At 71.6% G+C, this 53,409-nt stretch carries 46 protein-coding genes; 20 read left to right on the top strand and 26 right to left on the bottom strand.

The features are described 5' to 3' along the window. Positions 1-319: 319 nt before the first annotated feature. On the bottom strand, positions 320-1,327 hold the full coding sequence (locus ACFV0T_RS36070) for a stage II sporulation protein M (protein WP_385788803.1): 1,008 nt from the start codon (positions 1,325-1,327) through the stop codon (positions 320-322). Between the two features lie 130 nt (positions 1,328-1,457). Between ACFV0T_RS36070 and ACFV0T_RS36065 the strand changes: the two genes are divergently transcribed. Then, a complete protein-coding gene (locus tag ACFV0T_RS36065; RefSeq protein WP_385788802.1) occupies positions 1,458-2,477 on the top strand; it encodes an RDD family protein in 1,020 nt (339 codons plus the stop codon). A 105-nt stretch (positions 2,478-2,582) separates the two neighbouring features. Here the strand turns inward: ACFV0T_RS36065 and ACFV0T_RS36060 are convergent, their stop codons facing one another. The 3 genes from ACFV0T_RS36060 to ACFV0T_RS36050 all read right to left on the bottom strand — a co-directional run bounded on the left by ACFV0T_RS36060 (position 2,583) and on the right by ACFV0T_RS36050 (position 5,440). Then, on the bottom strand, positions 2,583-3,197 hold the full coding sequence (locus tag ACFV0T_RS36060; RefSeq protein WP_385788800.1) for a hypothetical protein: 615 nt from the start codon (positions 3,195-3,197) through the stop codon (positions 2,583-2,585). Between the two features lie 180 nt (positions 3,198-3,377). Then, positions 3,378-4,835: an adenosylhomocysteinase gene (gene ahcY, locus ACFV0T_RS36055; RefSeq protein ID WP_385788798.1), complete on the bottom strand. Its 1,458-nt coding sequence runs from the start codon at positions 4,833-4,835 to the stop codon at positions 3,378-3,380. Between the two features lie 470 nt (positions 4,836-5,305). Beyond that, positions 5,306-5,440: a hypothetical protein gene (locus ACFV0T_RS36050; protein WP_385788813.1), complete on the bottom strand. Its 135-nt coding sequence runs from the start codon at positions 5,438-5,440 to the stop codon at positions 5,306-5,308. Between ACFV0T_RS36050 and ACFV0T_RS36045 the strand changes: the two genes are divergently transcribed. Continuing rightward, complete coding sequence (locus tag ACFV0T_RS36045) at positions 5,382-5,552, top strand: hypothetical protein (RefSeq protein ID WP_385788811.1); 171 nt, start codon at positions 5,382-5,384, stop codon at positions 5,550-5,552. The two genes, ACFV0T_RS36050 and ACFV0T_RS36045, sit on opposite strands and share 59 nt — an antisense overlap. Positions 5,553-5,578: 26 nt before the next feature. Further along, positions 5,579-5,896 carry a hypothetical protein gene (locus ACFV0T_RS36040; RefSeq protein ID WP_385788796.1) on the top strand — a complete coding sequence of 106 codons (318 nt, stop codon included), beginning with the start codon at positions 5,579-5,581 and terminating at the stop codon, positions 5,894-5,896. A gap of 25 nt (positions 5,897-5,921) precedes the next feature. On the opposite strand, the gene ACFV0T_RS36035 is transcribed toward ACFV0T_RS36040, so the two are convergent. The 7 genes from ACFV0T_RS36035 to ACFV0T_RS36005 all read right to left on the bottom strand — a co-directional run bounded on the left by ACFV0T_RS36035 (position 5,922) and on the right by ACFV0T_RS36005 (position 13,475). Continuing rightward, positions 5,922-6,902: a cation diffusion facilitator family transporter gene (locus ACFV0T_RS36035; RefSeq protein ID WP_385788794.1), complete on the bottom strand. Its 981-nt coding sequence runs from the start codon at positions 6,900-6,902 to the stop codon at positions 5,922-5,924. A 150-nt stretch (positions 6,903-7,052) separates the two neighbouring features. Beyond that, the gene (gene manA, locus ACFV0T_RS36030) at positions 7,053-8,204 is read right to left on the bottom strand and encodes a mannose-6-phosphate isomerase, class I (RefSeq protein WP_385788792.1); all 1,152 of its coding nucleotides are present in this window, start codon (positions 8,202-8,204) and stop codon (positions 7,053-7,055) included. A gap of 65 nt (positions 8,205-8,269) precedes the next feature. Beyond that, a complete protein-coding gene (locus ACFV0T_RS36025) occupies positions 8,270-9,403 on the bottom strand; it encodes an SIS domain-containing protein (RefSeq protein ID WP_385788790.1) in 1,134 nt (377 codons plus the stop codon). Positions 9,404-9,432: 29 nt separating this feature from the next. Next, positions 9,433-9,603 carry a Trm112 family protein gene (locus tag ACFV0T_RS36020; protein WP_385788788.1) on the bottom strand — a complete coding sequence of 57 codons (171 nt, stop codon included), beginning with the start codon at positions 9,601-9,603 and terminating at the stop codon, positions 9,433-9,435. Positions 9,604-9,839: 236 nt separating this feature from the next. Further along, on the bottom strand, positions 9,840-11,204 hold the full coding sequence (locus ACFV0T_RS36015; protein ID WP_385788786.1) for a phosphomannomutase/phosphoglucomutase: 1,365 nt from the start codon (positions 11,202-11,204) through the stop codon (positions 9,840-9,842). A gap of 101 nt (positions 11,205-11,305) precedes the next feature. Then, positions 11,306-12,922 (bottom strand): L-lactate permease, encoded by a 1,617-nt coding sequence (locus tag ACFV0T_RS36010; protein WP_385788784.1) that lies wholly within the window; start codon positions 12,920-12,922, stop codon positions 11,306-11,308. A gap of 175 nt (positions 12,923-13,097) precedes the next feature. Then, complete coding sequence (locus ACFV0T_RS36005; protein ID WP_385788782.1) at positions 13,098-13,475, bottom strand: DUF3499 domain-containing protein; 378 nt, start codon at positions 13,473-13,475, stop codon at positions 13,098-13,100. Positions 13,476-13,805: 330 nt separating this feature from the next. On the opposite strand from ACFV0T_RS36005, the gene ACFV0T_RS36000 reads away from it, so the two are divergent. After that, a complete protein-coding gene (locus ACFV0T_RS36000; protein ID WP_385788809.1) occupies positions 13,806-14,255 on the top strand; it encodes a metallopeptidase family protein in 450 nt (149 codons plus the stop codon). A gap of 33 nt (positions 14,256-14,288) precedes the next feature. On the opposite strand, the gene ACFV0T_RS35995 is transcribed toward ACFV0T_RS36000, so the two are convergent. From ACFV0T_RS35995 to ACFV0T_RS35985, 3 genes are all read right to left on the bottom strand, one after another. Beyond that, complete coding sequence (locus tag ACFV0T_RS35995; RefSeq protein ID WP_385788780.1) at positions 14,289-15,830, bottom strand: DUF5719 family protein; 1,542 nt, start codon at positions 15,828-15,830, stop codon at positions 14,289-14,291. Next, a complete protein-coding gene (locus ACFV0T_RS35990; RefSeq protein ID WP_385788778.1) occupies positions 15,827-19,498 on the bottom strand; it encodes a glycosyltransferase family 2 protein in 3,672 nt (1,223 codons plus the stop codon). The genes ACFV0T_RS35995 and ACFV0T_RS35990 overlap by 4 nt, the downstream gene beginning before the upstream one ends. Before the next feature lie 198 nt (positions 19,499-19,696). Beyond that, entirely contained in the window at positions 19,697-19,960 is a 264-nt protein-coding gene (locus ACFV0T_RS35985) for a WhiB family transcriptional regulator (protein WP_003975777.1), read from the bottom strand. Positions 19,961-20,638: 678 nt separating this feature from the next. On the opposite strand from ACFV0T_RS35985, the gene ACFV0T_RS35980 reads away from it, so the two are divergent. From ACFV0T_RS35980 to ACFV0T_RS35965, 4 genes are all read left to right on the top strand, one after another. Continuing rightward, positions 20,639-21,199, top strand: a complete 561-nt coding sequence (locus ACFV0T_RS35980) for a cysteine dioxygenase (RefSeq protein ID WP_385788776.1) — start codon at positions 20,639-20,641, stop codon at positions 21,197-21,199. A gap of 115 nt (positions 21,200-21,314) precedes the next feature. After that, positions 21,315-22,274 (top strand): 2-phospho-L-lactate transferase, encoded by a 960-nt coding sequence (cofD, locus tag ACFV0T_RS35975; RefSeq protein WP_385788774.1) that lies wholly within the window; start codon positions 21,315-21,317, stop codon positions 22,272-22,274. After that, entirely contained in the window at positions 22,271-23,581 is a 1,311-nt protein-coding gene (locus tag ACFV0T_RS35970) for a coenzyme F420-0:L-glutamate ligase (RefSeq protein ID WP_385788772.1), read from the top strand. Before cofD ends, ACFV0T_RS35970 begins: the two co-directional genes overlap by 4 nt. 123 nt (positions 23,582-23,704) lie before the next feature. Next, complete coding sequence (locus ACFV0T_RS35965; RefSeq protein WP_385788771.1) at positions 23,705-24,706, top strand: DNA-3-methyladenine glycosylase family protein; 1,002 nt, start codon at positions 23,705-23,707, stop codon at positions 24,704-24,706. A 371-nt stretch (positions 24,707-25,077) separates the two neighbouring features. Here ACFV0T_RS35965 and ACFV0T_RS35960 read toward each other — a convergent pair whose 3' ends face one another. Then, the gene (locus tag ACFV0T_RS35960) at positions 25,078-26,160 is read right to left on the bottom strand and encodes a sugar phosphate nucleotidyltransferase (RefSeq protein ID WP_385788769.1); all 1,083 of its coding nucleotides are present in this window, start codon (positions 26,158-26,160) and stop codon (positions 25,078-25,080) included. A gap of 163 nt (positions 26,161-26,323) precedes the next feature. Then, the gene (locus ACFV0T_RS35955; protein WP_385788767.1) at positions 26,324-27,859 is read right to left on the bottom strand and encodes an N-acetylmuramoyl-L-alanine amidase; all 1,536 of its coding nucleotides are present in this window, start codon (positions 27,857-27,859) and stop codon (positions 26,324-26,326) included. 140 nt (positions 27,860-27,999) lie between these two features. On the opposite strand from ACFV0T_RS35955, the gene ACFV0T_RS35950 reads away from it, so the two are divergent. The 4 genes from ACFV0T_RS35950 (at position 28,000) to ACFV0T_RS35935 (ending at position 34,456) form a co-directional block, all read left to right on the top strand. Continuing rightward, positions 28,000-28,758: a TIGR03089 family protein gene (locus ACFV0T_RS35950; protein WP_385788765.1), complete on the top strand. Its 759-nt coding sequence runs from the start codon at positions 28,000-28,002 to the stop codon at positions 28,756-28,758. A 730-nt stretch (positions 28,759-29,488) separates the two neighbouring features. Beyond that, entirely contained in the window at positions 29,489-30,709 is a 1,221-nt protein-coding gene (locus ACFV0T_RS35945; protein WP_385788763.1) for an LCP family protein, read from the top strand. 244 nt (positions 30,710-30,953) lie between these two features. Beyond that, positions 30,954-32,723: an LCP family protein gene (locus ACFV0T_RS35940; RefSeq protein WP_385788761.1), complete on the top strand. Its 1,770-nt coding sequence runs from the start codon at positions 30,954-30,956 to the stop codon at positions 32,721-32,723. Positions 32,724-32,800: 77 nt separating this feature from the next. Beyond that, complete coding sequence (locus tag ACFV0T_RS35935; protein ID WP_385788759.1) at positions 32,801-34,456, top strand: LCP family protein; 1,656 nt, start codon at positions 32,801-32,803, stop codon at positions 34,454-34,456. Positions 34,457-34,560: 104 nt separating this feature from the next. Here the strand turns inward: ACFV0T_RS35935 and ACFV0T_RS35930 are convergent, their stop codons facing one another. Beyond that, positions 34,561-35,589: a glycosyltransferase family 2 protein gene (locus ACFV0T_RS35930; protein WP_385788757.1), complete on the bottom strand. Its 1,029-nt coding sequence runs from the start codon at positions 35,587-35,589 to the stop codon at positions 34,561-34,563. 228 nt (positions 35,590-35,817) lie between these two features. Between ACFV0T_RS35930 and ACFV0T_RS35925 the strand changes: the two genes are divergently transcribed. The 3 genes from ACFV0T_RS35925 to ACFV0T_RS35915 all read left to right on the top strand — a co-directional run bounded on the left by ACFV0T_RS35925 (position 35,818) and on the right by ACFV0T_RS35915 (position 38,618). Further along, positions 35,818-37,182 carry an LCP family protein gene (locus ACFV0T_RS35925; RefSeq protein ID WP_385788807.1) on the top strand — a complete coding sequence of 455 codons (1,365 nt, stop codon included), beginning with the start codon at positions 35,818-35,820 and terminating at the stop codon, positions 37,180-37,182. 159 nt (positions 37,183-37,341) lie between these two features. After that, positions 37,342-37,704, top strand: a complete 363-nt coding sequence (locus ACFV0T_RS35920; RefSeq protein WP_385788755.1) for a four-helix bundle copper-binding protein — start codon at positions 37,342-37,344, stop codon at positions 37,702-37,704. Positions 37,705-37,847: 143 nt separating this feature from the next. Further along, a complete protein-coding gene (locus ACFV0T_RS35915; RefSeq protein ID WP_385788805.1) occupies positions 37,848-38,618 on the top strand; it encodes a class I SAM-dependent methyltransferase in 771 nt (256 codons plus the stop codon). A 10-nt stretch (positions 38,619-38,628) separates the two neighbouring features. Here the strand turns inward: ACFV0T_RS35915 and ACFV0T_RS35910 are convergent, their stop codons facing one another. Both ACFV0T_RS35910 and ACFV0T_RS35905 read right to left on the bottom strand, forming a co-directional pair. Next, positions 38,629-39,276 (bottom strand): HAD family hydrolase, encoded by a 648-nt coding sequence (locus ACFV0T_RS35910; RefSeq protein WP_385788753.1) that lies wholly within the window; start codon positions 39,274-39,276, stop codon positions 38,629-38,631. Then, a complete protein-coding gene (locus ACFV0T_RS35905; RefSeq protein WP_385788751.1) occupies positions 39,269-40,582 on the bottom strand; it encodes an LCP family protein in 1,314 nt (437 codons plus the stop codon). Before ACFV0T_RS35905 ends, ACFV0T_RS35910 begins: the two co-directional genes overlap by 8 nt. Positions 40,583-40,701: 119 nt before the next feature. On the opposite strand from ACFV0T_RS35905, the gene ACFV0T_RS35900 reads away from it, so the two are divergent. Beyond that, positions 40,702-41,259 (top strand): acyl-CoA thioesterase, encoded by a 558-nt coding sequence (locus ACFV0T_RS35900; RefSeq protein ID WP_385788749.1) that lies wholly within the window; start codon positions 40,702-40,704, stop codon positions 41,257-41,259. A gap of 172 nt (positions 41,260-41,431) precedes the next feature. On the opposite strand, the gene ACFV0T_RS35895 is transcribed toward ACFV0T_RS35900, so the two are convergent. Beyond that, complete coding sequence (locus ACFV0T_RS35895; protein ID WP_385788748.1) at positions 41,432-42,589, bottom strand: acyl-CoA dehydrogenase; 1,158 nt, start codon at positions 42,587-42,589, stop codon at positions 41,432-41,434. 181 nt (positions 42,590-42,770) lie between these two features. On the opposite strand from ACFV0T_RS35895, the gene ACFV0T_RS35890 reads away from it, so the two are divergent. Continuing rightward, positions 42,771-44,117, top strand: coding sequence for a UDP-glucose dehydrogenase family protein (locus ACFV0T_RS35890; RefSeq protein ID WP_385788746.1), 1,347 nt, complete (start codon positions 42,771-42,773; stop codon positions 44,115-44,117). Positions 44,118-44,381: 264 nt separating this feature from the next. Here ACFV0T_RS35890 and ACFV0T_RS35885 read toward each other — a convergent pair whose 3' ends face one another. Then, positions 44,382-44,900, bottom strand: coding sequence for a CGNR zinc finger domain-containing protein (locus ACFV0T_RS35885; RefSeq protein ID WP_385788745.1), 519 nt, complete (start codon positions 44,898-44,900; stop codon positions 44,382-44,384). A 176-nt stretch (positions 44,901-45,076) separates the two neighbouring features. Here ACFV0T_RS35885 and ACFV0T_RS35880 point away from each other — a divergent pair, with 176 nt between their 5' ends. After that, a complete protein-coding gene (locus ACFV0T_RS35880) occupies positions 45,077-45,436 on the top strand; it encodes a VOC family protein (RefSeq protein ID WP_385788743.1) in 360 nt (119 codons plus the stop codon). 99 nt (positions 45,437-45,535) lie between these two features. On the opposite strand, the gene ACFV0T_RS35875 is transcribed toward ACFV0T_RS35880, so the two are convergent. Genes ACFV0T_RS35875 through ACFV0T_RS35865 form a run of 3 tightly spaced genes read right to left on the bottom strand, consistent with a single transcriptional unit; the run spans position 45,536 to position 48,379 of the window. Then, the gene (locus tag ACFV0T_RS35875) at positions 45,536-46,714 is read right to left on the bottom strand and encodes a dipeptidase (RefSeq protein WP_385788741.1); all 1,179 of its coding nucleotides are present in this window, start codon (positions 46,712-46,714) and stop codon (positions 45,536-45,538) included. A 4-nt stretch (positions 46,715-46,718) separates the two neighbouring features. After that, on the bottom strand, positions 46,719-47,243 hold the full coding sequence (gene purE, locus ACFV0T_RS35870; RefSeq protein ID WP_385788739.1) for a 5-(carboxyamino)imidazole ribonucleotide mutase: 525 nt from the start codon (positions 47,241-47,243) through the stop codon (positions 46,719-46,721). After that, positions 47,240-48,379, bottom strand: a complete 1,140-nt coding sequence (locus tag ACFV0T_RS35865) for a 5-(carboxyamino)imidazole ribonucleotide synthase (protein ID WP_385788737.1) — start codon at positions 48,377-48,379, stop codon at positions 47,240-47,242. The genes purE and ACFV0T_RS35865 overlap by 4 nt, the downstream gene beginning before the upstream one ends. A 198-nt stretch (positions 48,380-48,577) precedes the next feature. Here ACFV0T_RS35865 and ACFV0T_RS35860 point away from each other — a divergent pair, with 198 nt between their 5' ends. Then, the gene (locus tag ACFV0T_RS35860) at positions 48,578-49,081 is read left to right on the top strand and encodes a GtrA family protein (protein ID WP_385788735.1); all 504 of its coding nucleotides are present in this window, start codon (positions 48,578-48,580) and stop codon (positions 49,079-49,081) included. A 230-nt stretch (positions 49,082-49,311) separates the two neighbouring features. Here ACFV0T_RS35860 and ACFV0T_RS35855 read toward each other — a convergent pair whose 3' ends face one another. After that, positions 49,312-50,589, bottom strand: a complete 1,278-nt coding sequence (locus ACFV0T_RS35855) for an ATP-binding protein (protein ID WP_385788733.1) — start codon at positions 50,587-50,589, stop codon at positions 49,312-49,314. A 43-nt stretch (positions 50,590-50,632) separates the two neighbouring features. Beyond that, on the bottom strand, positions 50,633-51,310 hold the full coding sequence (locus ACFV0T_RS35850) for a response regulator transcription factor (protein ID WP_064533465.1): 678 nt from the start codon (positions 51,308-51,310) through the stop codon (positions 50,633-50,635). 546 nt (positions 51,311-51,856) lie between these two features. Between ACFV0T_RS35850 and ACFV0T_RS35845 the strand changes: the two genes are divergently transcribed. Beyond that, positions 51,857-53,353 (top strand): oligopeptide:H+ symporter, encoded by a 1,497-nt coding sequence (locus ACFV0T_RS35845; protein WP_385788731.1) that lies wholly within the window; start codon positions 51,857-51,859, stop codon positions 53,351-53,353. The last annotated feature ends 56 nt before the right edge of the window (positions 53,354-53,409 follow it).

Genomic DNA, 53,409 nt, shown 5'->3' with positions numbered 1-53,409 from the left:
CTTGCGTTTCCGACTCTATCAGATCTTTCCGACCCGATTTCCTCGGTGCTTTCCAGGTTCCCGCTTCCGCGTTTCCCTTTCCGGCGGTTCCGACTTTATCAGAAGTTTCGGGCCGTTTTACCGGCCGTACATTCCGAGTGAATCGGGAGTGGCTTCGTCGAAATCAGTGTTCCGAGAAGCAGGAAGACTACTTCACCGTCGCCGACCGGAGTGCATCCAGTTCCAGGCAACTGTTCGAATCTACCTCCCCACGCGGGCTGTGTCAACAGCTCTTGTGGGCCGAAGGAGAGATTAACAGCTCCGGAAGGGTGTTTGCACATCAGGCGGCTGTCGGCACCGACGCGCTGCGCTCGGACTCCTCGACGTCGCCCGTCTCGCCGGCACGAGCGGCCCGTCCGCCCAGGATGTAGACGTACGCGAGGAAGGCCAGCTCAGCCAGGACTCCGATGCCTATCCGGGCCCAGGTGGGCAGGCCCGAAGGGGTGACGAAGCCTTCGATGGCGCCGGAGACGAACAGGACCATGGCGAGGCCGATCGCCATTCCCACCGCGGCGCGTCCCTCCTCGGCGAGGGCGGCGCGTCGGGTGCGCGGGCCTGGGTCGATGAGGGTCCAGCCGAGGCGCAGGCCGGTGCCGGCGGCGACGAAGACCGCGGTCAGTTCCAGCAGGCCGTGCGGCAGGACGAGGCCGAGGAAGGTGTCGAGGCGACCGGCGGAGGACATCAGACCGAAGCCGACACCGAGGTTGAGCATGTTCTCGAACAGGATCCACAGGACCGGGATACCGAGGAAGACACCGAGGACCAGGCACATCGCGGCCGCCTGGGCGTTGTTCGTCCAGACCTGCGCCGCGAAGGCCGTCGCGGGATGGCTCGAGTAGTAGGTCTCGTACTGACCACCGGGACGGGTGAGCTCACGCAGCTCGTCGGGGGCAGCTATGGAGGACTGCACCTCCGGGTGGACGCCGATCCACCACCCGAGCAGGATCGCCACCACGGTGGAGACCAGCGCGGTGGGCACCCACCAGTAGCGGGACCGGTAGACCGCGGCGGGAAAGCCCTGGGTGAGGAAGCGGGTCACGTCGCGCCACGACGCACGCCTGGTGCCCGTGACCGCGCTTCGCGCGCGTGCCACCAGTTGGCTGAGCCGGCCCGTCAGCTGCGGATCCGGAGCACTGGACTGGATCAGGGACAGATGGGTGGCGGTGCGCTGGTAGAGGACGACGAGTTCGTCGGCCTCGGCGCCTGTCAGGCGGCGCTGGCGGCGCAGCAGGGCGTCCAGGCGGTCCCACTCGGCTCGGTGGGAGGAGACGAAGACGTCGAGGTCCATCGGTTTTGCCTGCTCCTGGGCTGTTCGTCGGCGGCTCGTCGTTGTGTCAGCTTGTCGTACTGCGGCGCGATGCGCCCTCAGCTTGGCAGACTGACGGTTCTCAGGGCAGGTCAGGGAAGGGACGGCGGACGTGAGTGAGCTGGTGACGGGCGAGGCGGTGGCGCTGGAGTTGCGCCCCGCGAGGCTGCCCAGCAGGGCGTTGGCCATATTGCTCGATCTGGCCGTCGCGATGACCGTGTATGTGGCCGTGACGGTGGCGCTGGTGTTGTCCACGGCTTCGCTGGACGAGGCAGCGCAGATCGCGGTGTCGATCGCTACGTTCCTGCTCGTGCTGGTGGGCGGCCCGATCGCGGTGGAGACGCTCAGCCACGGGCGTTCGCTCGGCAAGATGGCGGTGGGTCTGCGTGTGGTGCGCGACGACGGTGGGCCGATCAGGTTCCGGCACGCGTTGGTGCGTGGCGCGGTCGGGGTGGTCGAGATCCTGATGACCTTCGGGGTGGTGGCCGTCATCGCGTCGCTCGTGTCGGCACGGGGACGACGGCTCGGGGACGTGTTCGCGGGGACTCTCGTCGTACGGGAGCGGGTGCCCGTGTCGCGGTCGAGCTTTGTGCCGCCGCCTCCGCCCTGGCTCGCCGGGCGCTTCTCCGCGCTCGACCTGTCCTCGGTCCCCGACGGGCTGTGGCTCGCGATCCGGCAGTACCTGACCCGGATGCAGCAGTTGGATCCGCAGGTCGGCTGGGCCATGGCGACACGGCTCGCCACGGATCTAGCGGATCGTACGGGGACTCCGGCGCCGCACGGTGTCCCGCCGGCCGCCTATCTGGCGGCGGTGGTGCAGGAACGGCAGGCCCGGGAGGTACGGCGGGCGTACGCGGACGGGACGGCTGCGAGTTCACCCGGCGCGGTCGGCGCCGCCGGGCTCACCGTGGGACACCCCACGGCCCTCGGTCCCACCGTCGCCGGCCCCGCGCTCGGCCATCCCGTTCCCGGACGCCCCGGCGTCCCTTACGCCCCTGGCGTCGGCTACGCCCCTGGCGTCGGCGGGGTGCCCGCCAGCGGTGCGCCCGCCGCACCGCAGGACGCGGCGTCGGGCTCCCCGGCCGCGCCGGCGGCCGACCACCCGTCGACCGGGTTCGCACCGCCCGCGTGATCCCTTCGGACCGAGCCCCGTTCCCCTGTCCCGCCCTACCCCCGTCCTCCTCGCGTGTCCCGCCCTACCCCCGTCCTCCTCGCGCAGGCGTCCGCACCGGACACGTCACCCGAACGTCGACGGCGGCGTCTCCAGGTCCTCCAGCTCGATTCCCGGGGCCGCGAGCACCACGTCGCCGGCGATGTGCACGGCCTGCCGTTCGCCCGTGTCCAGGGCTGTGACCTGGTATTCGTCCACGGTCAGGGGGCCGTTGTCAGTGGCGTGTGTTTGTCTTTGGACCAAGGCCCAGGACTGGTCCACGGTGCGCGGGGCGAGGACCGGGTCCGTGAGAGCGACGAGGCGTACGCGGGTCGCGGCGGCGGAGGGGGTGAGGCGCAGGAGCCGGGCGGTGGCGACGAGGAATGCGGGGGATGTGCCGGTGAAGGCGTGGGCGGGGACGTTGCCTTCGGTGGCATGAGCGCCGGTGGGGTCCGTGCGGACCCAGGTGACGCCGTCGAGGGCGGCGCCGCGGACCTGCCAGCCCCCTGCGTGGAGTTCGAGGCGGATGGGGCGGCCCAGCTCGTCGAGAGCGAGGTCGACCGAGCCGGCGTGGTCGCCCGAAGGGGCGGTCAGCTGGGAGACGTAACGCCAGCCGGAGGGGCCGGGGGCGCAGTGGAAGTGCTCTTCTGCGAGGGGGGTGTGATCGTGCGGATCGTGGAGCGAATAACGGCCGCGGGGCATGGGGGTCCTGGGTCTTGACGGGCTGGCCGGGACACCGTGATGAGCGGGTCCGGTCGTGAGGGCGCCAACGGGACAGGCCCCCGACACGGGGGTGCGGGGGCCTGTCTCGGAGGTGCTGCGGGCCGCCGCTGAAGGGCGTGTCAGTACGCGGACGCGCTCACAGCGGGCGGGGCTGCGGACTCAGTAGCGGTAGTGGTCGGACTTGTACGGGCCTTCGACCTCGACCCCGATGTAGGACGCCTGCTCCGGGCGCAGCGTCGTCAGCTTCACGCCGAGCGCGTCCAGGTGGAGCCGGGCGACCTTCTCGTCGAGGTGCTTGGGCAGCGTGTAGACCCCGATCGGGTACTGCGACTGCTTGGCGAACAGCTCGATCTGGGCCAGCGTCTGGTCCGCGAAGGAGTTCGACATGACGAACGACGGGTGGCCGGTGGCGTTGCCCAGGTTCAGCAGGCGCCCCTCCGACAGCACGATGATCACCTTGCCGTCGGGGAACTTCCAGGTGTGGACCTGCGGCTTGACCTCGTCCTTGACGATGCCCGGGATCTTCGCCAGGCCGGCCATGTCGATCTCGTTGTCGAAGTGACCGATGTTGCCCACGATGGCCTGGTGCTTCATCTTGGCCATGTCCGAGGCCATGATGATGTCCTTGTTGCCCGTCGTGGTGACGAAGATGTCCGCCTTGTCGATGACCTCGTCGAGGGTAGTGACCTGGTAGCCGTCCATCGCCGCCTGCAGCGCGCAGATCGGGTCGATCTCGGTCACGATCACCCGGGCACCCTGCCCGCGCAGCGACTCCGCGCAGCCCTTGCCGACGTCGCCGTAACCGCACACCACCACGGTCTTGCCGCCGATGAGGACGTCCGTGGCCCGGTTGATCCCGTCGATCAGGGAGTGCCGGCAGCCGTACTTGTTGTCGAACTTCGACTTCGTCACGGCGTCGTTCACGTTGATCGCCGGGAACAGCAGGACGCCGTCGCGCTGCATCTCGTACAGGCGGTGCACGCCCGTCGTGGTCTCCTCGGTCACGCCACGGATCTCCGAGGCGAGCTGGGTCCACTTCTGGGAGCCGTCGGTGATCGTGCGGTTCAGCAGTTCGAGGACGACGCGGTGCTCGTCGGACTCGGCGGTGTCGGGCGAGGGGACCTTGCCGTCCTTCTCGTACTCGACGCCCTTGTGGACGAGGAGGGTGGCGTCACCGCCGTCGTCCAGGATCATGTTCGGGCCGCCGGTGGGGCTGTTCGGCCAGGTCAGCGCCTGCTCCGTGCACCACCAGTACTCGTCCAGGGTCTCGCCCTTCCAGGCGAAGACCGGGACGCCCTGCGGGTTGTCGGGCGTGCCGTTGGGGCCGACGGCGATGGCGGCGGCCGCGTGGTCCTGGGTGGAGAAGATGTTGCAGGACGCCCAGCGGACCTCGGCGCCGAGGGCGACCAGGGTCTCGATCAGGACGGCCGTCTGCACCGTCATGTGCAGGGAGCCGGTGACGCGGGCGCCCGCCAGGGGCTGCGTCTCGGCGTACTCCTTGCGGATCGACATCAGGCCGGGCATCTCGTGCTCGGCGAGGGTGATCTCCTTGCGGCCGAACTCGGCCAGGGAGAGGTCGGCGACCTTGAAGTCCTGTCGGTTGTCGACAGTCGTCATGGGGAGCTGCTCCTCGGGGTTTGGGGCGAGGTGGGTACGGCTGGTCTGCGCGGCGGCGGACACACGCATGCCCGAAGGAGGACACGGGCATGCCCACGTGCGCGCAGCGCAGTCCGTCGGAGGCCCTCTCTCCCTCGGCCGGTCCACTTCGGGACCGCCCGACCGCCATCAGCAGCGACGTCTGGCTCCACCCCAAGCTACACCGGCGGGCCCGGCCACCCCAGTCCGCCTCCGTACGCATCACGCCGATCACGGCGGGCGAATTCGAGCCGGGACGGCGGCGGTGACGGACGGAAGCCGCTGAAACCGCCCGGCGGGCCCGCGCACGGCCGGTGTGCGGCGCCCGCTGGCCTCGCGCCCGCGGATGGGCCGCACGGGGAGGACGCAATGCCGGGCACGGGGCGGGGACCGGGGATCGCGGCCGTCGTGGTCGGGCTGTCGGGGCTGGTGTCGGTGATCGGCTCGTTCGCCTACGGGCGGCCGCCGTACGGGGCCTCGACCGTGTCCAGCGCGAGCATGGCGCCCACGTACGAGCCGGGTGACCGGATCGCGTACGAGCGGGTCGACGGGAGCGAGGTGCGGCGGGGCGATGTCGTCCTGTACACGGCACCGGACCGCTACGGCTTAGACCAGCCTGTGAGGCAGCGGGTGATCGGCGTGGGCGGTGACCATGTGGTGTGTGCGCGGGCGAGAGGGCCGGGGCGCGGATCACGCTGAACGGCAGACCGCTCGCGGAGCCGTATGTGACGGGCGGCGACGCGGACGGCGTGCACAAGCCCTACGACGTGACGGTTCCGAAGGGGCGGCTGTTCCCGCTGGGCGGCTCCCGGTCGAACGCGGCGGACTCGCGGTCCTTCGCGTCCGACCATGGCGGGACGGTGTCGACGGCCGCCGTCCGGGGCCGCGTCACCGACGATCGGACCGCCCCCGTGGCACTGGGGGCGGCCATGATCGTCGGGGTCGTTCTCGTGCTGACCGGCGGTGGGCTGGGCATCGCCGCGTTCGTCGTACGGCGGCGGGCGGCGGCGTCGATGCCGCCGCCGTGGCCGGTGCGGCTCTGACGGTCGAGGGAGCCTGGGGGCGGGGTCAGTGACCGGTGTCGTGCGATGTCGGGCCGCCCGGCGTCGCCTCGCGGTCCGCTCCCTTGGCGGCGTCGGCCTCGCTGTAGATGTCCGGCTCGAGGTAGATCACGCGGGCGATCGGGACGGCCTCGCGGATACGGGCCTCGGCGGCGTTGATGGCCCTGGCGACCTCGCCGGCGGTGTCGTCGTGCTGGACCGCGATCTTGGCGGCGACCAGCAGTTCCTCGGGGCCGAGGTGGAGCGTGCGCATGTGGATGATGCCGGTGACCGTGTCACCGTCGACCATCACGGCCTCGATCTTCTTGACCTCCTCCGGGCCCGCGGCCTCGCCGAGGAGCAGGGACTTGGTCTCGGCGGCGAGAACGAGGGCGATCAGGACGAGCAGGACACCGATGCAGAGGGTGCCGATGCCGTCCCAGATCCCGTCGCCGGTGAGCAGGGCGATGCCGACGCCGCAGAGGGCCAGGACCAGACCGATCAGCGCGCCGAAGTCCTCAAGGAGGACGACCGGCAGCTCGGGTGCCTTGGCGCGACGGACGAACTGCGTCCAGGACAGCATGCCGCGCAGCTCGTTGGACTCCTTGATGGCCGTGCGGAAGGAGAAGCCCTCGGCGATGATCGCGAACACGAGGACGCCGACCGGCCAGTACCAGTGCTCGATCTCGTGCGGGTGCTTGATCTTCTCGTAGCCCTCGTAGATGGCGAACATGCCGCCGACCGAGAAGAGGACGATCGAGACGAGGAAGGCGTAGATGTAGCGCTCGCGGCCGTAGCCGAAGGGGTGTTGCGGGGTCGCCTCGCGCTGTGCCTTCTTACCGCCGACCAGCAGCAGGAACTGGTTGCCGGAGTCGGCGAGCGAGTGCACGCCTTCGGCCAGCATCGACGACGAACCGCTGAACGCGAACGCCACGAACTTCGCTGCCGCGATCGCGAGGTTGGCGCCGAGTGCCGCCACGATCGCCTTGGTGCCGCCTGACGCGCTCATGTGTTCGCGTTGTCCCTTCGCCTACGTGCGTACGCCGTCCGGGCGCCGTCCGGGACAGCGCCCGTCGGCGGCTTTGCCCGTCCTTTGCCGGTGGGCCATTGTTGCAGCCCGGTCGGACGGCGGCACGACAGGCCGCCGGTGCGGTCCGCCTCAGACGACCACGGTGGCCCGGAAGACCGTACCGGCTCCGGACACTTCGGCCTTTTCACCCGCCGGGACGAACACGGACTGCCCGGCGTTCAGTTCGTGCTCGCCCGCCGTCACCGAGCCGGCCGTGCAGAGCAGGATCTGCGGGGTCGCCCGGGTGAGGTCGCGGGCGGGGCCGCCCTGCGGGAGGACGTACCGGGACAGCCGGAACTCGTCGATGGGGGTCTCGTAGACCTCCTCGTCGTCGGAGGACGCCTCCGGGCGCAGTACGCCCGCGTCGCCGGCCTCGAAGCGGACGACGCGCAGGAGTTCGGGGACGTCGACGTGCTTGGGGGTCAGGCCGCAGCGCAGGACGTTGTCGGAGTTGGCCATGATCTCGACGCCGAGACCGCTGAGGTAGGCGTGCGGGATGCCGGCGCCGAGGAAGAGGGCCTCGCCGGGCTGGAGCCGGACGTGGTTGAGGAGCATCGAGGCGATGACTCCGGGGTCGCCCGGGTAGTGGTGGGCGATGCCGGCGTAGGGGGCGTAGTCGCCGCCGAGGCGCTCGCAGGCGGCCGCGGTCTCGGCGACGGTGTGGGCCATCTCCTCGCGGTCGGCGGTGAGGATCGCGGTGAGGACCTCGCGCAGGGCCGCCTCCTCGGGGTGGGCCCGCAGAAGGTCGACGTACGGCTTGAGGGAGTCGACACCGAGGCCGTCGAGCAGGTCGGCGGTCCGGAGGGGGTCGCGGAAGCCGCACAGACCGTCGAACTCGGTGAGCGCGCAGATCAGTTCGGGCTTGTGGTTGGCGTCCTTGTAGTTGCGGTGCGGGGCGTCCACCGGAATGCCGCCACGCTCCTCGTTCGCGTACCCCTCCCGCGCCTGTTCCAGGTTCGGGTGCACCTGGAGGGAGAGCGGGGCACCGGCGGCGAGGATCTTGAGCAGGAAGGGCAGGCGGGGGCCGAACTTGGCCACGGCCTGCGGGCCGAGTTCCCGCTCGGGGTCCGCGTCGACGACCTCGACGAGCGTGCCGCGTTCCGTGCGCGAGGGTGCGCCCGGGTGGGCGCCCATCCACATCTCCGCCTGCGGCTCGCCGGTCGGTTCGACGCCCAGCAGCCGCGGAATGGCGGTGAGGGAACCCCAGGCGTAGGGGCGGACGGTGTTGTCGAGGCGATCCATGCTGTGTCGTTGTCTCCGTGTCTACGCCGCTCGGCGAGCGCTGGTCGAAAGGTGCGGACCCAGGATCAGGCGCCCGAGGCGAGCGCCAGGTAAACGGCGGCGAAATCCGTGATGGCGATCAGTTCCGCGAGGGTCTCCAGTTCGCCGCCGGTCTCCGGCTCCAGTTCGCTGATCGGTGTGTCGTGGCTGAGGGCCAGCTCACGGGCCGAGGGAGCGGCGGTCAGGCCGCCGAGCGGGCGGTCGCGCAGCAGCACCACGCGCGCGTGGAAGGCGGGCGGCTCCTCCACGCGGTCGCGGAAGAAGTCGTCCGGGTCGGCGCTGGCGGCGAGCGGGCCCGCGAGCAGCGCGATGTGCTCGACGAGGGCCTCGGGCAGTTCGGCGACGAGGGCGGGGCGGCCGGCGAGTTCGGCGAGGGCCGCGGAGAAGCGGCGGCCCGCCGGTCCGGCGGAGACGCCCTCGGTCCAGATCACCGGGAGTGAGTCGGCGAGTTCGGCGGCCAGGGTCTTGGCGGGGTTGCTGTACGTCGCGATGGCGGGGCCGCAGCGTTCGGCGATCTGGTCGAGGCGGTCGGCGACCTTCTCGACGGCGTCGGGCGGGGCGGCGAGCAGGCCGACGCGGTCCAGCAGGACCAGCAGCGGCGTGAGCAGCGCCCAGAAGACGCCGGGGGCGGAGGCGGCGAGCGGCTGTTCGTCCTGCTCGTCGTACGGGGCGGTCGCCATCGCCACGAAGAGGCCGTGGGCGCCCTGCACCGCTTCGGCGAGCGGGCTCGCGGCGGGGGCCACGGCGACGACGGAGCAGCCTCGGCGGTAGGCCTGTTCGGCGAGGAGCGCGAGGGACGGCTCGGTGCCGTCGGGGGTGGCGATCAGGAGCAGATCGACCGAGCCGGCCCAGCCGGGGAGTTCCCAGCGCAGGGCGCCGGCCGCGGGGGCGACGCCGGTGGGTGCCAGGCGGGTGACGGGGCTGCCGGCGCCGGCCAGCGTGCCGAGCAGGTCGGCGGCGCAGGTGGCGGCGGCACCGGGGCCCGCGATGAGCACGGCGCGAGGGCGGCCGTCGGGCTTCAGGTCGCGCAGGCCGGCCTCGGCGGCGTGCCGGGCGGCGGTGCGCACCCGGGCCCCGGCCTCGGCGGCGCCGCGCAGCAGGGCGCGGCGGTCGGCCTCGGCGAGGGCGTCCGGTGTGTCGAGCAGCGATTCGTCGAGCATGGGCGGCAGTCTCCGATCGCCGGTCGTCGTTACGCGGGGCGGCGGGCCTCGTCGACGAGGAGGACGGGGATGCCGTCGCGGACGGGGTACGCCAGGCCGCAGTCCTGGCCGACGCAGACCAGCTCGGAGTCCTGCTCCTTGATGGGGGCGTGGCAGGCCGGGCAGGCGAGGATCTCCAGGAGGCCGGCTTCGAGCGGCATGGGGGGTCCCTTCGGCGGGTGCGGTGGTGTCGTACGGGCTTGTCGTACGACGGGGTGGTGCGCGTGCGTGTGCGGATGTGCCTGGTCAGGGTACCGCCGGTGGAAGCGGGGTGTGGGGGTTGGGCGAGAGGGGGTGATCCCGCGGGCGGCGGTGTGTCACCGCCGCGCGTCTCGCCTCCCCTCGCCCTCGCCGCCGCCAGGGGGTTCGCCCCGCCCGCGATCGCCCCTGTGCGCCGTCAGGCCCGGATGATCGACAGGACCTCGTCCCGCACCTTCGCCATCGTCGCCTCGTCCCGTGCCTCCGCGTTGAGGCGGAGCAGGGGTTCCGTGTTGGAGGGGCGGACGTTGAACCACCAGTCGGGGGCGGTGATGGTCAGGCCGTCCAGTTCGTCCAGGGTGACGTCGTCGCGGGCGCCGTACGCCGCCCTGATCGCGGCGAGGCGGTCGGCCTGGTCGGCGACGGTGGAGTTGATCTCGCCGGAGCCGGTGTAGCGGTCGTACTGCGCCACGAGGGCCGACAGGGGGCCCTCCTGGCCGCCGAGAGCCGCCAGGACGTGCAGGGCGGCCAGCATGCCCGTGTCGGCGTTCCAGAAGTCCTTGAAGTAGTAGTGGGCGGAGTGCTCGCCGCCGAAGATCGCGCCGGAGTTCGCCATCTCGGCCTTGATGAAGGAGTGGCCGACGCGGGTGCGGACCGGGGTGCCGCCGTTCTCCTTGACCACCTCGGGGACGGTCCAGGACGTGATGAGGTTGTGGATGACCGTGCCCCGGCCGCCGTTCCTGGCCAGCTCGCGCGCGGCCACCAGGGCGGTGATCGCCGACGGTGAGACGGGGTCGCCGTGCTCGTCGACCACGAAACAGCGGTCCGCGTCGCCGTCGAAGGCGATGCCGAGGTCGGCGCCCTCCTCGGGGACCCGCTTCTGGAGGTCCACGATGTTCGCCGGGTCCAGCGGGTTCGCCTCGTGGTTGGGGAACGTGCCGTCCAGTTCGAAGTACATGGGCACGAGGGTCAGGGGCAGGTCCGCGAAGACCGTGGGGACCGTGTGGCCGCCCATGCCGTTGCCCGCGTCGACGACGACCTTCAAGGGGCGGATCGAGGTCAGGTCGACGAGGGAGCGGAGGTACGCCGCGTACTCCTCCAACGTGTCGCGCCGGGTGATGGTTCCCGGTGTCGCGGCCGGCGCGGGGGCGCCCGACTCCGTCCATCGCTCGGTCAGTTCGCGGATCTCGGACAGCCCGGTGTCCTGGCCGACGGGCGCCGCGCCCGCGCGGCACATCTTGATCCCGTTGTACTGGGCCGGGTTGTGGGACGCCGTGAACATCGCGCCCGGCAGACCGAGCGCCCCCGACGCGTAGTAGAGCTGGTCGGTCGAGCAGAGGCCGATCTCGGTGACGTCCACGCCCCGGGCCGCCGCGCCGCGGGCGAAGGCCCGGGACAGGCCGGGCGACGAGGGCCGCATGTCGTGGCCGACCACGATCGCGTCCGCGTCGGTCACCTGGACGAAAGCCGCCCCGAACAGCTCGGCCAGCGACTCGTCCCACTGGTCCGGGACCACCCCGCGCACGTCGTACGCCTTCACGATCTGTGACAGATCAGCAGCCACGGCCAACCCTCCTGAAAGTCCTGTCGGTCGCCCCAAACTACCCGCACCGACCGACAACGCACGGTGCGGACGCACAGTGGACCCGCAGCCGTAACCTCAGGTCAGGGCAGCATCCAGTCCAGGACCGGTGTGCTCTGTCCCAGCACGATCAGGCACATCACCAACAACAGGCCCACGCTCCAGGGGAGTACCTTGCGCAGCAGGTCGCCCTCGCGGCCCGCCAGGCCGACGGCCGCGCACGCGATGGCGAGGTTCTGCGGCGAGATCATCTTGCCGAGGACACCGCCCGAACTGTTGGCGGCGGCGAGAAGTTCGGGGGAGAGACCCGCCTCCTGGGCGGCGGTCACCTGGAGCGCGCCGAAGAGGGCGTTGGCCGAGGTGTCGGAGCCGGAGACGGCGACCCCGAACCAGCCCAGCACCGGCGACAGGAAGGCGAGTCCGGCGCCGGCCGCGGCCACGAGGTGGCCGATCGTGGCCGCCTGTCCGGAGAGGTTCATGACGTAGGCGAGGGCCAGCACGGACGTCACCGTGAGGATCGCGAACCGCAGTTCGCGCACGGTGGCGGCCCACTCCTTGACCGCCTCGCGCGCGTGCACCCCCAGTACGGCCGCGGTGCAGATCCCGGCGAGCAGTACGAGCGTGCCGCCCGTCGACACGATCGGCCAGACGAAGACGTTGCCGCCGACCGGCTTGCCGTCCGGGCTCACCACGTTCAGGAAGGGCCAGTCGTAGGTCCGGGTCGCCTTCGCCAGCCAGTCCTTGACGGCCGGGATCTGGGCGACGGAGAAGATCACGACGATCAGCGCGTACGGGGCGTAGGCGCGAACGACTTGAGGTCGCGGGTCGGGCTCGTCCAGCTCCTCGCTGCGCACGCCCGTCAGCACGGACGCGCGGACGGACTCGGCGGCGGCCACGCGCGCGTGCGGTACGGCGACCAGGGCGCCGGCGCCCGCCAGGGAGGCGGCGATGTCGGCGAGTTGCGCGGAGACGTAGTTCGACGCGGCGAACTGGGCGACGGCGAAGGCGACTCCGCACACCAGGGCGGGCAGCCAGGTCTCGCGCAGTCCGCGTCGGCCGTCCACCAGGCCGACCAGGACGAGGGGGACGATCAGCGCCAGCAGCGGGGTCTGGCGGCCCACCACGGAGGCCACGGAGTCCAGGGGCAGTCCGGTGACCTGGGCGAGGGTGACGACCGGGGTGCCCATGGCGCCGAAGGCGACGGGCGCGGTGTTGGCCACGAGGGAGACCACGGCCGCGCGCACCGGGTCGAAGCCGAGCGCGACAAGCATGACCGAGCAGATCGCGACCGGTGCGCCGAACCCGGCGAGCGCCTCCAGCAGGGCGCCGAAGCAGAAGGCGACCACGAGCGCCTGGATGCGCGGGTCGTCGGACAGCCGTCCGAAGGAGCGGCGCAGGACGTCGAAGTGCCGGGTGCGGACGGTCATGCGGTACACCCACAGGGCGTTGACGACGATCCACAGGATGGGGAAAAGGCCGAAGACAGCTCCCTGGACGGCGCTGGAGAGCGTCTGGTCCAGCGGCATGCCGTAGGCGAGGCAGGCGACCAGTACGGCCGCGGCGAGACCCGCCAGGCCCGCCAGGTGCGCCTTGAGGCGGACGCCGCCGAGCAGTACGAGGACGATCAGCAGGGGCAGGGCGGCGACGAGGGCGGACAGGCCCAGCGAGCCGGCGACAGGTTGCAGTTCCTGGACGTACACGGGCGCCTCCCCGACGTCGATTCCGATTCCGATTCCGTCATGCGGAAAGCGATTTCTCGATTCGGCTGACGAAATGGTCGTGTCCGCGCCAAGGTGGCGTCAATGGGCGTGCGTCACTCCGTTGAACGCGCAAGAGAACGCGCGAACGCACCCGAAAGAGGGAGAGCCGGGCTGATCAGTTGTCCGGCGAACGCAGCACCCGCAGATGGCCGCGGCGCGCGACCTCCATCGGGTCCGCCGCACGGGCCCCGCCACCACCGGCACCGGCCGCGCGCTCCTGCGGGCGGGCCGCCTCGCGTACGGCGTTCGCCAGCGCTTCCAGGTCGTCGCCGCTGGGCCGCGCGGGGGCCGAGGCGTCCAGCAGCCGGACGACCTCCCAGCCACGCGGGGCGGTGAGGCGCTCGGAGTGCTCGGCGCACAGGTCGTAGCAGTGGGGTTCGGCGTAGGTGGCGAGCGGGCCGAGGACCGCGGTCGAGTCGGCGTAGACGTACGTCAGCGTCGCAACGGCGGGTCGGCCGCAGGCGGTGCGCGAACAGCGACGTACAGGGCTCACGATGTTGGACGGTACCGCACTCTTGAGCGGGCCGCGACGACTCTCCCCCAGGTCACTCCACCGTGTCGTGTACCGAAGCACCCCACGCACCCCTCCGAAGACACCGCGCTGACCTGCGTCGACACCCGCTTTCACGGCCTGGGGCGGCCGACGAAGCGGTCACGACCCGGCACAAACACCATCAACTGCCTTGAGATCGCCGGTCCCGAAGAGATACAGAAACGAGCCCAAGCCTGGCCGGAATGGTCATCCTGCAACATGTGGCGGGGTGCGCGGGATACCGCGCGGGGCCGGGCGGCCGGTCCCCGCGAGGACTACGCTTCAGCGGTGATGGACACCCCCGTACCGCCCCCCGCCGTGGGCCCCTGGCCCCACCGTCGCGATCGCCACGGACGCGGCATGCGCGGCCCGATCGCGCCGCCGCAGGTGCCGCTCGCCGCGAGCCGTGCCGATGTCTTCGCGGATCTGGTGCAGGACTCCGTGGAGCGCCTGGAGCGGCGCTGGCCGCAGCTCGCCGACATCGATTTCCTCGTGCTGGAGGTGCCCCGGCTGGACGGGCCTGGCGAGCCCTGGAACGACGAGGCGGTGCCGCTGGGCGGGACGATTCCGGCGCACGAGGGCCGGCGGGCGCGGGTCGTCGTGTACCGGCGGCCGGTCGAGATCCGCACGAAGGGACGCGACGAACGGGCCGCACTGGTGCACGAGGTGGTCGTCGAACAGGTCGCCGAGCTGCTGGGGCTGACTCCGGAGACGGTGGATCCGCGGTACGGGGAGGAGTGAGCCGCAGGCGGACCCGACGCGGCGCCGGGCGCCCTACTCCTGGAGCACCGACAGGTCCTCGTCCGCCCGGGGCACCGCCACCGTCCCGCGGTCGTCCGGCAGGGTCTGGACGGTGAAGCCCGGAATGCCTTCCCTCGTCGCCGCGAGGGTGCGGGCCGCGTACACCGGCCCGCCCGACACCGGCTCGACGGTCAGGGCGTAGGTGCCCTTCAGGCCGCTCGGGACCGGTGCCTCGACGTCCTGGGTCGTGCCGCCCTTGATGGTGTACGTCCGGGTCGCCGCGGTCCCGCCGTCGCTGCCCGCCGACGCCGTGACCTTGACCTGCGCGGTGCCCTTGGGGGCTGTCAGGGACAGCGTCGTGCCCTTGGCGCTGTTGTCGGCGGCCGTCGCGCGCGTGCCGACCGGGCTCGTGGCGGGGATGAACGCCGTCTCCTGCTTGGTGCCCTTGCCCCGGACGACCCGCAGCGCTGCGACGACCGGCACGGACTGGCCCGTCGGCGTCAGGACCAGGGAGCCCGCCTCGCCGCGTGTGACGTCACCGAGGTCGACGGTGGTCGTCATGCCCGACTTCACGTGCAGCGTCTCGTGACCGGCGGGGGTGATCGAACCGGAGGGGGAGGCCAGCCGCACCGTCAGGTCGGCGTCGTCGTGGCCGGGGGTGAAGACGGTCAGGCTCACGGCGGAGGCGTCCTTGGGGATGCCCGGCATGACCAGGCTGCCCGTCGGCTCGGTGGACGCGGCCAGCCAGTCGCCGCCGAGCTTGTCGTCCAGGGCCTGCACGGCGGCGCCGATCCGGCCGCTGCGCACGTTCACGTGCACCGTGAGGCCGTCCTGCTTCTCACCGGTGAGCGTGGACAACAGGATCGGTTCGCTGGAGTGCGGCGGGACCGTGATGCCCTCCCCCACCGTCGACTCCAGGGCGCCGTCCTTGCCGTAGAGCTCGATGTCGACGACGGCGGCGGAGTCGTCGGGGTTGGTCATGTGGACGTAGTCCGTGCGGTCGGCGGTGGTGCTGACGCCGGGGAACCAGAACTCCGTGTCCGGAGCGGTGCAGTTCACGCCCTGGAGACCGCGGCCGGTGCCGACGGCGACCTCCGTGGTCTGCTGGACCGTCCAGCCGGGCGCGAACTTCCCCTCCGCGGTGCCGACCAGTCCCGGCGCGTCACCCCCGGAGGTGTCCCCGGTGACCGGCGTGCCGGGCTCCTTGGGCGTCAGGACGGGCTTGGCGGCCTTCTCCTTGCCGCTCTTGCCGTTCTTATCGCTCTTGTCGTTCTTGTCGTTCTTGTCGCTCTTGTCGCTGGTGGCGTCGGCCGACGACTCGGTGGCGGCCCGGAGTTCGGCCGACCCGCTGCTCCCCGTGCCTCGCGTGACCGGCGTGAAGGACGTGTACGACGTCTCGGCGAGGTCGGAGGTGCTGGGAGCGGGGCAGAGCAGGCTCGTGCGCTCCACGGGCTGCTGGGCGGCCGCCTTGGCGCTGTCCGCGCCGACGGCGTCCGGAGTGGTGACGACCGCGAATCCGGTCACGGCGGCGAGCGCGGCCGTGCCGGCGATCAGGGACAGGGTGGTGCGGTTCACTGCTGACTCCCGTCGGGACGCTCACTGCCGGGACCGTGCGGCTGCGTCGGGTCGTACGTCGCGTCGTAGTGCTGCGGGTACGACGGGTCGTACGGCTGGTCGTACGACGCCTGCTGGGCCTGGCCGCCGTAGGCGTACGGGTCGTACTGGCCCTGGTACGGGTCGGCCTGGTAGGGGTCGGCCTGGTACGTCTGGTCGTACCCGCCCGCCGGGTACTGCTGGGCGCCCTCGTACTGCTGCTCGTTGCCGTAGGTGCCGTATTCGGCGCCCTGGTACTCGGCCGTGTCCCACTCCCCGTAGGACTGCTGATGGGGAACGGCGACGGGGGTCTCCTCCTGCGGAGGGGGCGGGAACTCGCCGTCCTGGGCGGTCTCCTCGGCCTCCGCCTCCGCCTGGGCACGCAGGCGGCGGGCGCGGCGGCCCTCGCCGGCCTCGGCCTGGGCGGGGATCGACGGCTCCTCGGGGAGGTCGTCGTCGATGTCCCGGCGCCGGCCGGGCAGGGCGAGCACGACCAGGACGACGGCGAGCGCACCCTGCACCCACAGCCAGGCGGTGTGGGTGAACGGGTCGTCGTAGGTGACGTCCAGCTTGCCGCCGGAAGCGGGGAGCCGGAAACCCTGGGCCCAGCCGTCGACCGTGGTGGCGCTGAGCGGCTTGCCGTCCAGGGTCGCGGTCCAGCCGTCGGCGGCGGTGTCGGCCAGGCGCAGGACGCGGCCGTCGGAACCCGCCGGGATCGTGGTGTGGATCTCGACCGGGCCGGCGGCGACCGGGGTCGGGGTGCCCGAGCCGGACGCGGCGACGACGGCCGCGCGCGAGACCTCGTGGTCGATCCGCCACAGGGCGCTGCCGTCCTGCTGGCTGAGCCGGGAGAGGCCCGGAGTGGCGTCCAGGACGCGGGTGACGTCGCGGGGCGCGCCCTTGTGGACGAGGACGTAGCGCACGGCGAACGCGCCGAGCTGGTCGGTCTGGTCGGCGCCGGAGCCGGCGACGAGGTTGGCGACGACCTTGTCGAGCTTGCTGTTCTCGCCGTCGACCGCGGCGAGTTCGGCGTCGCCGAGGCGGGCGCCGGAGCCGCGGACCAGCATGTAGCCGACGCGGGACGCGGAGTCGCTGTCGAGGACCAGGGTGCGGGCCTGGTCGCGGGTGCTGCCCTCCTCGGCGACGAACGCCGGCACCTGGACCGGGTCGCGCCGTTCCAGCGGTCCGTCGGCGCCGCCGATCATCCAGCCGGCGGCGACGAGCAGCGGGCCCGCGACCGAGGCGAAGGCGATCAGCGCGGCGACCGGCTGGCGCCAGCCGAAGCTCTGCTCGGCCACACGCGCGCGTGCCCCGTCCGCGCCGAGGGCGGCGGCGGACAGCAGGGCGAGGCCGTAGACGAGGGTCGCGGGTCCGGCCCAGGTGGAGCCGTTCGACAGGACCGCGAAGACGAGGCCCACCAGGGCGACCGCCCAGGCCTTCCAGATGCCGGACTGACGCTCGGAGCGCAGCAGGGCGGCCAGCGCCGCCAGCACGATGCCGATGAGCATCAGGCCGTTGACCGTGCCGGGGCCGCCCGGGCTGATGCCGAGCAGGTCGACGGCGGAGGCCGCGGAGGCGCCGTACTCGAGGCCGGCCTCCTTGAAGAAGCCGAACGGCAGCAGGGTCAGCGACCAGGGGGCGAGCACCAGCAGGGGCGTGCCCAGCTGGACCAGGAAGCGCAGGACGTGGGCCACGGGGTCGCCGCGGCGCACCACCAGGACCGCGACGCCGAGGACCAGGGCGATCGGCCACACGATCGGTGTGAAGGCGGTGGTGAGGGTCAGCAGCAGCGCGTACGCCCAGGTCGCCCGCCAGCTGCCGCGGGCGCCGGAGGCGCGCGTCAGGCCGCCGGCGGCGATGCCCGCGCGGGCGATGAGCGGCAGCAGCACGGCCAGGACGGCGGTGCCGATGCGGCCGCCCGCGAGCGCGCCGGTGGCGGCCGGCAGGAAGGCGTAGACGACGGCCGCCCACGCGCGCAGAAGGCGCGACTCGACGAGCGGGCGGGAGGCGAAGTACGCGGTGAAGCCGGCCAGCGGGACCGCGCCGATCAGCAGGACGGTGACGGCGAGTCCGGTCGAGCCGAGCAGGATCGAGGCGAGCGCCGCCATGATCGCGAGATAGGGCGGCGCGGACGGGGTGCCTCCGGCGCCGACCGGGTGCCAGGAGTCCAGGTAGCGCGACCACAGTTCGCTCGCGTCGGCCGGGGCGGGCAGCAGGGCGCCGCCCGAGAGGGCGCCGCCCCCCAGGAGCTGGCGGCAGGCGATCAGGGAGACGAGCAGCAGCACCAGGAAGAGCATCGGGCCGGGGTTGCGGGCGATGCGCTTGAGGCGGGCGAACTGCTCGATCTCCAGGAAGTCGGCGTCGTCGCCGCCGGGGCCGGACTCGACGGCCCCGCCGTGGCGTCCCGCACCGGCCGAGGCCGCGGCCTCGGGGTCGGAGCTGCTGAAGAAGCTGCCGGCGGCCTGTTCCACGGTGGCCCGCACGGTCGCGCCGGGCGGCGGGAACAGGGGCCGCAGTTCGCCCTTGTCGACCTGGGGGCTGCCTCGCCTGCGCCGCCCGGCGATGATCCGCTCGGGCCGCAGCAGGGTGCCCAGCAGACCGCGGATCTCGTCGACGGCCTGGCCGGGGACCTTGCCGACGAGATAGGCGACGGTCCGCAGGAGTGTGCCGACGACCAGGCGCAGCAGGATCCAGGGCAGGGCGGCCGTACGCGTGTTGACGAGCAGGGTGTAGGCGGCACCCGCCTTGTCGACCTTGTGCGGGGAGGCCGTGGTGCGGCCCGCGCAGTCGACGGCGCGGCGCTCGCGGGAGGCCGCCTCGGCGTGACGTACGACCGCGTCCGGGGCGACGAGGACGCGGTGACCGGCGGCGTTGGCCCGCCAGCACAGGTCGACGTCGTCACGCATCAGGGGCAGTCGGCGGTCGAAGCCGCCGAGCTCCTCGAAGACGTCGCGCCGGATCAGCATGCCCGCGGTGGAGACGGACAGCACGGGCTGGATGTGGTCGTGCTGACCCTGGTCCTGTTCACGGCGGTCCAGGCCCGTCCAGCGGCGGCCGGAGTGGGCGATGGTGACGCCGACCTCCAGCAGCTGCCGTCGGTCGTACCAGCCGCGCAGCTTGGGGCCGACGACGGCGACGTCGTCCCGCCCCAGTTCGAGTTCGTTCTCCACGACCCGCAGCAGCTGGGCCAGGGCGTCGGGTTCGGGGGCGCTGTCGTCGTGCAGCAGCCACAGCCACTGGACGGGCTCGCCGTAGGGAAGCTCCGGCAGGTCGTAGGCGTCGTCGCGCCACGTGCGCGTGACGGGGTCCCAGCCGCTCGGGCGCTTGAGGTACGGCAGCTCCTCAGGGGTGAGGACCGGGGCCGTGCGGTTGGCCTCCTCGACGGCCTGGCCGAAGGCGGTGCGCCGGGCGAGGTGCAGCACGCGCTCGGCGCCGAGCGCGTCGGTGACCAGCTGGGCGGAGGCGTCCGCGCTGCCGGTGTCGGCCGCCACGGCGTACTGAACGGGGCGCTCCTGGCCGAGCAGCCCGGCGAGCGCGTCGGGCAGCCAGCGGGCGCCGTCGTGCGTGACGAGGACCGCCGTCACGACGTGGCGCGGAAAGTCTGGGGTGGCAGCGTCGTGTTGGGCTGCCGTGTGGCTGTGCACGGACATCGAGGTACGGGCCCCGGTTCGGTGGACTGCGGTGGACGCCTGTGCCCACGGAGGACAGCGGTGCGTCTCGGACGAGCGACCACACTATCGGCTGGGCAGCACAGCGGCCCGCCGCCTGTGGATAACCCACCCGCGACGGGCCGTTCGTGATGTTTTGTCCGTGCCGGTCCGTCCGCTGTGGCGGTCCGTGCCGTTCGGTCAGACGGCGGCCTTCTTCAGCCGGCGGCGTTCACGCTCGGACAGACCGCCCCAGATGCCGAAGCGCTCGTCGTTGGCGAGGGCGTACTCGAGGCACTCGGAACGGACCTCACAGGCGAGGCAGACCTTCTTGGCCTCGCGGGTGGAGCCGCCCTTCTCGGGGAAGAAGGACTCGGGGTCGGTCTGGGCGCACAGCGCGCGCTCCTGCCAGCCGAGTTCCTCGTCCGCGTCGTCGACCAGCAGTTGCTGCACCAGCTCGGTCATGTGCGCCCCTCGTCTGTCTTTCGCGTCCCCGTGCCGTGGCCGTCTACCGATTTCGGCTGAACGACACGAGTGAAATTACAAGTGTGCTGCTCCGGGCGAGTCAAGCCGAGATCTGCTATTGGGCCCCTTATTCACTCTGCGGAACCAAGGTCAAGCGGAAAGTGTTCAAATCGCCATAAACCTTGACACGCAAGCGAGGACCCGAACGGGCCTATCGGCCCGACGCAAGACCCTGTACGGGGAAAGACGCCAAGATGTTCGATCTCGTTCCGACGCGCGCAACGAGGCTTGCGCGCCCGGTTGTGCGCCATGTGTCCCGATGGGCGTATGAACAAACCTTTCACCTGGGAGATGAACCGGAAGAGGTGAAACATGTCCCACATACCGGGCGTCGAGTTGACAGTGCTGGTGTGAACCGGTGTGCTTGTGGGCATGCTCGCGAACTCGGTACTCACCTCGACCCGCTCCGCCGGGTCACTCGGTGTTGCCCGCGCTCGCTGTAGCTGTTGCTGTTGCAGTTGTTGAGCCCAACGCGCTCCTGCTGCGACTGAGTCCACCGCGACTCGGCTGCTTGTTCCCCACGCCCGCACCAGGGCACCCCTGTCGCCCGTGATCCGGGCGGACGGCACGTGACACCCAGCCAGCCAAACTCTTCCGCCGAGGGACCACCGCACCCCCATGAACAGCGACAGCGACCTCCAGATCGCGGGCGACCTGCTCGAAGTCCCGCACCTCCTCCAGCCGCCGCGCGAGCACCCGGCCACCGTGGCCGACTTCGTCGGTCTGGCCCGTTCCATCGCCGCGGACCGCGCCCAGTGGGCGCACCTCGTCCGTTACGACGCCACCACGCGCTGGTACCACCGCCTGCGCACCGGTCCCGGCTACGAGGTGTGGCTGCTGTCCTGGGTGCCCGGCCAGGGCACCGGACCGCACGACCACGGCCGTTCCTCCGGGGTGCTGACCGTCCTGGAGGGCACCCTCACCGAGCGCACCGAGCGCGGCACGCGCGCGTTGACCGCGGGCGCGATGACGTCCCCGCTCGACCGGGACCGTGAGTGGGGGCGGGTCTTCGGACCGGGATACGTGCACGAGGTGGTGAACGACGCGCTGGAGCCGGCGGTCAGCCTGCACGTCTACTTCCCCGGTCTGACCGAGATGCCGATGCACGACTCGCGGTGCTCGACACCGGCGACGTACGACTCGGTGGACGTCGACCCGGTGGACGTCGTGAGCGCCTGAGAGTGCGCGGGTCGTCCACAGCCCGGGGTTGCCCGCGGCCCGGGGATGTCCACAGTCCGGGGGTTGTCCACAACCGCCTGCCGCGTTGGCCCGGTCGCCTGCGAGACTTGCCCTCATGCGCATTGTGGTTCTGGCAGGCGGCATCGGTGGTGCCCGGTTCCTGCGCGGTCTGAAGCAGACCGTGCCGGACGCGGACATCACGGTCATCGGCAACACAGGGGACGACATCCACCTCTTCGGGCTGAAGGTCTGCCCGGACCTCGACACGGTGATGTACACGCTCGGCGGCGGCATCAACGAGGAGCAGGGCTGGGGTCGGGCCGACGAGACGTTCCACCTGAAGGAGGAGCTCGGGGCCTACGGCGTCGGGCCCGAGTGGTTCGGGCTGGGCGACCGTGACTTCGCCACGCACATCGTGCGGACACAGATGATCGGCGCCGGGTATCCGCTCAGCGCGGTCACGGCGGCGCTCTGCGACCGCTGGAAGCCAGGCGTGCGGCTGATCCCGATGACGGACGACCGCGTCGAGACGCACGTGGCCGTCGAGATGGACGGTGAGCGCAAGGCGATCCACTTCCAGGAGTACTGGGTACGGCTGCGGGCGTCGGTGACGGCGGAGGCGGTCGTGCCGGTCGGCGCCGAACAGGCGAAGCCGGCGCCCGGGGTCCTGGAGGCGATCGCGGAGGCGGACGTCGTCCTCTTCCCGCCGTCCAACCCGGTCGTCTCGGTCGGCACGATCCTCGCCGTGCCGGGCATCAGGGAGGCGATCGCCGACGCCGGGGTGCCGGTGGTGGGCCTGTCCCCCATCGTCGGGGACGCGCCCGTGCGCGGCATGGCCGACAAGGTGCTCGCGGCGGTCGGCGTGGAGTCCACGGCCGCGGCGGTGGCCGAGCACTACGGCTCGGGCCTCCTCGACGGCTGGCTCGTCGACACCGTGGACGCGGGCGTGGTGGACCGGGTCGAGGCGGCCGGGATCCGCTGCCGGGCCGTACCGCTGATGATGACCGACCTCGACGCGACCGCGCGGATGGCCCGGGAGGCGCTGGCGCTGGCGGAGGAGGTGCGGGAGACGTGAGCGACGTGTCTGCCGACGGCTTCAGAGTCTGGGCCGTACCCGGGATCCCGGAGGTGGCCGCGGGCGACGACCTCGCCAAGCTGATCGCCGCCGCGGAACCGGGCCTGGCCGACGGGGACGTGCTCCTCGTCACCTCGAAGATCGTGTCCAAGGCGGAGGGCCGCGTCGTCGAGGCGGCCGACCGGGAGGCCGCGATCGACGCCGAGACCGTACGGGTCGTGGCGCGGCGCGGACCGCTGCGGATCGTCGAGAACCGGCAGGGACTGGTGATGGCGGCCGCCGGGGTCGACGCCTCCAACACCCCTTCGGGGACGGTGCTGTTGCTGCCCGAGGACCCGGACGGCTCCGCCCGTTCGATCCGGGACGGCCTGCGGGACACCCTGGGCGTCAACGTCGGGGTCGTCGTCACCGACACCTTCGGGCGCCCCTGGCGCGCGGGGCTCACGGACGTCGCGATCGGCGCCGCCGGAGTGCATGTGCTGGACGATCTGCGCGGGGGCACGGACGGGCACGGCAATCCGCTCAGCTCCACCGTGGTCGCGACGGCGGACGAACTGGCCGCCGCCGGTGATCTGGTGAAGGGCAAGGCCGCCGGGCTGCCGGTCGCCGTGGTGCGCGGGCTGGCGCACACGGTGTCCGAGGGCGACACGGAAGGGGCGCGGGCCATGGTGCGCGACGCGCGCGACGACATGTTCCGGCTGGGGACATCGGAGGCGGTACGGGAGGCGGTGACCCAGCGCCGTACGGTACGGGCCTTCACGGACGAGCCCGTCGATCCGGCGGCCGTACGGCGGGCGGTGGCCGCGGCGGTGACGGCGCCGGCACCGCACCACACGACACCGTGGCGGTTCGTGCTGCTGGAGTCCGCGCCGTCACGGACCGGGCTGCTCGACGCCATGCGCGACGCCTGGATCGCCGACCTGCGGCGGGACGGCAAGAGCGAGGAGTCCATCGCCAAGCGGGTGCGGCGCGGCGAGGTGCTGCGCGGGGCGCCCTATCTCGTCGTGCCGTGTCTCGTCATGGACGGGTCGCACACGTACGGGGACGCGCGGCGGGACGGTGCCGAGCGGGAGATGTTCGTGGTCGCGGCCGGGGCCGGGGTGCAGAACTTCCTGGTCGCGCTGGCCGGGGAGCGGCTCGGGTCCGCGTGGGTGTCCTCGACGATGTTCTGCCGGGATGTCGTGCGCGAGGTGTTGGGGCTGCCGCGGGACTGGGATCCGATGGGGGCCGTCGCGGTCGGACATCCCGCCGAGCAGCCGAGACCGCGGCCGGAGCGGGACGCGGGGACGTTCATCGAGGTGCGGTGACGGGGGCGGGGCGGGCCCCTACTCTCGTAGGACACCTTCGGCTCTCGTAGACGCCTCGGGGCTGTCCCGTAGGACGACTCCGGACTTTCGTACAACATCTTCGGCATCCCTGGGATCTCATCCGTGGCAGGACGTTTCACTCCGCGTCCCACGCGTACGACCGTGCGCGGCGGCCATGTCGCCGTGCCCGGGGGCGTGCCGCGCCCTGCTCCCGCGCCGGGACGGGTGCGGACCTGGGTGCCGGACGGTCCGCTCGATCTGGGGCTGGTGCTGGGGCCGCTGCGGCGCGGGCCGGCGGATCCCACGTTCCGCACGACGCCGGACGGGTCCGTGTGGCGGGCCAGTCTGACGCCCGCCGGGCCCGGGACGCTGCGGGTCGCCGCGCGCGGGGCCGAGGTGCGGGGTGAGGCGTGGGGGCCGGGCGCGGAGTGGCTGCTGGAGCGGTTGCCCGAGCTGCTCGGCGCCGCGGACGAGCCGGCCGCCTTCGAGCCCCGGCACCGGCTCGTCGCCGCCGCGCGGCATCGGCGGCCGGGGCTGCGGCTGACGCGGACCGGGCTGGTGCTGGAGTCGCTGATCCCGTCGGTTCTGGAGCAGAAGGTCACGACGGACGAGGCGTACCGGGCGTGGCGGTTGCTCGTACGGAAGTACGGGGAGCCGGCGCCGGGGCCCGTGAACGGGCGGATGTGGGTGATGCCCGCGCCGCGGACTTGGGCGCTGATTCCGTCGTGGGAGTGGCATCGGGCCGGGGTCGACAACAAGCGGGCGTCGACGATCCTGCGGGCCGTGCGGGTCGCCGCGCGGCTGGAGGAGGCGACGCGGATGGCGCCCCCGGAGGCGCAGGCACGGCTGGAGGTCGTGTCCGGGATCGGGCCGTGGACGTCGGCGGAGACCGTGCAGCGCAGTCATGGGGCGCCGGACGCGGTGACCGTCGGGGATCTGCATCTGCCGGGGATCGTGGGGTGGGCGCTCGCCGGGGACCGGGACGCGGACGACGCGGTGATGCTGGAGCTGCTGGAGCCGTATGCGGGGCAGCGGCATCGGGCGGCGCGGTTGATTCTGCTGAGCGGGAGGGTGCCGGCGCGGCGGGCGCCGCGGATGCCTCGTGGGGACATCGGGCGGTTGTGAGGTGCGGGGCGGTTTTGCGTGCCGCCGCCTCGAGGTGGGGGCTGTGCCTCGGGGCGGGGTGAGGTGCGCTGGGGTGTGCCTCGGGGTGGACAGGTGGCCGGGGGCGAGTGGTCGTCGGCGTCGGTGCTGGGGTCGGGTGGGTCGCGCGGCCCGGCGTTGACGGGGTGCCGCCCGCGCCCACCCGTGCCGCCCCAGGCGGCACAGCTGCCCGCGGGTTGACGGGGAGGGCGCGGTCCCGCGGGTGTCCCCGGGTGACAGGGGCGGATGCGGGGTGTCGGGGGCTTGGGGTGTGGCGCCTGGGGCAACTGCGCTACAGCCGGAGGTGGGTGGGGGCGCCTGGGCGTGCGGTGGCGCCCCCGGGTGGGTGGCGGTTATTGGTCGGAGGAGAAGCGGACCGAGCCTGCCGGGATTCGGGCGTCGCACCAAACGCGTACGCCGTCGCGGAGTTCGTTGTCGGCGCCGACGACCGCGCCGTCGCCGACGACCGTGCCGGTGAGGATGGAGCGCCGGCCGACGCGGGCGCGGGTGCCGATGAGGGAGTCGGTGATGACCGCACCGGGTTCGATGACGGCACCGGGCAGGATCGTGCTGCCGAAGACGCGGGCGCCCTCCGCGACGAACGCGCCCTCTCCCACCACCGTGCCGCCGGTCAGCTTGGCGTCGGGGGCGACCGTGGCCGTCGGCAGGATGAGGCGGTCGCCGCAGCGGCCCGGGACGGCGGGCGAGGGGGCGCGGCCGAGGACCAGGTCCGCCGAGCCTCGTACGAAGGCCGCCGGGGTGCCGAGGTCGAGCCAGTACGTCGAGTCGACCAGGCCCTGGAGGTGGGCGCCCGCGGCCAGCAGGCCGGGGAAGGTCTCGCGTTCGACGGAGACCGGGCGGTCGCCCGGGATCGTGTCGATGACCGAGCGGCGGAAGACGTACGCCCCCGCGTTGATCTGGTCGGTGACGATCTCCTCGGGTGTCTGGGGCTTCTCCAGGAAGGCCAGCACGCGGCCGGTCTCGTCCGTGGGGACCAGGCCGTAGGCGCGCGGGTCCGTCACCTTCGTCAGATGGAGGGAGACGTCCGCGCCCGACGACTCGTGCGTGCGCACCAGCGCCCTGATGTCCAGGCCGGTGAGGATGTCACCGTTGAAGACCAGTACCGGGTCCTCGGGGCCGGAGTGCAGCCGGGACGCGACGTTGCGGATCGCGCCGCCGGTGCCGAGCGGCTCCTCCTCCGTGACGTACTCGATGTGCAGGCCCAGCGCCGAGCCGTCGCCGAAGTGCGGCTCGAAGATCTCGGCGAGGTAGGACGTGGCGAGGACGATGTGGTCCACGCCCGCCGCTCTCGCTCTCGCCAGCTGGTGCGTGAGGAACGGCACCCCGGCCGCCGGGACCATGGGCTTCGGCGTGTGCACCGTGAGCGGGCGCAGCCTGGTGCCCTTGCCGCCGACCAGGAGGATCGCTTCTGTCACCTGTCGTCTCTGCTTCCTGCCGGGACCGGCCGAACTGTCTTTCGGCCGGCCAGTGTATGCAGACCGTTCGTTGGCGCCTTCGGTTGCCGCGCGGTGTCCGTCACTGTTCCCGGCTGTCCCCCGACGGCGGTGAATGTGCCCCGCCGAACGTGCCCCCCGGCTGTCAGCGTCCCTGGTAGCGGGCCGCGGTCTTGCGGGCCGAGCCGAGCTTGCCGTAGAGCTGCCGTCCTGGGCACTCCGTGGCGAAGCCGTCCCGGTGACCGGAGATCACGTTCAGTCGTACCTTCTTACCTTTTCGGTAGAGATTGCCACCGCCGGACGTCAGATATGTCTTTCCGTTCGGATTGGCGCCGAAGAGACCGAGCTTCCATGCCGTCAGCCGGGCGATGGCCGTCACCGCGGCGGAGCTCGGTTTGGTGGAGCCGAACGTGCCCAGCACGGCGATCCCCATGCTGTTGGTGTTGAAACCGAGGGTGTGGGCACCCCGGACCGCCTTGGTCACTCCCCCGGCGCGGCCCTCGTAGATGTTTCCGCACTTGTCGACGAGGAAGTTGTAGCCGATGTCCCGCCAGCCCATGCTCTTGACGTGGTAGCGGTAGATACTGCGGATGAGTGACGGCACCTGCGAACACTTGTACTTGTTGCCGGACGCCGTGTGGTGCACGAAGGCGGCCTTGACCTTCGACGTGTAGACGAACCCCTTCTCCCGCAGGTTCTCGTCCGCGCCCCAGCCGCGCCGCGTGACGATGCGCGGTCGCGGACCGATGTACGGCTGCGCCCGCGGTTGTTCCGCCGGGTCGACGGTGGGCAGGGTGAGCAGTTCCTGCTCGGTCTGCTCCCGGGTCAGCGCCGGGATCTCGGTCGCGCCGAGCGGTACGAGGTCGGTGTTGGCGGCGGAGGCGGCGGCCACCTCGGCGGTCAGATGGCTTTCGGTGGCCGGTTCGCCGTCGACGTCCGGCGGACTGAGGACGGCACGGGCGCGCACGGCACCCGCGCGCGGGGCGGCCACCGGCGCCTGACGGGGGCCCTGCTGTGCGACGGGGGCGGCCGGGCCGGGGTTCGCGTCTCCCGGGTCGACGAGTTCGAGGCGCAGCCCGGAAGGGAGCGGGGCGGCGGGCGGAGCCACGATCCGCGGGCCCCGGCCGGTCTCCTCGACGTGGCCCGCACCCGTGCCGGACTCGGCGCGGACGCGCACCTCGACCCCGTCCGAGTCGCCCACCCACAGGGGCGCGGTGGCGCCGCGCACACGGCCCGAGGTGCGCTCGGCGGTGTCGGGGTCGGCGCCGTGGTCGGCGTTGTGCGTGTCGACGTCCTCCCAGCCGGACCAGGTGCCGGTGCCGGCGGCGCGGGTGCGGACCTGGACGCGGCCGTGCAGCTCGACGTCCGGGGCGTCCCAGACGACGCCGACCAGGGAGAAGCGGTGTACGTCGCGGCGCGGCAGCCCCTGTTCGGCGGCGAGGGCGCCGGGGGTGCGCGCGACGGAACCTCTGCGGTCGGGGGCCAGGGGGGCGAGGGGCAGCGACTGGGTGCTGCCGGGCAGGTCCGGCGCGGTGGCCCGGACCGGGGCGGGGGCGGCGGCCTCCGCGGTCGGCGCCTGACTCGCGGACACCACGGCCGCCGCGGCGGCCGGCGGGGTCAGCGGCAGGGCGAGAGCGGCCGCGCAGGTGACACCGATCGAGGAAGCAAGCAATCCACGCATGCTGCCGATCCTGGACATAGCCATATATATCTGTCCATCGGAGAACTGACGGGCCGTCGGGTGTCGTTCCGCCGAACCGGTGGCCTGCGGTCAGCCCGCCGGTGGGTGTGCGGGGGCGGCGCCCGCGTACGCTTGCGCGGGTGAACGCCACCGATCGCACCCCTGCCGACCTGCTGCGTTCCGCGCTCGCCGCGGATCCCGCGCGCCCCCTGGTGACCTTCTACGACGACGCCACGGGCGAACGTGTCGAGTTGTCGGTAGCCACCTTCGCCAATTGGGTGGCCAAGACCGCCAACCTCCTCCAGGACGGACTGTCCGCCGAACCGGGCGACCGGGTCGCGCTGCTGCTGCCCGCGCACTGGCAGACGGCGGTGTGGCTGCTGGCGTGTTCGTCGGTGGGCGTCGTCGCGGACGTGGCCGGGGATCCGGCGCGGGCCGACTTCGTCGTGGCCGGGCCGGGACGGTTCGAGGCGGGGCTGGCCTGCCGGGGAGAGCGGTACGCGCTGTCGCTGGCGCCGCTCGGGAGGCGGTTCCTGCCGGGACCGCCGGAGGGCTACGCCGACTACGCGGTGGAGGTGCCGACGTACGGCGACCGGTTCGCGCCGTACGCACCCGTGGACCCGGAGGAGCCCGCGCTGATCGTGGCCGGGGCGGAGTTCACGGGGGCCGAGGTCGTGGAGCGGGCGCGGGCCGACGCGGCCGGGCTGGGGCTCACGGGACCTGGGGCCCGGCTGCTGACGGGGCTGCCGTACGACACCTGGGAGGGGCTGAGCGCCGGGCTGTACGCGGCGCTGGCGAGCGGAGGCTCCGTGGTGCTGTGCCGGCACCTGGAGGAGCTGGGGGACGAGGGGCTGGCGAAGCGGATCGAGAGCGAGCGGGTGACCGCGACGGTTCGCTAGCCGCTGGGCTCCGGGAGTGGGGGCGTTCACCGGGCACCCGGGCTGCCCTTGCGGTGGGGGCGTTCACCGGAAACCCGGGGCTACCCCGCGGTGGGGGCGTTCACCGGAAACCTGGGGCTGCCCCTGCGGTGGGGGCGTGGCCCACACTCCGGCACCGATATGGCAACGGCGCGCGGGACGAGCCGCACGATCCGGAACCGATACGGCACCGGCGCGCAGGGCGAGCCGCACGATCCGGAACCGATACGGCACCGGCGCGCAGGGCGAGCCGCACGATCCGGAACCGATACGGCACCGGCGCGCAGAGCGAGCCGCACGGTCCCCGACCGACACCACACCCGCCCGCGAAACGAACCACACGACCCCCGACCGACACCACACCCGCGCGGACATCACACCGGGCCGGGGGCCGGCCACCGACGGCGGGAGGACCCCGGCGACGGGCCGGGCACGGCCCTGAGGTGGGGCGGGGGCACACGGGAGCCAGGCCAGGGACCCGGCCGGGGGCGAGCGGCCCGGAGGGGCCGAGGTACAGACGGGAGCCAGGTCAGGGACCAGTCGGAGGTGGCCCGGGGGCGGTGCGGAAGTGGGCCGGGGACCGGAAGCCGAAGTCCCCCATTCGGCGCAGTCCCACCCGCACCCACGGCCCCGGCGCGCCATGGTCGTAGGAGCAGCACGAGACGCCCAGCCCACACGACACGCTCGAACGCCATGAGGGGTGGACCCAGACGTGACCGACACCTCAGGCCTGCCCTCCGGGCCGAACGGCGACGACGCGGCCGAGGTCGTCCCGGGCCGGGGCGCCGCCGGGCCGGGCGCGGGGGCCTCCGCGACCGGCCGGGGGCTGATACGGCGGCGTGAGCGGCGATGGGTGCAGGGAGCGGCGATCGGGGTGGTCCTCCTCGTCGTCGGCGCGGTCGTGGTCGGGTGGACGGTGTACGCGACGCTGAACGGCAACATCACCGCGGACGAGGCGGCCGCCGCCGAGCTCGCCCGGTACGAGAAGGAGCGGCCCACGTCGCTCGTGCGTGACGCGCAGAACATCCTGCTGATCGGGTCGGACTCGCGCTCGGGGGACGAGAACGCGAAGTACGGACGGGACTCCGGGACCGAGCGGTCGGACACGACGATCCTGTTGCACCTGGCCGCGGGGCGAGGCAGCGCCACCGCCGTCTCGCTGCCCCGCGACCTGATGGTGGACGTGCCCTCGTGCCTGCGCCCGGACGGCAGCCGTACCGAGCCGATGTTCTCGATGTTCAACTACGCCTTCGAGATGGGCGGATCCGCCTGCTCGGTGCGCACCGTCGAGAAGCTCACCGACATCCGCATCGATCACTACATCGTCGTCGACTTCAACGGGTTCAAGGACATGGTGGACGCGGTCGACGGGGTCCAGGTGTGCCTGAAGGAGCCCGTCGACGACAAGGCCGCCAAGCTGCGGCTGCCCGCGGGCCGTGTGACGCTCGACGGCGAGCAGGCCCTCGGATACGTCCGCGCCCGCAAGTCCCTCGGCAACGGCAGCGACACCGACCGGATGGACCGGCAGCAGCGGTTCCTCGGGGCGCTCGTGAACAAGGTCCAGAGCAATGACGTACTGCTGAATCCCGGCAAGCTCTACCCCGTGCTGGACGCGGCGACGTCGTCGCTCACCACCGACCCGGATCTGGCGAGTCTGCGCGGACTCTACGAACTCGTGCGCGGGCTGCGCGATCTTCCCACCGAACGCGTGCAGTTCCTGACCGTTCCGCGGGAGTCGTACGTCTACAACGCCAATCGCGACCAACTGGTGGAGCCGGAGGCCGAGCGGCTGTTCGAGCGGCTGCGCCGGGACGCGCCGCTGGAGGTCTCCGAGGACGCCGCGCAGAATTCCGGCGATTCCGGTGCGAAAGCTTCCGCCTCCCCCACCCCCACCTTCCACGGCAACACGGCCGCCGAAGCGGGCTGCGAGTAAAGCACTCACCAAGCCGAGGGACTTCCGCGAACTCCAGTTCAAGGAAATGGGCGTATTGCCCAGTTGTAGGGACGTGGAATTTGTCACCATCGTCGCTTGACGCTGAACTGGGCAGATAGTGTGAGCGCCCCGGTGCACCCGGCCGCGAGGTCCTTCCTTGGGTCGCGCACTGAGTGACCGTGACCCGAGCGCCTTTCAGGGGGGAAAAGGCGCCGCGTGGCCCCGACGGAGGATTCGGACAACCGTGGACGCGCAAGGCCGTGGGCGGGCGGACAACATCGACCCCGCAGACCAGTGGGTACTCAATCCGAACACCGGCGAATACGAACTGCGACTGACTCCTTCCGCACCGCAATCAGCGGTTCCCGGGCCTCGTAGATCCGCGTCACGCGGAGCCGGCGGCTCGGGTGCGGACGCGGGTGCCGTACGCAGTCGTGTCGCCGCGCCCGGACGGGAGACGGAGGCGCCGGGCCGCGAGATCCCAGCGCCGCGCCGACGCCGTGGCGAGCCAGAGGAGCCGCCGCCCGGACGGAGGGGGCGGCGGCCGGCGAAGAAGAAGTCGCGAGCGAAGAAGATCGTGCTGTGGACCGGCGGCACGATGGCCTTCGTGCTGGTCGCGGCCGCCGGTGCCGGCTACCTCTACATCGAGCACCTCAACAGCAACATCCAGTCGTCCCCGGACGACGGCGCGAGCACCGGTGGCTTCAACAAGGACAAGGCGATCAACGTCCTGGTGATCGGTACCGACAAGCGCACCGGCTCGGGCAACGAGGGCTACGGCGACTCCGGCAGCGTCGGCCACGCCGACACCACGATCCTGTTGCACGTCTCCAAGGACCGTACGAACGCGACCGCCCTCAGCATCCCGCGTGACCTGATCGTGGACGTTCCGGACTGCCCGACCACGCAGGAGGACGGCTCCAGCAAGGTCATCCCGGGCACGGACGGTGTCCGCTTCAACACCAGCCTCGGCCAGGACGGCCGTACGCCCAGCTGCACCATGCGCACGGTCACCGAGCTGACCGGGATCACCCCGGACAACTTCATGGTCGCCGACTTCAACGCGGTCAAGTCGCTGACCACGGCGGTCGACGGGGTCGACGTGTGTCTCGCCAAGGACATCAAGGACCCCGATTCACACCTGAATCTCAAGAAGGGCACGCGGCACATCGAGGGCGAGACGGCACTCGCGTTCGTACGGACGCGGCACGCCGTCGGCTTCGGCGGCGACCTGAGCCGGATCACGCTGCAACAGCAGTTCCTGAGCGCGCTGATGCGCAAGCTGAAGTCCAACTCCACCCTCACCAGCCCGACCAAGATGGTGAAGGTGGCCGAGGCGGCCACCAAGGCGCTGACCGTGGACTCCCAGCTCGACAGCATCAACAAGCTGAAGGACCTCGGCCTGGAGATGGGCAAGCTCGACCCCAAGAACCTGACCTTCACGACGGTGCCGGTGCTCGACAACCCCGCCGAGAAGGTGAAGGCCACGGTCGTCGTGAACGAGAACACGGCCCCCACCGTCTTCCAGTTGATCCAGGACGACGTCTCCTTCACCGAGGTCGCGGCGGAGAAGAAGAAGGCCAAGGACCAGGAGGCCGCGGCGGCCGCCAAGCGGCTCCAGGGAACCAAGTCCTCGGCCTCCGAGGTGCGGGTGCGCATCCTCAACGGCGGGGCCGTCGCCGGAAGTGCACAGAAAACTCTTAACTGGTTGCAGATTGAAGAGGGCGTAACGAAGTCGGAGAATGCAGGCAACGCGTCGACGGCGCTGAGCAGGACAACACTTGAGTACGCGCCCGACCAGGCCGACCAGGCACGCAAGCTCGCCGCGCTCATGGGTCTCTCCGGATCCGCGCTGAAGCCCGGCAAGAGCGTGACCAACTCGCAGGGTCTGCCCGCGATGACGCTGACTCTCGGCAAGGACTTCAAGGGCGCGGGCGTCTCGCTGACCGCGCCGACGAAGGTGCCGGACACCGTCGACACGTCCACAGCGGACAAGGTTGAGTGCGCCAAGTGACCTAACGGGTCCGTCACGCGTCTTAGAAGGCGCGGGGCGGACCCGTGTGTCAGGCGCAGGGTGGGGAGGGCTGGGAGTTGGCGCAGAGCAGCGTGCGGGGGGAGGCGCCCGCGGTGGAGGGCACGACGTCGCTCACACCGCAGGACCGGAACGTACCGGTGGACCAGGGACAGCGCGGCGGTGGGGGCCGTCAGCGCGGTGGCGACGGCACCGGCGGCACCGGCGGCACCGGCGGCACCGGCAAACCGGGCCGCAAACGGCGCGTGTTGCGCTGGTCGGCGACGGTGATGGCGGTGGTCATACTCGGCACCGCGGGTGCCGGTTACCTGTACTACCGGCACCTGAACGGGAACATCCAGAAGGACGCCCTGAACATCGGTGACGAGAAGGACAGGGCGGCGCAGACGCAGGCCAACTCGGCGGGCCAGACCCCGCTGAACATCCTGCTGATCGGTTCGGACGCCCGGGACACCGAGGAGAACCAGAAGCTCGGCGGCGCCCGGGAGACCTTCGGCGGCGTTCCGCTCGCCGACGTCCAGATGCTGCTGCACGTCTCCGCCGACCGCTCCAACATGTCGGTCGTGAGCATGCCGCGCGACACCCTGCTCGACATCCCCAAGTGCACGGACCCCGACACCGGCAAGGTGTACGCGGCGAGCACCTCGACCGTGATGACGAACGAGTCGCTGGGCCGCGGCGGTCCGGGCTGCACGGTGGCCACCTGGGAGAAGCTCACCGACATCCACATCGACCACTTCATGATGATCGACTTCGCGGGTGTGGTGTCGATGGCGGACGCCATCGGCGGGGTCCCGGTCTGTGTGAGCGACAACGTCTACTCGCACACCTCCACCGGCCACGGTTCGGGCCTCAAACTGAAGGAGGGCACGACGTCGATCAAGGGCAAGCAGGCCCTCGAGTGGCTGCGCACCCGGTACGGCTTCGAGGACGGCAGTGACCTCGCGCGCGCCAAGGCGCAGCACATGTACATGAACTCGATGGTCCGCGAGCTGCGCGCCAGCGCGAAGCTGAGCAGCCCGAACAAGCTGCGCAAGCTCGCCGAGGCGGCCACGCAGGCGATCACCGTCGACGACGGTCTGGGCACCATCACGAAGATGTACGACCTGGCGACCGAGCTCAAGAAGGTGCCGACCGACCGCATCACGATGACGACGATGCCGAACGAGTACGTCGGCGCGCGCGTGAAGCCCACCGAGGACGCCGCGAAGCTGTTCCGTCTGGTGCGCGAGGACATCGCCCTCGACGGCAAGGACAAGAAGAAGACCACCACCGCCACGCCGGCGGCCGAGGACCCGGCGGCCGCGGACGACCGGATCGCGGTCCAGGTCCGCAACGCCACCCGCACCAGCACCCTGGCCCCGGCCGCCGGGCGGGCGACGGCGGTGACGCAGCTGCTGGTCGGCAAGGGCTTCACCGAGGCCAAGGCGGACACGTCGGCGGCCACGGCCGAGGAGACCACGCTGGTCCGTTACCCGAGCGCCGACCTCAAGGGCGACGCGGAGCGGGTCGCGAAGGCCCTGGGCATCCCGGCGACCGCGGTGGAGAAGTCCACCGACGTGTCCGGGGTGACGCTCGTGGTGGGCGCGGACTGGCGGTCGGGTACGGCGTACAAGGCGCCGGCGGGCGACGACAGGACGCCGGAGTCGGCGGAGGCGATCAACGCGTCCGACACCTCGCAGTGCATGCAGGTCGACCCGGACTACACCTGGTAGGCCACCGCCACCCGCACGCACATCGGCCCGGACCGCGGGAACACGGTCCGGGCCGAGACGTTTCTGCGAGGCCGCTCACCCGCAGCTCAGGCAGCTCAGGCAGCTCAGTGGGAGCTGAGCACCGCGGGACGCCGGGACGCCATGACCTTACGGGCCAGCGACCGGGGGCTGGTGAGGAAGCCCCATCCCCACGACATGTGCATGGTGGCCAGCGCCACGGGGATCCGCAGCCGTGCCTTCAGCGGCAGCCCCTTGCCCGCGGGCAGCGACCCGGCGGCGATCGCCGCGAGGTAACCGCCGGGGATCACCAGGCCCCACGGGGTGAGCGCCGCGCCCACCACGACACCCGCGGCGATCGCGCACACCGCGGTCGGCGGGGCGAGGTAGCGCAGGTTGATGGAGCCCTCGTGGTAGCGGGCGACGACGTGCCGCCAGCGGCCGTAGTCCTTGTACTGCTTGGCGAGCGCCCGCACGCTGGGGCGCGGCCGGTAGGACACCTTCAGCTCGGGCGAGAACCAGATGAGGCCGCCGGCCTCCCGGATCCGGAAGTTCAGCTCCCAGTCCTGGGCGCGGATGAACTCCTCGTTGTAGCCGCCCTGCCGCTCCAGCGCCTCGCGCCGGAAGACGCCCAGATACACCGTCTCGGCCGGGCCGGCCTGTCCACCCGTGTGGAAGGCGGCGTTGCCGACGCCGATCTTCGAGGTCATGGCCGCGGCGACCGCGTGCTCCCAGTCGTTCTCGCCCTCGGCGTGCATGATGCCGCCGACGTTCTGCGCGCCGGTCTCCTCCAGGAGCCGTACGGCGGTGGCGATGTAGTTCGGCGAGAGCATGCCGTGGCCGTCGACGCGGACGACGATCGGATGGCGGGAGGCCTTGATCGCGGCGTTCAGGGCGGCGGGCGTGCGACCGGTCGGGTTCGGCACGGTGTGCACGCGCGGATCTTCGCGGACGAGTTCGGCGGCGATCTCGTCCGTACGGTCCGTGGACGGACCGATGGCGATCACGACCTCCATCTCGCCGGCGTACTCCTGCGCGAGGATCGCTCGGACGGCTCCGCGCAGATGCCGTTCCTCGTTGAGGACGGGCATGATCACGGACACGGCGGGAAGCTGCACGTCGGACTTGGCGTTCATCGGTGCTCACGTTACCGCGAACGGGGGACACCGGTGCGCGCCGCCGGGCACTGACCCGGGCGACAGATCGTATCGGCCTACTGTTTCCACGGATCCCACGTACGGCCCTCGTCCGGAGGTGTCCCCTTGCCCACACCGCCCCGCTCGCCCGCCCGGCCGCAGCGCCGCCCGCAGCCGTCCCGCCGCCCGCCGCGGCCACCCGTACGGCGCAGGAAGCCGCGCTGGGCCATGCGGGCGGTGACGACGCTGTCGGTGGTGGTGCTCGCCGCCGCCGGGATCGGGCACTCCGTGGTCGCGAGCCTCGACGCGGGCATCGCCCGGGTCGACCCCTTCAAGGACATGAAGAACCGCCCCCGCGCGGGCCACGGCATGAACGTCCTGCTGGTCGGCACCGACGGCCGCGAGAAGATCACCGAGGCCGAGCGGCGCGCGTACCGGCTCGGCGGCGCGCCCTGCCACTGCACCGACACGATCATGATCGTGCACATCTCGGAGGACCGGCGGCGGGCCAGCGTGGTGAGCCTGCCGCGCGACAGCTACGCCGACACGCCCGCGCACACCGACCAGACCACCGGCAAGGAGCACAGCAGCCACTCGCTCAAGCTGAACGCCGCGTACGCGGAGGGCGGGCCGCAGCTGACCGTGCGCACGGTCGAGAACATGACCCATGTGAAGATCGACCACTATCTGGAGGTCGACTTCACCAGCTTCATGAAGACGGTGGACGTGCTCGGCGGTGTGCGGATCTGCACCACCCAGCCGCTGAAGGACTCCTACACCGGACTCGACCTCCCGGCCGGCGCCCACACGCTGAACGGCGGGCAGGCCCTCCAGTACGTCCGCTCCCGGCACGTCGACGGCGCCTCCGACCTCGGCCGGATGCAGCGCCAGCAGCGCTTCCTGGCGGCGTTGGTGGACCGGGCCACGTCCTCCGGGGTGCTGCTGAACCCGATCCGGTTCCGGGACGTCACCCGGGCGGTGCTGAGCTCGGTGCGCGCGGACAAGGGCTTCGGCACGGACGAACTGCTGGACCTCGGCCGGGCGATGCGCGACTTCTCGCCGTCCTCCTCGGAGTTCACCACCGTGCCCATCGGTCAGATGGGATACGCCGTCAAGGGCATCGGCTCGACGCTGAAGTGGGACCCCGTCAGGTCCGGGCGCCTCTTCCAGGCCCTGCGCGACGACCACCCCCTGGCCGCTCCCCGTCCCCGCAGCACGGCGGTGCGGGTGGCGGTGGCACCGCAGCAGATCCGGGTCCAGGTGGAGAACGGCACCGGCACCGCCGGGCTCGGCAGGCGTGTGGACGCCGCCCTGGCCGCCACCGGCTTCCGCACCACCCACCGTCCCGTGAACGCCGCCGACCGCGCCGTCGCGCGCACGGTCATCGCCTACGACCCCCGCTGGGACCGCTCGGCGAAGTCCCTCGCGGCCGCCCTGCCGGGCAGCGAACTGCGGCCGGTGCCCGACCAGGGGGCCGTACTGAGGGTGATCGCCGGGTCGGACTTCCGGGAGGTGCGGAAGGTGCGGGCGGAGGACCAGCAGTACCGGGGCCGGTTCGAGGCGGCCCGGGGTGACGAGGTCGGGTGCGCGTAGCGGCGGGTGAGGGCGCGTCGGTCACGCCGTACGCGATCACGGCGTGGGGGCAGGCCGGCCCGGTCCGGTCGGGCCCCGATGGCGAGGGGCGGCCGGGAGGCGTACGACGGAAGGGAACGGGGCCCGCGCCCGGGCCCCTCTCAGCCCCTGGGAGAAGCCATGACCCAGCCCGGAACCATGACAGCCATGAGCAAGGAGATGCAGGACTGCGTCGAGGCCTGCATGGCCTGCCACACGACGTGCGAGGAGACCATGAGCTCCTGCCTGCACAAGGGCGACCAGGCCCAGATGCAGATCATGCGCGCGCTGATGGACTGCTCCGAGATGACCCGCATGTGCGCCGACATGATGATGCGCCGCTCGCCGATGTCCGCCGAGATGTGCGCCATGTGCGCGAAGGCCTGCGACATGTGCGCCGAGGCGTGTATGTCCATGCCGGACGACGAGCAGCTGATGCGCTGCGCCGAGTCCTGTCGCCGCTGCGCCGAGTCGTGCCGCTCGATGGCGAGCGTCCGGATGTGACGTCGGCCGGCACATGAGGTCGGCCCGCACAGGACGTCGGCCCGACCGGCTTCGAGGGCACCCCGCGGGGTGCCCTCGTCGCGTCGTGGCAGGCCGGCCGCGTGATCAGTGCGACGGAGGCCTTCGACGCGGCCGAGCGGGCGATGTGGGACGGGCGGGCGACGGCGTACGCGGCGAGTTTCGCCCGGCTGTGCGCGCACCCGGTCGGGGCGCTGCTGGACGCGGCGGGCGTGACCGCGGGGACGTACGTCCTCGACACCGGGACCGGCACGGGTACGGCGGCGGTGGCGGCCCGGGCGCGCGGGGCGCGGGTGCGTGCCGTGGACGCCGACGCCGGGATGGTGGCGGCGGCCCGTGGCCGGGGGATCGACGCGCGGGTAGCCGTGCTGCCCGGCCTGCCCTTCCCGGACGGCGAGTTCGACGCCGTCGTGGGGAACTTCGTCGTCAACCACGTCGGCCGCCCGCGGGCCGCGCTCGCCGAGTTGCGGCGGGTGCTGCGGCCGGGCGGGCGGCTCGCGGTGACGCTGTGGGCGGGCGGGGGCCAGGCCGGGATGGAGTTGCTGGGACGGGCCTGCGAGGCCGCCGGGGCCGTACCGCCGGCGTATCTGCCCCGCCTCGACCCGGCCGAGGACTTCCCCCGGACCCCGGAGGGTCTCGCCGGACTGCTGACGGACGCAGGTCTCGCGGCGGCCGAGGGCGGCACGCTGCACTGGGAGCACCGGGCGGGCGTGGAGGAGTGGTGGGGCGGCGCCGCCGCCGGGATCGCCACGATCGGGCGCGTCGTCACCTCGCAGACCCCGAAGACCGTCGCCCTCATCAGGCGGGAGTACGACCGCCTGGCCGCCGGGGTCACCGACGGCGACGGCCTGCTGACGCTGCCGCACACGGCGCTGCTGGGACACGGGACGGCGTAGCCGCGCCCGGTCAGCCGAACAGCGGCTCCAGGGCCCGCGCCAGGTCCGGCGCCGTACGGAAGTGCACGGTCCGCATGCCCAGGGCGGCCGCCGCCTCGACGTTCTCCGCGGTGTCGTCGACGAACAGGCACCGGTCGAGACGGACGCCCGCCCGGGCCGCCGCGAGTTCGAGGATGCGGGGGTCGGGCTTGGCGAGGCCCACCCGGGCGCTGCTGACGACGTGGTCGGCGAGGTCGGTCAGCCCGAGCGACTCGAGGTCGGCCTCCAGACCCAGCGTGGCGTTGGTCACGAGGACCAGCGGCACCCGGGTGCGGACCCGGCGCAGCAGGGACACCACCGCGTCGTCGGCGTGGAAGGGCGACTCCAGCAGGGCGGTGCCGAGCTCCCAGGCCGTCGCCTCGGGCACCAGCCCGGCCAGGCCCTGGGCGATGGACTCCACCCACTCCTGCTCGGTGGCCAGGCCCAGCAGTACCGGCAGGTCGACCTCCGGTGCGAAGGCCACCTTCATCGTGGTGCCCTCGGCCAGTCCGGCGGCGCGCTCCAGCGCCTCCAGACCGGACGGGTCGAAGTGCCGTACGACGTTGTCGACGTCGCACAGCACCGCGTCGAACGGCCTTCTGTGCCCGGGCGAGGCGGCCGCGCCGGTCGGGTCAGTCACTCGACACCGTGACCTTCTCGTCGTTGTTCAGCTCGTTCACCAACGTCTTGACCTTGGCCTTGTCCCAGACGAGGTTGCCGCCGGAGGAACCCGAGATCGGCATGTTCATCGAGACGCCGTCGCCGCCGTTGACGCCCTTCATCGCGAAGAACATGGAGCCCAGGTCCCACAGACCCATGTCCTTGTCGACGATCAGGGAGTCCAGGCCCGCGCCCATGGTCGGGTAGAGCTTGAAGGGGTTCAGGACCGTCGAGGGGGTGGCCACCTGGTGGGCCAGCGCGGCGAGGAACTTCTGCTGGTTCTTCGTGCGCTCCAGGTCGGACGCGGCGAAGGCGTGCCGGGTACGCACGAAGGCCAGGGCCTCCTCGCCGTTCAGGGTCTGCTTGCCGGCCTTGAAGTCGGCGCCCGAGTACTTGTCCTTGAACGCCTTGTCGATGGTGATGTCCACGCCGCCGACCGCGTCCACGATGCTCGCGAAGCCGTTGAAGCCGATCTCCACGTAGTGGTCGATGTGCAGGCCGGTGTTGAACTCGACCGTGCGCACCAGCAGCGTCGGCCCGTCCTCGGCGTACGCCGCGTTCAGCTTCCTGTGCCGGCCCGTGCCCTTGAAGGTCTTGCCGGACTCGGAGCCCTGGTACGTCGGTATCTCCACGTCCGAGTCTCGGGGCAGCGAGATCAGCGTGTCGCCGTTGCCGCCGACGTGCAGGATCATCATCGAGTCGGTGCGCTTGCCCTCGGCGGAACCGGTGTGCAGCGCCTTCTTGTCGGCGGCCGACAGGCCCTCACGGCTGTCGGAGCCGACGATGAGGTAGTTCGTGCCGTCGCCCGCCTCGGGCCGGTCGATGACCGTCGACAGGTCGACCTCGCGCCGCAGCTTGCCGTCGGCCCAGAAGTACGTGCCGATCGTCGTCACCGCGAGCACGGTCACCACGGTGATCGCCGTCCACTTGATACGGCGGCGCCAGTTCGGCCGGGGCCGCGCCCCGTACGCACCGGGGCCCTCCGGACCACCGGGACCGCCGCCACCCGGCGCGCCGTAGACGTGGCCCGTGTTGTAGCCGCTGTCGTAGCCCTGGCCGTCGTCATAGCCCTGGCCGTCGGTGTACGACGGCTGCTGCGGGACGCCGCCTCCGTACGGCGGCGCGGACGGACCGGGACCGTAGCCGCCGCCCTGTCCGGGCGGAGCCGTAGGGCCACGACGGACCTGCCGCATCACGCGCGCACTCTCGGGCTGTGCGTTCGCGCTGCCGCGTCCGTACTGGCGGCCACCGTTTTCGTCGGACCATGCCTCGGGCCAATCGCTCATGGGCCCCAGTGTGCAGGGATCCCCCATGTGGCTTACAAGGGTCGTCGGAAAATCACAGCCCCGCTGTTGCCAAGCTGACACAAATTCCCGGGTTGTCACCTCCGCATAGGGTGGGGGTCATGACAGACCAGGCTCTTGCACTGGAGTCGGAGACGCCGGGCATACCCGGCAGGCCGACTTCCGCGTCCCGCACCACCCTCAGCCACATCATGACCCACAACGACACCAACCTCCTGGGCACGGTGCACGGCGGGGTGATCATGAAGCTGGTCGACGACGCGGCGGGCGCGGTGGCCGGCCGGCACAGCGGTGGCCCCGCCGTCACGGCGTCCATGGACGAGATGGTGTTCCTGGAGCCGGTCCGCGTCGGCGACCTCGTGCACGTGAAGGCCCAGGTCAACTGGACCGGCCGGACCTCGATGGAGGTCGGGGTGCGGGTCCTGGCCGAGCGTTGGAACGAGTCCACCCCGGCCAGCCAGGTCGGCTCGGCGTACCTGGTGTTCGCCGCGGTGGACGCCGAGGGCAAGCCGCGCCGGGTACCGCCGGTGCTGCCCGAGACGGAACGTGACGAGCGTCGCTGCCAGGAGGCCCAGATCCGCCGTACCCACCGCCTCGCCCGCCGCAGGGCGATCATGGAGCTGCGGGAACGCCGCGCGGCGGAGGGCATCACGGACTGAGGCTGACCGATCGACCGGCCGAGCGCCGGTCCGGGACGGTCCGGGACCCGCCGAGGACCGGCCCGGAACAGCCACGAAGACACGGAAGCCCCCGGCGGCGTGCCGGGGGCTTCGTTGTGCGCGAGCCCCGCGTGGGGCGCGCGTGGGGCGTGCGTGGGGCGTGCGTGCGGGGTTACGGCAGGTTGCGCGCCATCACGATGCGCTGGACCTGGTTCGTGCCCTCGTAGATCTGGGTGATCTTCGCGTCGCGCATCATGCGCTCGACCGGGTAGTCGCGGGTGTAGCCGTAGCCGCCCAGCAGCTGGACCGCGTCCGTGGTGACCTCCATGGCCACGTCCGAGGCGAAGCACTTGGCGGCCGCGCCCTGGAAGGTGAGGTCCTTGTCACCCCGCTCCGACTTGGCGGCGGCCGCGTACGTCAGCTGGCGTGCGGCCTCGATCTTCATGGCCATGTCGGCGAGCATGAACTGGATGCCCTGGAAGTCGGCGATCGGCTTGCCGAACTGCTTGCGCTCCTGGACGTAGCCCTTGGCGTAGTCGAGGGCGCCCTGGGCGATGCCGAGGGCCTGGGCGGCGATGGTGATGCGGGTGTGGTCCAGGGTCTTCATCGCCGTGGCGAAGCCGGTGCCCTCCTCGCCGATCATGCGGTCCGCGGGGATGCGGACGTTGTCGAGGTAGACCTCACGGGTAGGGGAGCCCTTGATGCCGAGCTTCTTCTCCGGGGCGCCGAAGGAGACACCCTCGTCCGACTTCTCGACCACGAAGGCCGAGATGCCCTTCGAGCGCTTCGTCGGGTCCGTGACCGCCATCACCGTGTAGAACTCGGAGACGCCCGCGTTGGTGATCCAGCGCTTCACGCCGTTGAGGACGTAGTCGTCACCGTCACGGACGGCCTTCGTCTTCATGCCGGCCGCGTCGGAGCCCGCGTCGGGCTCGGAGAGGCAGTACGAGAACATCCCCTCACCCTTGGCGAGCGGGGTCAGGTACTTCTTCTTGAGGTCCTCGCCGCCGGAGAGGATCACCGGGAGCGAGCCGAGCTTGTTCACCGCCGGGATCAGCGAGGAGGACGCGCACGCCCGCGCCACCTCCTCGATCACGATCACCGTCGCCAGCGCGTCCGCGCCGGCGCCGCCGTACGACTCGGGGACGTGCACGGCGTGCAGATCGCCCGCGACCAGCGCGTCGAGCGCCTCCTGCGGGAAACGGGCTTCCTCGTCCACCGCGGCGGCGTACGGCGCGATCTTCGCGTCGGCCAGCGAGCGAATGGCGTCGCGGAGCATGTCGTGCTCCTCGGACGGGCGGTACAGGTCGAAGTCAGCCGATCCGGCCAAGGTCTCTCACGCTCCAAGGACACTGCGCTAATTACCGTTAAGTAACCCAAATTTTAGGGGTACGCCCACGGGACAGATACGTGAGCTTGGCGACAGCGGGAAATCTGCCGGTTGAAGCCGCGCCACGTGCCCCGACTATGCTCGGTCCGCGCATCCGACGCCATACAACCCTGGAGCATGCATGGCCGCCCTCAAGATCACCGTGATCGGCACCGGTTATCTCGGCGCCACGCACGCCGCGGCCATGGCCGAGCTCGGCTTCGACGTTCTCGCGCTCGACATCGTGCGCGAGAAGATCGAGATGCTGGAGCGGGGCGAGACCCCGATGTACGAGCCGGGACTCGAAGAGCTGCTGCGGCGGCATGTCGCCGGGTTCGAGGGCAGCACCGGACGACTGCGCTTCACCCAGGACTGGGCGGAGGTCGGGGCGTTCGGCGACATCCACTTCGTCTGTGTGAACACCCCGCAGAAGCACGGCGAGTACGCCTGCGACATGTCGTACGTCGACTCCGCCGTCGCCTCGCTCGCGCCGCATCTGGCCCGTCCCGCGCTCGTCGTCGGCAAGTCCACCGTGCCCGTCGGCTCCGCGGACCGGCTGGCCCGCATGATCGCCGAGCTCGCGCCGGCCGGCCCGGACGCCGAACTGGCCTGGAACCCGGAGTTCCTGCGCGAGGGCTTCGCCGTCCAGGACACCCTGCACCCCGACCGGATCGTGGTGGGCGTGCGCAGCGAACGCGCGGAGAAGCTGCTGCGGCAGGTGTACGCCACCCCCGTCGGCGAGGGGTCGCCGTTCGTCGTCACCGACTTCCCCACCGCCGAGCTCGTGAAGACCTCCGCGAACTCCTTCCTCGCCACCAAGATCTCCTTCATCAACGCGATGGCGGAGGTGTGCGAGGCGGCGGGCGGTGATGTCGCCAAGCTGGCGGAGGCGATCGGGCACGACGACCGGATCGGCAAGAAGTTCCTGCGGGCCGGGATCGGCTTCGGCGGCGGCTGTCTGCCGAAGGACATCCGGGCGTTCATGGCGCGCGCCGGTGAGCTCGGTGCCGACCAGGCGCTGACCTTCCTGCGCGAGATCGACTCCATCAACATGCGCCAGCGCGGACAGATGGTGGAGCTGGCCCGGCAGGCGCTGGGCGGCGGTCCCTTCCTGGGCAAGCGGGTCGCCGTGCTCGGCGCCACCTTCAAGCCCGACTCGGACGACGTACGGGACTCCCCCGCGCTGAACGTCGCCGGTCAGATACACCTCCAGGGCGGCCAGGTGACCGTCTACGACCCCAAGGGCATGACCAACGCGCGCCGGGTCTTCCCGACGCTGGGCTACGCCGACTCGGCGCTGGAGGCGGTGCGGGGCGCCGACGTCGTCCTGCACCTGACCGAGTGGCGGGAGTTCCGGGAGCTGGACCCGGCGGAGCTCGGCGAGGTCGCGGCGGCCCGGCTGATCCTCGACGGACGCAACGCGCTCGACCCCGAGCTGTGGCGCAAGGCCGGCTGGACGTACCGGGCGATGGGACGCCCGACCGCCTGAGACGGTCCTCCGGCAAGGGCCCTGCCCGAAACGACCGCCGCCGAAGGTCTCCCCGACACGGTCCGCCGGGGACGAGCAGACCGGTCGTCGGTGCGAGCGGTCCCCGCGTACGGGCTGCCCGTACGCCCGTCCCAGCAGGCCGGACCGGCGATGCCGGTTCGGCCGAGGCTCAGTCGGCCGAACCGGCATCTTGCTGCATTCTGCCGCACCCGGCCGCCCCGTGACGCGGGAACCACCTGTGCGTCGGTCGCCCTTGCCAGACCCTTACCGCTCCTTGACGACCTCCTTGGCCCGGTACCGGCGCATCTTCGCGCGGGCCCCGCACACCGACATCGAGCACCAGCGGCCCCGGCCGGCCGGGCTGCGGTCGTAGTACGCCCAGTGGCAGGTCGCGGCCTCGCAGGCCTTCAGCCGGCTCCAGGTGCCCGCGACCAGGGACTCCGCCACGGCGGCCGCGACCCGGGACAGCAGCGGCGCCTCGGCGCCGGGGGCGATCCGGGCGGAGCCGTCCCGCTCGTCGACCGTCACGTAGAGCGGTGCCGCCGCCAGCAGGGCTCCCAGTGGGGGCGCCTCGCGATACGGCGGATGGCCCGCGTGCGCGAGCAGCGCCGTGCGCAGCGCTTCCCGCAGGTCGCGGGCGGCCGGCAGGTCGTCCTGGGCGAGGGCGAAGCGCGCCATGGCGGCGGGCGTGTCGAGGGCGTCGGCGCCCGTCTCGATGTCCAGCGTGTTCACCAGGGACTCGATCAACACCAGGCCGCCCGGTGCGGGCGATCTCTCACTCATCGCGGCACACCACCTCCCGACTCCCGGTATTTCCCTTGTGACGTTACCTCCTGTGCGGCAGCATGAGGTAACGGTTACCGGTTACCCGCCCCAATGGGTAACGGATGCCATGGGTGACGCCTGCAATGGGTGCGCCCGCACCACCCGCACGGACAACGCCGATCGAGGAGGAAGTCATGGCGCTCGCCAAGCTGGACGTCGTCGTCCTGGACTGTCCCGACCCCCGGGCCCTGGCCGGTTTCTACGCCGCGGTGCTCGGCGGCACCGTGGAGGAACACGACGACTGGGTCGACCTGAGGGTGAACGACGCCCAGACGCTGGCGTTCCAGGCCGCGCCGGGACACGTACCGCCGAAGTGGCCCGCGCCCGACGGCTCGCAGCAGTTCCACCTGGACCTGACCGTCGAGGACCTGGACGTGGCCGAGAAGGGGGTCCTGGCGCTCGGCGCACGGCCGCTGGACGCCGAGGACCGCTCGCGCACCTTCCGGGTCTACGCGGACCCGGCCGGGCACCCGTTCTGCCTCTGCGCCTGCTGACCGTCCGGTCGACCGGGCCGCCCGGCAGGCTTCGCCGGGGCGGGGTGGCGGACGCGCTCCGCCACCCCGCCCCGTGCGTCAGCCGTCAGCCGTCAGCCGTCAGCCGTCGAGAGACTCGATCGTCGCGTTGGAGGGCGCGCGGGTGGCCCGCAGGCCGCGCGCGACGTCCTCGGCCGCGCCCAGCACCCGGACCGAGTTCTGCCAGGTCAGCTTGGCCAGGTCCGGCCTGGACCAGCCGCGGTCGAGGAGCTCGGCGATCAGGTTGGGGTAGCCGGAGACGTCGTTCAGGCCGTCGGGGGTGAACGCCGTGCCGTCGTAGTCGCCGCCGATGCCGAGGTGGTCGATGCCGGCGACCTCGCGCATGTGGTCGAGGTGGTCGGCGACCGTCGCGACCGTGGCGACGGGACGCGGGGTGCTCTCCTCGAAGGCCTGGTGGACCCGCATCGCCTCGGCCGTGGTGTCCAGGTGGTGGAAACCGTGGGCGCGCATGTTCGCGTCGGCCGCGGCCGTCCAGTCGACCGCCGCCTGGAGCACGAACTTGGGCACGAACGTCACCATGGCGATGCCGCCGTTGGCGGGCAGCCGTTCCAGGATGTCGTCCGGGATGTTGCGCGGGTGGTCGCAGACGGCCCGGGACGAGGAGTGCGAGAAGATCACCGGCGCGGACGAGGTGTCCAGCGCGTCGCGCATGGTCGTCGCCGCCACATGGGAGAGGTCGACGAGCATGCCCAGGCGGTTCATCTCCCGGACCACCTCGCGGCCGAAGGCGGACAGACCGCCGACCGCCGGCTTGTCGGTCGCCGAGTCCGCCCACGCCACGTTGTCGTTGTGGGTGAGGGTCAGGTAACGCACACCGAGGTCGTACAACCCCCGCAGCGTGCCGAGGGAGTTGGCGATCGAGTGGCCGCCCTCCGCGCCCATGAGGGAGGCGATACGGCCCTCGGACCGCGCGGCCTCCATGTCCGCCGCCGTCAGCGCCTGCCGCAGGTCCTGCGGGTGACGGTCGAGCAACTGCCGTACGCAGTCGATCTGTTCCAGCGTCGAGGGCACCGCGTCGGGCAGGTCCGAGCGGACGTAGACCGACCAGTACTGCGCGCCGACGCCGCCCTCGCGCAGGCGGGGGATGTCGGTGTGCAGATGGGCGTTCTGGTGGGTGGCGATGTCGCGGGCGTCGAGGTCGTAGCGGACCTGTTCGCGCAGGGCCCAGGGGAGGTCGTTGTGACCGTCCACGACCGGGAATTCGGCGAGGAGCGCGCGGGCTTCGTCGAGGGAGGTCATCGGCTCACTTCCCGAAACCGAAGCCGTTGCCGGCGCCGTCGACCTTGGCACGCAGACGCTTGCCCTTCTCGGTGGCCTGGTCGTTCAGCTCCTGCTGGAAGTCCCGCATCCGGGCCAGCAGGTCCTCGTCGTGAGCGGCGAGGATACGGGCCGCGAGCAGCCCCGCGTTGCGGGCACCGGCGACGGAGACGGTCGCGACCGGGACCCCGGCCGGCATCTGCACGATCGACAGCAGCGAGTCCATGCCGTCCAGGTACTTCAGCGGCACCGGGACCCCGATGACCGGCAGCGGGGTGACCGAGGCCAGCATGCCGGGCAGATGGGCGGCGCCGCCCGCACCCGCGATGATCACCTTGATGCCCCGGTCGGCGGCCTGCTCGCCGTACGCGATCATCTCGCGCGGCATGCGGTGCGCGGAGACCACGTCGACCTCGTACGCGATCTCGAACTCGTCGAGGGCCTGGGCGGCGGCCTCCATGACGGGCCAGTCGGAGTCCGACCCCATGACGATGCCTACAACTGGGCTCATTCGGTGATCGTGCCTCTCAGGTAGCCGGCAGCGTGACGGGCGCGCTCCAGCACGTCGTCGAGGTCGTCGCCGTAGGTATTGACGTGGCCGACCTTGCGGCCGGGTTTCACGTCCTTGCCGTACATGTGGATCTTCAGCTGGGGGTCGCGGGCCATGCAGTGCAGGTACGCGGAGTACATGTCCGGGTAGTCGCCGCCGAGGACGTTCACCATGACCGTCCACGGCGCCCGCGGGCGCGGATCGCCGAGGGGCAGGTCGAGGACGGCCCGGACGTGGTTGGCGAACTGGGACGTGATCGCGCCGTCCTGGGTCCAGTGGCCCGAGTTGTGCGGGCGCATGGCGAGTTCGTTCACGAGGATCCGGCCGTCCGCCGTCTGGAACAGCTCGACGGCGAGATGGCCGACGACACCGAGTTCCTTGGCGATGCGCAGCGCCATCTCCTCGGCCCGAAGCCCGAGGCCCGGGTCGAGGTCGGGGGCGGGGGCGATGACCGTGTCGCAGACGCCGTTCACCTGGCGGGACTCGACCACCGGGTAGGCGACCGCCTGGCCGTGCGGGGAGCGGACGACGTTCGCCGCCAGCTCCCGTACGAAGTCGACCTTCTCCTCGGCGAGGACCGCGACGCCGGCCCGGAAGGGGTCGGCGGCCTCCTCGACGGAGTCCACGACCCACACGCCCTTGCCGTCGTACCCGCCGCGGACGGTCTTCAGGACGACGGGAAAGCCGTCGCCCTCGGCCGCGAAGGCGGCCACGTCCTGAGGATCGGTGACGATGCGGTGCCGCGGGCACGGCACGCCGATCGCGTCGAGCCTCGCCCGCATCACGCCCTTGTCCTGGGCGTGCACGAGCGCGTCGGGGCCCGGCCGGACGGGGATGCCGTCCGCCTCCAGGGCCCTGAGGTGCTCGGTGGGCACATGCTCGTGATCGAACGTGATCACATCGCACCCGCGTGCGAACGCGCGCAGCGTGTCCAGGTCGCGATAGTCGCCGACGACGACATCGCTCACGACCTGTGCCGCGGAATCCTGTGGGGTGTCACTGAGGAGCTTGAACTTGATGCCGAGCGGGATGCCTGCCTCGTGTGTCATACGCGCGAGCTGGCCCCCGCCGACCATGCCGACTACCGGGAACGTCACGCCCCCAGGATATCGGCCACGCCGGGAAGGCCGGATTCCGCACCTCTTACCGTGCCCTTTCCCGCCTCATACCCGGCCCTTCCCGGCTTCTCGCCGAACTGTTTCCCGTCCGTGAGCCCGTCCACAGGAAAGGCTGAAGGGGGGCGGTTAGCATGGCTGGGTTGACGTAAACCGACCCGGACGGGGGCACGCACAGCCATGGAACACGGTTCCTCGGGGCTGCGACGACTCGTACGCGAGGTCGCGAAGTTCGGCGCCGTCGGTGGCGCCGGGCTTCTGGTGAATCTCGGTGTGTTCAACCTGGTGCGCCACACGACGGACCTTCCCGTCGTACGGGCCAGCGTCATCGCCACCGTCGTCGCCATCGTCTTCAACTACATCGGCTTCCGTTACTTCACGTACCGGGACCGTGACAAGGGCGGCCGTACGAAGGAACTGACCCTGTTCCTGCTGTTCAGCGTGGTCGGCCTGGTGATCGAGAACGGCGTGCTGTACGCGGCGACGTACTGGTTCGGCTGGGACAGCCCGTTGCAGAGCAACATCTTCAAGTTCCTCGGCATCGGCGTCGCCACGCTGTTCCGGTTCTGGTCCTACCGCAGCTGGGTGTTCAAGACACTGCCCGCGCGGGAGGCCGTCGCCGACGCGGAGTCGCTGCTGAAGGCGGAGTCGAAGAAGCAGCGCGCGGATCAGTGGGCGGGCTGACCCGCGTCCGTGACGGAGCCCGTCAGGGCCGACCCGGGCGGTGACCGGGCCCGTCAGGGCTGACCCGGAGGCCGTGAGGGCTGACCCGGAGGCCGTGAGGGCTGACCCGGAGGCCGTGAGGGAGCCCGTCAGGACTGACCCGGGGCAGTGACGGGGCCCGTCGGCCGGCGTCGGGAAGGCACCCGATCCGCGCCGGGGGCCGTGCGGGACCGACCGGACCCGGCGCTCCCCTAGCGCACCGTCGGCTCGTCCTCATCGTCCGCGGGCGGCCGCTTGAGCGGCGTGCGGGACAGGAACAGGCCGAACACCGGCGGCTGGGTCTGGAGCATCTCCAGTCGGCCGCCGTCCGCCTCCGCGAGGTCCCGGGCCACCGCGAGGCCGATGCCCGTCGAGTTGCGGCCGCTGATGGTGCGCTCGAAAATTCGCGCCCCGAGGTCGGCCGGGACACCGGGGCCCTCGTCCGTCACCTCGACGACCGCCTGGTTGCCGGTGACGCGGGTACGCAGCGCCACCGTGCCCCCGCCGTGCATGAGCGAGTTCTCGATCAGGGCCGCCAGCACCTGGGCCACCGCTCCCGGCGTCCCGACGGCCCGCAGATGACGCTTGCCCGAACTGACGATGGCGCGGCCCACACCGCGGTACGCCGGGCGCCACTCCGCGAGCTGCTGCTGGATGACCTCGTCGAGGTCGAAGGAGACGGCAGAGCCGGTGCGGGGGTCGCGGGCGTTCGTCAGGAGCCGCTCCACCACGTCCGTCAGGCGCTCCACCTGCGTGAGCGCGATGGTCGCCTCCTCCTTCACCGTGTCCGGGTCGTCGGTGAGGGTGATCTCCTCCAGCCGCATGGACAGCGCGGTCAGCGGTGTGCGGAGCTGGTGGGAGGCGTCGGCGGCCAGCCGCCGCTCGGCCGTCAGCATCCGGCCGATGCGTTCGGCGGAGGAGTCCAGGACGTCCGCGACCCGGTCCAGCTCGGGCACGCCGTACCGCTTGTGCCGGGGGCGCGGGTCGCCCGAGCCGAGGCGCTCGGCGGTCTCCGCGAGGTCGGTGAGCGGTGAGGCGAGGCGGTTGGCCTGGCGGACCGCGAGGAGCACCGCGGCCACGACGGCCAGCAGCGCAACCGCCCCGATGATCAGCAGCGTGCGGCCGACCTCCCGGGTCACGGACGAGCGCGGCTCCTCGACCGTGACCGTCTCGCCCTCCTCGCCCTTCGCGGTGGAGCGGATCACCTCACCGGTCGGCTTGGTGCCGACCTCGATGGTCCGCTCCCCCGGCATCACGATCCGGGCGTAGCGTTCCTGCGCGACCTGGCCGCGCAGTATCTGCGCGTTGACGGTCTCCTCGCCGAGCAGCCGGCTGTCCACGATGCTGGCCAGCCGCAGAGCCTCGGAGTCCACGCGCTCCTGGGCGCTGTTGCTGATCGTCCGGGTCTCCACGATCACCAGGGACACGCCGAAGACGGCGATGACGACGAGCACCACGGCCAGCGTGGACTGGATCAGTCGACGGCGCATGTCCTCTTACCTAGCGTTACCCGACGGGACGACGAGAAGGCGTTCAGCTCTTCTCGAAGCGGAAGCCCACTCCTCGTACCGTCGCGATGTAGCGGGGGTTCGCCGCGTCGTCGCCGAGCTTCTTGCGCAGCCAGGAGATGTGCATGTCGAGGGTCTTGGTCGACGACCACCAGGTGGTGTCCCAGACCTCGCGCATCAGCTGGTCGCGGGTGACGACCCGGCCCGCGTCGCGCACGAGCACCCTCAGCAGGTCGAACTCCTTGGCGGTGAGCTGGAGTTCCTCGTCGCCCATCCAGGCGCGGTGCGACTCGACGTCGATGCGCACACCGTGGGTGGCGGGCGGCTGCTGCGGCTCGGCGGCGCCGCGCCGCAGCAGGGCGCGGACGCGGGCCAGCAGTTCGGCGAGCCGGAAGGGCTTGGTGACGTAGTCGTCGGCGCCCGCGTCCAGACCGACGACGGTGTCCACCTCGTCGGCGCGCGCGGTCAGGATGAGGATGGGGACGGCGTGGCCTTCGGCGCGCAGCCGGCGGGCCACCTCGAGGCCGTCCATGCCGGGCAGGCCCAGGTCCAGCACGACCAGGTCGACGCCGCCCTGCATTCCTGCGTCGAGTGCGGTGGGGCCGTCCTCACGCACCTCGACCTCGTACCCTTCCCGGCGCAGGGCGCGGGCCAGCGGCTCCGAGATGGACGCGTCGTCCTCGGCGAGCAGTACACGGGTCATGAGCTGATGGTAGTCCGCCCCGGGCAGGCGTCGAAGTGTGATCGCACGTGCGGTTTCTTACCCAGGGACATGCCGGACACGGCTGCGCCGCGTCCGGTGACGCAGGCCCCCCAAAGCTCGCCGCGATCTTGGTACGGACCTGCGGTCGGGGGATGTCATCCTGGCAAGGGCCTTCGAAAGTGCGCGCACGGTTCCGTGATCACCTGTGATCCCTGTCTCAAGTCCTTCCATATGCGACGGTGTCCTGAAGTATGGTGAATCAACGCCTCTAGCACCACGGGGACCTTCGGCGAGCGGTTTCACGCTGAAGGTCTCTTTTGCGTGCGGGCCGGCTTCGCCGGCCTCGAAAGGAATGACCTGTGGCCGGGCCTCAGCGCAGTGACGCGCATTGAGGCGTGGATCCCGGTGGTCGCCGTCCACCGCTCCGTGATCCGGAGCGGACTCCCCGTGGGCGTGGGGTGGATGAGGCGAACCAGCCGGTGCCGGCCGCCCCCCACCGGGCGCGCAACGCTCAAGCAGCGCGTCCCGAGCAGCAAGGATCGACCAATGGCGTCCAGCCTGACGAAGGACTCGGTCTCCCCGGGCACCCCCGGTTCCGAGAAGACCTTCTTCGGCCACCCCCGCGGACTGGCCACTCTCTTCATGACGGAGATGTGGGAGCGTTTCTCCTACTACGGCATGAGGGCACTGCTCCCGCTGTACCTGGTCGCTCCGGGTGGCCTGCACCTGAGCGCGGCCACCGCGACCGCGATCTACTCGGTGTACCTGTCGCTCGTCTACCTGCTCGCCCTGCCGGGCGGCTGGTTCGCGGACCGCGTCCTGGGTCCCCGCAAGACCGTCGCCGTCGCCGGAATCGTCATCATGGTGGGCCACCTCACGCTGGCCCTGCCGTCGTCCGGCACCTTCTACGCGGGCCTCGGTCTGGTCGCGATCGGCTCCGGTCTGCTGAAGGCCAACATCTCGACGATGGTCGGCCACCTCTACGACGGCCCGGACGACCCGCGCCGCGACGGTGGCTTCACGCTCTTCTACATCGGCATCAACCTCGGCGCGTTCGCCGCGCCGCTGATCATCGGCACCGTCGGTGAGAACGTCAACTGGCACCTGGGCTTCGCGCTCGCCGCGCTCGGCATGGCCCTCGGCCTGGCCCAGTTCCTGCTCGGCCACCGCCACCTCGACGCGCGCTCCAGTGTCGTCCCGACGCCGCTGACCGCCGCGGAGAAGGCCGCGACGCTGCGCAAGTCCGGCTTCTGGGCGGCCGTCGCCGTCGTCTTCTACGCGATCGTCGGCTTCTCCGGCCACTACACGCTGAACTGGCTGCTGGTCCCGATCACCGTGGCCGGCCTGATCATCCCGGTCCTGGTCATCGCCCGCATCAAGCGCGACAAGAACCTGGACCGCGTCGAGCAGTCGAAGATGTCCGCGTACATCTGGTTCTTCGTCGCCGCGGCCGTCTTCTGGATGATCTACGACCAGGGCGGCTCGACCCTGTCGATCTTCGCCGACGAGTCGGCGAAGAACACGGTCTTCGGCTGGGAGTTCCCGGTCTCCTGGTACCAGTCCGTGAACCCGGTGCTGATCATGGCGCTGGCCCCGGTCTTCGCCTGGGCGTGGCTGGCGCTCGCCCGGCGCGGCAAGGAGCCGAGCACCGCGGTGAAGTTCGCGATGGGCCTGGTCCTGGTCGGCGCGTCCTTCTTCCTGTTCCTCGCCCCGCTGGCGATCGCCGACGGCGGTCACAAGGCGGCCGCGTTGTGGCTGGTGGCGATCTACTTCGTGCAGACCGTCGGTGAGCTGACGCTCTCCCCCGTCGGCCTCTCCGTCACCACGAAGATGGCGCCCGCGAAGTACGCCTCCCAGATGATGGGTGTCTGGTTCCTGGCCGTCACCGCCGGTGACGCCACGACCGGTCTGCTCTCCATCGCCGGCGTCGACCTCAACAAGACGGGCATCGTGGCCTTCGAGGGCGCGCTCGCCGTGGTCGCCGGTGTCGCGGTGTGGATGTACCGCAAGCGGGTCAAGGAGCTCATGGGAGACGTCCACTGACGTCCCGCCAGGGCGGTTCCAAGGGAAGGGCCGCCGCACCCCACAGGGTGCGGCGG

It is taken from the genome of Streptomyces sp. NPDC059582, assembly GCF_042735715.1.
GTDB lineage: Bacteria > Actinomycetota > Actinomycetes > Streptomycetales > Streptomycetaceae > Streptomyces.
Note: the sequence above shows the minus strand (reverse complement) of the source record. Positions and strands in the feature narration are given on the sequence as shown.

What these genes read in the sequence shown, in the direction of transcription:
- ACFV0T_RS36020 (WP_385788788.1), bottom strand. Translation starts at nt 9,603, where the DNA reads ATGCCGCTCGAAGCCGGCCTCCTGGAGATCCTCGCCTGCCCGGCCTGC.
- ACFV0T_RS35915 (WP_385788805.1), top strand. Translation starts at nt 37,848, where the DNA reads ATGTGGGACGGGCGGGCGACGGCGTACGCGGCGAGTTTCGCCCGGCTG.
- ACFV0T_RS35985 (WP_003975777.1), bottom strand. Translation starts at nt 19,960, where the DNA reads ATGACCGAGCTGGTGCAGCAACTGCTGGTCGACGACGCGGACGAGGAA.
- ACFV0T_RS35955 (WP_385788767.1), bottom strand. Translation starts at nt 27,859, where the DNA reads ATGCGTGGATTGCTTGCTTCCTCGATCGGTGTCACCTGCGCGGCCGCT.
- ACFV0T_RS35850 (WP_064533465.1), bottom strand. Translation starts at nt 51,310, where the DNA reads ATGACCCGTGTACTGCTCGCCGAGGACGACGCGTCCATCTCGGAGCCG.
- ACFV0T_RS36035 (WP_385788794.1), bottom strand. Translation starts at nt 6,902, where the DNA reads ATGAGCGCGTCAGGCGGCACCAAGGCGATCGTGGCGGCACTCGGCGCC.
- manA (WP_385788792.1), bottom strand. Translation starts at nt 8,204, where the DNA reads ATGGATCGCCTCGACAACACCGTCCGCCCCTACGCCTGGGGTTCCCTC.
- ACFV0T_RS35980 (WP_385788776.1), top strand. Translation starts at nt 20,639, where the DNA reads ATGAACAGCGACAGCGACCTCCAGATCGCGGGCGACCTGCTCGAAGTC.
- ACFV0T_RS35990 (WP_385788778.1), bottom strand. Translation starts at nt 19,498, where the DNA reads ATGTCCGTGCACAGCCACACGGCAGCCCAACACGACGCTGCCACCCCA.
- ACFV0T_RS35890 (WP_385788746.1), top strand. Translation starts at nt 42,771, where the DNA reads ATGGCCGCCCTCAAGATCACCGTGATCGGCACCGGTTATCTCGGCGCC.
- ACFV0T_RS35900 (WP_385788749.1), top strand. Translation starts at nt 40,702, where the DNA reads ATGACAGACCAGGCTCTTGCACTGGAGTCGGAGACGCCGGGCATACCC.
- ACFV0T_RS36025 (WP_385788790.1), bottom strand. Translation starts at nt 9,403, where the DNA reads ATGCTCGACGAATCGCTGCTCGACACACCGGACGCCCTCGCCGAGGCC.
- ACFV0T_RS35880 (WP_385788743.1), top strand. Translation starts at nt 45,077, where the DNA reads ATGGCGCTCGCCAAGCTGGACGTCGTCGTCCTGGACTGTCCCGACCCC.
- ACFV0T_RS35875 (WP_385788741.1), bottom strand. Translation starts at nt 46,714, where the DNA reads ATGACCTCCCTCGACGAAGCCCGCGCGCTCCTCGCCGAATTCCCGGTC.
- ACFV0T_RS35905 (WP_385788751.1), bottom strand. Translation starts at nt 40,582, where the DNA reads ATGAGCGATTGGCCCGAGGCATGGTCCGACGAAAACGGTGGCCGCCAG.
- ACFV0T_RS35885 (WP_385788745.1), bottom strand. Translation starts at nt 44,900, where the DNA reads ATGAGTGAGAGATCGCCCGCACCGGGCGGCCTGGTGTTGATCGAGTCC.
- ACFV0T_RS36070 (WP_385788803.1), bottom strand. Translation starts at nt 1,327, where the DNA reads ATGGACCTCGACGTCTTCGTCTCCTCCCACCGAGCCGAGTGGGACCGC.
- ACFV0T_RS35930 (WP_385788757.1), bottom strand. Translation starts at nt 35,589, where the DNA reads ATGAACGCCAAGTCCGACGTGCAGCTTCCCGCCGTGTCCGTGATCATG.
- cofD (WP_385788774.1), top strand. Translation starts at nt 21,315, where the DNA reads ATGCGCATTGTGGTTCTGGCAGGCGGCATCGGTGGTGCCCGGTTCCTG.
- ACFV0T_RS36000 (WP_385788809.1), top strand. Translation starts at nt 13,806, where the DNA reads ATGGACACCCCCGTACCGCCCCCCGCCGTGGGCCCCTGGCCCCACCGT.
- ACFV0T_RS35845 (WP_385788731.1), top strand. Translation starts at nt 51,857, where the DNA reads ATGGCGTCCAGCCTGACGAAGGACTCGGTCTCCCCGGGCACCCCCGGT.
- ACFV0T_RS35860 (WP_385788735.1), top strand. Translation starts at nt 48,578, where the DNA reads ATGGAACACGGTTCCTCGGGGCTGCGACGACTCGTACGCGAGGTCGCG.
- ACFV0T_RS35855 (WP_385788733.1), bottom strand. Translation starts at nt 50,589, where the DNA reads ATGCGCCGTCGACTGATCCAGTCCACGCTGGCCGTGGTGCTCGTCGTC.
- purE (WP_385788739.1), bottom strand. Translation starts at nt 47,243, where the DNA reads ATGAGCCCAGTTGTAGGCATCGTCATGGGGTCGGACTCCGACTGGCCC.
- ahcY (WP_385788798.1), bottom strand. Translation starts at nt 4,835, where the DNA reads ATGACGACTGTCGACAACCGACAGGACTTCAAGGTCGCCGACCTCTCC.
- ACFV0T_RS35920 (WP_385788755.1), top strand. Translation starts at nt 37,342, where the DNA reads ATGACCCAGCCCGGAACCATGACAGCCATGAGCAAGGAGATGCAGGAC.
- ACFV0T_RS36060 (WP_385788800.1), bottom strand. Translation starts at nt 3,197, where the DNA reads ATGCCCCGCGGCCGTTATTCGCTCCACGATCCGCACGATCACACCCCC.
- ACFV0T_RS35925 (WP_385788807.1), top strand. Translation starts at nt 35,818, where the DNA reads ATGCGGGCGGTGACGACGCTGTCGGTGGTGGTGCTCGCCGCCGCCGGG.